The organism is Planctomycetia bacterium (assembly GCA_016795155.1).
In the GTDB taxonomy this organism is placed as follows: Bacteria; Planctomycetota; Planctomycetia; order Gemmatales; family HRBIN36; genus JAEUIE01.
The window spans coordinates 1-57,671 of the sequence record JAEUIE010000019.1; the positions used below are offsets into that span (position 1 = coordinate 1).

General features: G+C 49.3%; 48 protein-coding genes and 1 other RNA gene (1 of these 49 running past the window's edge). 21 read left to right on the plus strand and 28 right to left on the minus strand.

The features are described 5' to 3' along the window. Positions 1–122, plus strand: a 122-nt coding sequence (locus tag JNJ77_07660; protein ID MBL8822446.1) for a transposase, incomplete at its 5' end; no start/stop codon positions are given. Positions 123–150: 28 nt separating this feature from the next. On the opposite strand, the gene JNJ77_07665 is transcribed toward JNJ77_07660, so the two are convergent. Next, positions 151–1,773, minus strand: a complete 1,623-nt coding sequence (locus JNJ77_07665; protein MBL8822447.1) for a SpoIIE family protein phosphatase — start codon at positions 1,771–1,773, stop codon at positions 151–153. 151 nt (positions 1,774–1,924) lie between these two features. On the opposite strand from JNJ77_07665, the gene JNJ77_07670 reads away from it, so the two are divergent. Continuing rightward, a complete protein-coding gene (locus JNJ77_07670) occupies positions 1,925–3,931 on the plus strand; it encodes a hypothetical protein (protein MBL8822448.1) in 2,007 nt (668 codons plus the stop codon). On the opposite strand, the gene rnpB is transcribed toward JNJ77_07670, so the two are convergent. Next, positions 3,930–4,292: RNase P RNA component class A (gene rnpB / locus JNJ77_07675), an RNA gene on the minus strand. The two genes, JNJ77_07670 and rnpB, sit on opposite strands and share 2 nt — an antisense overlap. A gap of 195 nt (positions 4,293–4,487) precedes the next feature. Here rnpB and JNJ77_07680 point away from each other — a divergent pair. The 6 genes from JNJ77_07680 to JNJ77_07705 all read left to right on the plus strand — a co-directional run bounded on the left by JNJ77_07680 (position 4,488) and on the right by JNJ77_07705 (position 16,085). Then, complete coding sequence (locus tag JNJ77_07680) at positions 4,488–5,681, plus strand: ATP-grasp domain-containing protein (protein MBL8822449.1); 1,194 nt, start codon at positions 4,488–4,490, stop codon at positions 5,679–5,681. Beyond that, complete coding sequence (locus tag JNJ77_07685) at positions 5,678–6,388, plus strand: CPBP family intramembrane metalloprotease (protein MBL8822450.1); 711 nt, start codon at positions 5,678–5,680, stop codon at positions 6,386–6,388. The genes JNJ77_07680 and JNJ77_07685 overlap by 4 nt, the downstream gene beginning before the upstream one ends. Further along, complete coding sequence (locus JNJ77_07690; protein MBL8822451.1) at positions 6,372–10,820, plus strand: DEAD/DEAH box helicase; 4,449 nt, start codon at positions 6,372–6,374, stop codon at positions 10,818–10,820. The genes JNJ77_07685 and JNJ77_07690 overlap by 17 nt, the downstream gene beginning before the upstream one ends. Before the next feature lie 70 nt (positions 10,821–10,890). After that, positions 10,891–11,796 carry an alpha/beta hydrolase gene (locus tag JNJ77_07695; GenBank protein MBL8822452.1) on the plus strand — a complete coding sequence of 302 codons (906 nt, stop codon included), beginning with the start codon at positions 10,891–10,893 and terminating at the stop codon, positions 11,794–11,796. Positions 11,797–12,059: 263 nt separating this feature from the next. Further along, positions 12,060–13,373, plus strand: a complete 1,314-nt coding sequence (locus JNJ77_07700) for a PQQ-binding-like beta-propeller repeat protein (GenBank protein ID MBL8822453.1) — start codon at positions 12,060–12,062, stop codon at positions 13,371–13,373. Positions 13,374–13,424: 51 nt separating this feature from the next. Beyond that, positions 13,425–16,085: a c-type cytochrome gene (locus JNJ77_07705; GenBank protein MBL8822454.1), complete on the plus strand. Its 2,661-nt coding sequence runs from the start codon at positions 13,425–13,427 to the stop codon at positions 16,083–16,085. 75 nt (positions 16,086–16,160) lie between these two features. Here JNJ77_07705 and JNJ77_07710 read toward each other — a convergent pair whose 3' ends face one another. Continuing rightward, positions 16,161–17,462: a UDP-glucose/GDP-mannose dehydrogenase family protein gene (locus tag JNJ77_07710; GenBank protein ID MBL8822455.1), complete on the minus strand. Its 1,302-nt coding sequence runs from the start codon at positions 17,460–17,462 to the stop codon at positions 16,161–16,163. Between the two features lie 110 nt (positions 17,463–17,572). On the opposite strand from JNJ77_07710, the gene JNJ77_07715 reads away from it, so the two are divergent. From JNJ77_07715 to JNJ77_07735, 5 genes are all read left to right on the plus strand, one after another. After that, on the plus strand, positions 17,573–18,268 hold the full coding sequence (locus JNJ77_07715) for a hypothetical protein (protein ID MBL8822456.1): 696 nt from the start codon (positions 17,573–17,575) through the stop codon (positions 18,266–18,268). Between the two features lie 75 nt (positions 18,269–18,343). Continuing rightward, the gene (locus tag JNJ77_07720; GenBank protein MBL8822457.1) at positions 18,344–19,603 is read left to right on the plus strand and encodes an AMP-binding protein; all 1,260 of its coding nucleotides are present in this window, start codon (positions 18,344–18,346) and stop codon (positions 19,601–19,603) included. A 113-nt stretch (positions 19,604–19,716) separates the two neighbouring features. Next, entirely contained in the window at positions 19,717–20,826 is a 1,110-nt protein-coding gene (locus JNJ77_07725) for a hypothetical protein (protein MBL8822458.1), read from the plus strand. 35 nt (positions 20,827–20,861) lie between these two features. Further along, a complete protein-coding gene (locus JNJ77_07730) occupies positions 20,862–22,295 on the plus strand; it encodes an aldehyde dehydrogenase (protein ID MBL8822459.1) in 1,434 nt (477 codons plus the stop codon). Between the two features lie 40 nt (positions 22,296–22,335). Continuing rightward, a complete protein-coding gene (locus JNJ77_07735; GenBank protein MBL8822460.1) occupies positions 22,336–23,487 on the plus strand; it encodes an iron-containing alcohol dehydrogenase in 1,152 nt (383 codons plus the stop codon). Here JNJ77_07735 and dcuC read toward each other — a convergent pair whose 3' ends face one another. The 5 genes from dcuC to JNJ77_07760 all read right to left on the minus strand — a co-directional run bounded on the left by dcuC (position 23,488) and on the right by JNJ77_07760 (position 32,048). Continuing rightward, entirely contained in the window at positions 23,488–24,810 is a 1,323-nt protein-coding gene (gene dcuC, locus JNJ77_07740; GenBank protein MBL8822461.1) for a C4-dicarboxylate transporter DcuC, read from the minus strand. Beyond that, a complete protein-coding gene (locus JNJ77_07745) occupies positions 24,807–26,021 on the minus strand; it encodes an inositol-3-phosphate synthase (GenBank protein MBL8822462.1) in 1,215 nt (404 codons plus the stop codon). The genes dcuC and JNJ77_07745 overlap by 4 nt, the downstream gene beginning before the upstream one ends. A 101-nt stretch (positions 26,022–26,122) precedes the next feature. Beyond that, positions 26,123–27,313: a glycine C-acetyltransferase gene (gene kbl / locus JNJ77_07750; protein MBL8822463.1), complete on the minus strand. Its 1,191-nt coding sequence runs from the start codon at positions 27,311–27,313 to the stop codon at positions 26,123–26,125. A 9-nt stretch (positions 27,314–27,322) separates the two neighbouring features. Continuing rightward, positions 27,323–28,333, minus strand: coding sequence for an NAD-dependent epimerase/dehydratase family protein (locus JNJ77_07755; protein ID MBL8822464.1), 1,011 nt, complete (start codon positions 28,331–28,333; stop codon positions 27,323–27,325). Positions 28,334–28,412: 79 nt separating this feature from the next. Beyond that, positions 28,413–32,048 (minus strand): c-type cytochrome, encoded by a 3,636-nt coding sequence (locus JNJ77_07760; GenBank protein MBL8822465.1) that lies wholly within the window; start codon positions 32,046–32,048, stop codon positions 28,413–28,415. A gap of 171 nt (positions 32,049–32,219) precedes the next feature. Between JNJ77_07760 and JNJ77_07765 the strand changes: the two genes are divergently transcribed. Further along, the gene (locus JNJ77_07765; GenBank protein ID MBL8822466.1) at positions 32,220–32,969 is read left to right on the plus strand and encodes a UvrB/UvrC motif-containing protein; all 750 of its coding nucleotides are present in this window, start codon (positions 32,220–32,222) and stop codon (positions 32,967–32,969) included. Positions 32,970–32,976: 7 nt separating this feature from the next. Here JNJ77_07765 and JNJ77_07770 read toward each other — a convergent pair whose 3' ends face one another. The 11 genes from JNJ77_07770 to JNJ77_07820 form a co-directional block, all read right to left on the minus strand. Then, the gene (locus JNJ77_07770; protein ID MBL8822467.1) at positions 32,977–33,141 is read right to left on the minus strand and encodes a hypothetical protein; all 165 of its coding nucleotides are present in this window, start codon (positions 33,139–33,141) and stop codon (positions 32,977–32,979) included. A gap of 80 nt (positions 33,142–33,221) precedes the next feature. Then, positions 33,222–34,361 (minus strand): hypothetical protein, encoded by a 1,140-nt coding sequence (locus tag JNJ77_07775; GenBank protein ID MBL8822468.1) that lies wholly within the window; start codon positions 34,359–34,361, stop codon positions 33,222–33,224. Between the two features lie 18 nt (positions 34,362–34,379). Further along, entirely contained in the window at positions 34,380–35,579 is a 1,200-nt protein-coding gene (locus tag JNJ77_07780; GenBank protein MBL8822469.1) for a hypothetical protein, read from the minus strand. Positions 35,580–35,624: 45 nt separating this feature from the next. Next, positions 35,625–36,656 (minus strand): hypothetical protein, encoded by a 1,032-nt coding sequence (locus tag JNJ77_07785; GenBank protein MBL8822470.1) that lies wholly within the window; start codon positions 36,654–36,656, stop codon positions 35,625–35,627. 15 nt (positions 36,657–36,671) lie between these two features. Then, a complete protein-coding gene (locus JNJ77_07790) occupies positions 36,672–37,637 on the minus strand; it encodes a permease (protein MBL8822471.1) in 966 nt (321 codons plus the stop codon). 84 nt (positions 37,638–37,721) lie between these two features. Further along, entirely contained in the window at positions 37,722–38,981 is a 1,260-nt protein-coding gene (locus JNJ77_07795) for a metal ABC transporter permease (GenBank protein ID MBL8822472.1), read from the minus strand. A 67-nt stretch (positions 38,982–39,048) separates the two neighbouring features. Further along, positions 39,049–39,462 (minus strand): hypothetical protein, encoded by a 414-nt coding sequence (locus JNJ77_07800; GenBank protein ID MBL8822473.1) that lies wholly within the window; start codon positions 39,460–39,462, stop codon positions 39,049–39,051. 102 nt (positions 39,463–39,564) lie between these two features. Further along, a complete protein-coding gene (locus JNJ77_07805) occupies positions 39,565–40,539 on the minus strand; it encodes an acetyl-CoA carboxylase carboxyltransferase subunit alpha (GenBank protein ID MBL8822474.1) in 975 nt (324 codons plus the stop codon). Between the two features lie 3 nt (positions 40,540–40,542). Beyond that, entirely contained in the window at positions 40,543–41,412 is an 870-nt protein-coding gene (locus tag JNJ77_07810; GenBank protein ID MBL8822475.1) for a serine/threonine protein kinase, read from the minus strand. Between the two features lie 142 nt (positions 41,413–41,554). Continuing rightward, entirely contained in the window at positions 41,555–42,118 is a 564-nt protein-coding gene (locus JNJ77_07815) for a sigma-70 family RNA polymerase sigma factor (protein ID MBL8822476.1), read from the minus strand. Between the two features lie 224 nt (positions 42,119–42,342). Further along, complete coding sequence (locus JNJ77_07820; GenBank protein MBL8822477.1) at positions 42,343–42,696, minus strand: hypothetical protein; 354 nt, start codon at positions 42,694–42,696, stop codon at positions 42,343–42,345. A 329-nt stretch (positions 42,697–43,025) separates the two neighbouring features. Here JNJ77_07820 and JNJ77_07825 point away from each other — a divergent pair, with 329 nt between their 5' ends. Then, the gene (locus JNJ77_07825; GenBank protein ID MBL8822478.1) at positions 43,026–43,862 is read left to right on the plus strand and encodes a sugar phosphate isomerase/epimerase; all 837 of its coding nucleotides are present in this window, start codon (positions 43,026–43,028) and stop codon (positions 43,860–43,862) included. Positions 43,863–44,022: 160 nt separating this feature from the next. Here the strand turns inward: JNJ77_07825 and JNJ77_07830 are convergent, their stop codons facing one another. The 3 genes from JNJ77_07830 to JNJ77_07840 form a co-directional block, all read right to left on the minus strand. Beyond that, on the minus strand, positions 44,023–45,057 hold the full coding sequence (locus JNJ77_07830; protein MBL8822479.1) for a hypothetical protein: 1,035 nt from the start codon (positions 45,055–45,057) through the stop codon (positions 44,023–44,025). A gap of 64 nt (positions 45,058–45,121) precedes the next feature. Then, a complete protein-coding gene (gene ribD, locus JNJ77_07835) occupies positions 45,122–46,243 on the minus strand; it encodes a bifunctional diaminohydroxyphosphoribosylaminopyrimidine deaminase/5-amino-6-(5-phosphoribosylamino)uracil reductase RibD (GenBank protein MBL8822480.1) in 1,122 nt (373 codons plus the stop codon). Then, positions 46,243–47,244 (minus strand): zinc-dependent alcohol dehydrogenase family protein, encoded by a 1,002-nt coding sequence (locus tag JNJ77_07840; protein MBL8822481.1) that lies wholly within the window; start codon positions 47,242–47,244, stop codon positions 46,243–46,245. The genes ribD and JNJ77_07840 overlap by 1 nt, the downstream gene beginning before the upstream one ends. A 100-nt stretch (positions 47,245–47,344) precedes the next feature. Here JNJ77_07840 and JNJ77_07845 point away from each other — a divergent pair, with 100 nt between their 5' ends. The 4 genes from JNJ77_07845 to JNJ77_07860 are packed head-to-tail and all read left to right on the plus strand — an operon-like array spanning position 47,345 to position 50,328. Then, the gene (locus JNJ77_07845) at positions 47,345–47,857 is read left to right on the plus strand and encodes a hypothetical protein (protein ID MBL8822482.1); all 513 of its coding nucleotides are present in this window, start codon (positions 47,345–47,347) and stop codon (positions 47,855–47,857) included. Then, positions 47,854–48,903 (plus strand): tRNA preQ1(34) S-adenosylmethionine ribosyltransferase-isomerase QueA, encoded by a 1,050-nt coding sequence (gene queA, locus JNJ77_07850; protein MBL8822483.1) that lies wholly within the window; start codon positions 47,854–47,856, stop codon positions 48,901–48,903. Before JNJ77_07845 ends, queA begins: the two co-directional genes overlap by 4 nt. Positions 48,904–48,949: 46 nt before the next feature. Beyond that, positions 48,950–49,399 carry a TIGR03067 domain-containing protein gene (locus JNJ77_07855; GenBank protein MBL8822484.1) on the plus strand — a complete coding sequence of 150 codons (450 nt, stop codon included), beginning with the start codon at positions 48,950–48,952 and terminating at the stop codon, positions 49,397–49,399. After that, positions 49,399–50,328 carry a sugar phosphate isomerase/epimerase gene (locus tag JNJ77_07860; GenBank protein MBL8822485.1) on the plus strand — a complete coding sequence of 310 codons (930 nt, stop codon included), beginning with the start codon at positions 49,399–49,401 and terminating at the stop codon, positions 50,326–50,328. The genes JNJ77_07855 and JNJ77_07860 overlap by 1 nt, the downstream gene beginning before the upstream one ends. A gap of 131 nt (positions 50,329–50,459) precedes the next feature. On the opposite strand, the gene JNJ77_07865 is transcribed toward JNJ77_07860, so the two are convergent. The 3 genes from JNJ77_07865 to JNJ77_07875 form a co-directional block, all read right to left on the minus strand. Then, on the minus strand, positions 50,460–50,999 hold the full coding sequence (locus JNJ77_07865; GenBank protein MBL8822486.1) for a hypothetical protein: 540 nt from the start codon (positions 50,997–50,999) through the stop codon (positions 50,460–50,462). 298 nt (positions 51,000–51,297) lie between these two features. Next, positions 51,298–51,516, minus strand: coding sequence for a translation initiation factor IF-1 (infA, locus tag JNJ77_07870; protein MBL8822487.1), 219 nt, complete (start codon positions 51,514–51,516; stop codon positions 51,298–51,300). A gap of 105 nt (positions 51,517–51,621) precedes the next feature. Then, positions 51,622–52,284, minus strand: coding sequence for a tetratricopeptide repeat protein (locus JNJ77_07875; protein MBL8822488.1), 663 nt, complete (start codon positions 52,282–52,284; stop codon positions 51,622–51,624). 152 nt (positions 52,285–52,436) lie between these two features. Here JNJ77_07875 and JNJ77_07880 point away from each other — a divergent pair, with 152 nt between their 5' ends. Further along, positions 52,437–53,324, plus strand: a complete 888-nt coding sequence (locus JNJ77_07880) for an alpha/beta hydrolase (GenBank protein ID MBL8822489.1) — start codon at positions 52,437–52,439, stop codon at positions 53,322–53,324. Continuing rightward, the gene (gene gluQ, locus JNJ77_07885; protein ID MBL8822490.1) at positions 53,321–54,253 is read left to right on the plus strand and encodes a tRNA glutamyl-Q(34) synthetase GluQRS; all 933 of its coding nucleotides are present in this window, start codon (positions 53,321–53,323) and stop codon (positions 54,251–54,253) included. Before JNJ77_07880 ends, gluQ begins: the two co-directional genes overlap by 4 nt. Before the next feature lie 7 nt (positions 54,254–54,260). On the opposite strand, the gene mgtE is transcribed toward gluQ, so the two are convergent. From mgtE to JNJ77_07900, 3 genes are all read right to left on the minus strand, one after another. Then, positions 54,261–55,883 carry a magnesium transporter gene (mgtE, locus tag JNJ77_07890; protein MBL8822491.1) on the minus strand — a complete coding sequence of 541 codons (1,623 nt, stop codon included), beginning with the start codon at positions 55,881–55,883 and terminating at the stop codon, positions 54,261–54,263. A 70-nt stretch (positions 55,884–55,953) separates the two neighbouring features. Beyond that, the gene (locus JNJ77_07895) at positions 55,954–56,853 is read right to left on the minus strand and encodes a homocysteine S-methyltransferase family protein (protein MBL8822492.1); all 900 of its coding nucleotides are present in this window, start codon (positions 56,851–56,853) and stop codon (positions 55,954–55,956) included. Between the two features lie 3 nt (positions 56,854–56,856). Then, a protein-coding gene (locus tag JNJ77_07900) for a S46 family peptidase (GenBank protein ID MBL8822493.1) crosses the window boundary here: on the minus strand, positions 56,857–57,671 show its final stretch. 1,264 nt of this gene lie beyond the right edge of the window; 815 of the gene's 2,079 nt are visible here — the last part of the coding sequence; the start codon falls outside the window, past its right edge; the stop codon is at positions 56,857–56,859.

Genomic DNA, 57,671 nt, shown 5'->3' on the forward strand with positions numbered 1-57,671 from the left:
TCGTGGAGCGGACGTTCAACTGGCTCAAACGATACCGCCGTATCGCCACCAGGTACGAAAAAACTGGACAGAACTTCTTGGGGTTCTTCCAGTTAGGCTCTGTAATGATGCTGCTCAGGTAATTTGTCAACACGCTCTAATATCGCAATACTATTTCCTGCGAAGCAGGAAGATCGTTAAATCATCGTCATTCTCAGCTTTGCCTGAGAATGTTTCCAGACTTGCCTTGATGGTACGTTCCCAGCTTTCGCAACTGGTATTCTGAGGCAACGTATGTAGAGCCGTCATCAGTCGATCTAGGCCGAACATGTTCTGTCGAGTTGCATCATAGGTTTCAGTCAATCCATCGGTATAGAGCAAGAGGGTATCTTTTGATCCCATGTTCAGGCTGGTGTTCAGGAACTGCTGTGGGCCGACAACAATGCCCAGCAACCTGCCTGCAGGCTGATGAACCCGTTCCACCTTGCCGTCAGCACGACGCAGCAGCATGGGCGGATGGCCGCCGCCTGATATCATCAGATCGCCTGTTTCGGTATTCAGTACTCCCAGCACCATCGTAACAAAGAGAGAGTGCGGATTATCCTGGGCCAGCATGTCATTCACCTGCTGCAGCGTATCTGCTGGAGTTGCCCCCTGCTGAAGAAGATGCCTGCAGAGAGTACGTATGCCGCTCATCAGCATTGCAGCGGAAACACCTTTTCCGGAGATATCAGCTACCGCAAATCCTAATCGATTTGGGCCAACCTTAATGAAGTCATAGTAATCACCTGCAACTTCGCGAGCTGGATAGACCTCAGCATACAACTCCAGTTCATTAGCAAACTGTTCAGGCAAACTTCGGGGAAGAAAGCCGTCCTGAACTTGTCGAGCCAGAGACAAATCCCTGTCCATTCTTGCCTTTTCGACCAATTCTTCATGAAGTGAAGCATTTTCAATGACAACAGAAAAAAGCAGGGCGGTTGCTGCCAGCAGATGCAGATCGTCTTCCTTGAATGGATTGTCGTTGCCAAACCGATCGAGAATCACAACGCCCATAGGGCGACCATCATGAGCTTTGAACGGCGCACACACAAAGGACCGCACACCCATGCTGGTCAAAGTCGCTGTCGAATTAAATCGCTGATCATGGGATGCATCTTCAGCAACAATGCCAACTCCTTCATCCAGCACACGCTTGATGACTGCTCTGCTGAAATGGCGTGGAATATCCTGATCGGCATAACGGGTTCGAATGGCACGCACTTCGGGACGCTGTCTGCTATCCAGCAGCACTACCATGCCCCGATCTGCCTGCAAGAACAATGTCAGCAATCGTTCTAATAACTGTGGTAAGAGTGTTTTAAGATCGAGTGTATGCGATAACTGCTGAGCAATTTCAAGAATAACCTGCAGTTTTCGTGCTGCATCCAGCCTGAACAGCTTGGAGTTACTCACCATCGTGGGAATGCTGGCAGTGATTCGGATTTCTTTCTCAACTGGCTCATCCTGCTGCTGAAAGCAGATGGTGAAAGGCCCGATCTGGATTTTATCCTGTTCCTGGAGAGGCTGTCGGCCTGAAACGCGCGTATTGTTCAGAAAGGTGCCATTGCTGCTGCCAAGATCTTCAACAAAGAACAACTCGCCTTCGGTCAGAATTCGGGCATGTCGCCTGCTGACATCGCGTGCATCCAGTCTCAAGTCGGTATCTGCCTGCCTGCCCAGTACGCATTCTCTTCCCCGCAACTGGAATTGCTCTGTATATCCCCGATCATTAATTACAGTCAATACGGCCATGACTAAAATCCATCCTTCCTTGCGTTCCGATCATACGCTGTTACACGAAGGCTTTCAATCATTTTTGGAGTATTCTGCGAAATCTTGGGCACAGCCAACCTTGTGACTCGATAGACTGTAATGGACTGAACAACTTTGTGGAGAAGAGGCCATGTTGCACATCTGCGTTATCGCCCTGGCGATGCTGACCATTATTTCATCACATGCGCTTCCACCCGTTTCCAATGATGTCGGAGCCCTGATCAAAACACTGGAAGAGCATCCGGTTAAAGGGAAAGCTGGCTCGCCATTGATTCTCAATCGGAGCTTTGACACTAATGACCGGGAGCAATCTGACCGATTAGCCAAGGTGCTTGGATTTGTCGATAACGATGGAAACACTTCACCTCTGACTCTTGAAGTTCCTTTTCAAGAAGAGAGTTGGCTGCAGAAAATAAAAGAGTTGCAGGATACAGGCAAGCTCAAGACGATTTCAACCATTGATGCCGGTTCGCCTGATCAGATCGTAAAGCAATTCATGAAGAAAGCACAGAACAAATGGAAAGACAATCACACTGCCTTTCAGGACTATCTGAAAACTCGCCGGGCTGATGCCAAGGCACTGGGTGTTGCATCGCTGAATCATGCTAAACTCGTTTTCGACAAATCCGATTCACCACTCGGTTATTTCTCGAAGCGATTCATCATCGAAAAGTGCATGGAAGAGCTGCGGCAATGCAATCTTGACCTGGTGAAGCTGAACGCTTCCCTGAAATGGGGCGGCCCCTATGCTGGTAACTTTGAGATGAACAGCGATGCCCTGGTGCTGGAAGCCTGGCGAACCAAAGCAATTGTCCCCTGGGTGGCTGATCGATCCTGGTTCAATGGGGAATTCAGCCCACAGGTACTGGGATATTACCTCTCGCTTGCCAGAGCTGCAGATTCAAATACGCCGGTATTCTGCGATCTCCACACCGGAAATGGTCAGTATGCCACCGGTCTTCGTCGATCATTTTATCTTGGCCTAGCACAGGGAGCCCGTCGTATTCGATTTGTTGGCGCAGTTCCAACGGGATATGGAAAAAACCAGGAACATCTGGATCTCGATCAGATCGATATCTGGAAAACCATTCGCGAACTCACTCATGAAGCTGGACCATTGTCCCCATTACTGGCAAATACCAGTACGCGTCATCCCGATGTTGCAATTGTAGTTTCTCTCACCCAGGAACTGTGGGATCCAAGCCCCTGGGTTCATGAAGAGCGAAAAGCCATTTTCCATGCAGCACGCATGAGTGGGCATAATGTCTCCATCCTTACCGAAGAAGATATCCAGGAAGGTAAATTGCAGAAAATTGCATCCATCTATCTTGTGGGAGCCAACATCCAGCGTGAAACTGCGAAAGTTCTGAAGAACTGGGTTGCGAATGGTGGCAGCATTGCATGCGTAGCTGGACCGCATCGTGATGAGTATAACCTTCCCTGTGAAGACATGCTGGAACTGCAGGGTATTACTGCAGCGACCTGGGAAAGTTTCGCTAAGGCCGGACCTGCTAAAATTACGCTGGCCCACCACAAAGCACCGGAGATTATTCACTGGAATTACGAGGGTCTCAAACGTGAAATTCCCGTTGTCTATGGCAAACAGAAAATAACTCCTGATCCCAAGGTCTCTGAAAAATTTCATGTATTCGGCAAGTTCAAGGATGAGTCCCCGGCAATTGTCAAATATGAATATGTTCCTGAGAAATTGGGCCATTGCTGGGTGGTCTGCGCCCCCACAGGATCAGGCTGGTTGAAAACCAGTTTGCTTAGCAAGAAATGGGAAGTAGGCAATAAGCCTACCAGTTACAATCATCAACTTCACTTCAAGTTCCTGGATGGCGATATAGGTGACATTGTGATGTGCGCATCAGGCGATGCTCGTTTTGATGTGATCACCGATAATCTGGCCATTGAGAATATTGTTCTGGAAGGGCCTAAAACCTTTCTGGTCTTCAGCATCAACTGGTCAACCAAACCGGAAAAAGCCTGGCTGACGGCGCAGTATATTCCCAAAGGGATGGACGGTGTTCGTAGTCTGAGTGACGGGCCATTAAATGTTCAACGAATTGGCATTACCCTGACGTTCCCCAAGAACCTGGAATTCAAGGTCACTGAAGTCTTTGTGATTGAATAGCAGCAGGTGAACGATAAGCCGGGTTTTGTCCATCTCCAAGAGATGTGATGGGCATCTATCTACATTGCCAGTTGCCTGGCAACTTAAGCAGCCGACCCGAGAGTCAAACGGACCGGACCAGTCCTTCTCTCTGCTTGGCCTTGCTTCCAGTGGGGTTTGCCGAGCCGACGAGTCACCCCGCCGCTGGTGCGCTCTTACCGCACCTTTTCACCCTTACCCGAACTTGCATTCAGGCGGTGTACTTTCTGTTGCACTTTCCCTGGCTTTGCAGCCGGTGGGAGTTACCCACCACTGTGTCCTGTGAAGCCCGGACTTTCCTCTCGTCATCGTACGATGACCAGCGACCATCTTGTTCACCTGCTGCTTAACTCATTATACCGCCCATTGCCTGCACAGGGAGAAATTAACCAACTGCAAGCGAATGTAACAGTGATAACGAATCCGCAGGGTAAGAATACCAGGAACAACCCCGACTGATCTCTTCCGAAAATCTGCTTGCAACTATCATGAATAACAGCGAAAACAAATGCTGGTTTGACTGAAAACGAGATAAATCATGCCGCGTCCCACCATTTTATGTCTGTCGAGCTATTTCAAAGGCAATGCATTTATTGAACGTGCCAAGGCAGAAGGCTGCCATACCATCTTGCTGACGGTAGAAGACCGATTGAAAGAAAACTGGGCTCGGCACGCTCTGGACGAAGTCTTCGCACTCAAGAGTTTTGAAGAAAGAAAAGGCGTTATACATTCAGTCGCATACCTGATGAGAACACGTCCAATTGATCGCATCGTAGCATTGGATGATTTCGATATTGAACTGGGCGCAGCATTGCGCGAACACTTCAGGCTTCCCGGATTTTACGAATCAACCGCCAGACACTTTCGCGATAAACTGGCGATGCGAACCAGGGCACGCGACTTGGGTATCCCCATTCCCGAGTTCATTGGCGCCTTCAACTACGATGACATCCGGAGATTCCTGGCCAGAGTTCCTGGTCCCTGGCTGCTTAAACCCAGAGCCAGTGCCAATGCCATCGGAATAAGGAAAATGAACGATTCTGATGAGGTTTTCAAGGCGCTGGATACTCTGGGAGATGAGCAATCTCATCACTTGCTTGAAGCAATGATCCCAGGCGAACTTTACCACGTTGATTCCCTCGTTTCACAGAACAAAGTCGTGTTTGCCGAGGTCAATAAATATGCCAAGCCTCTTTTCGAAGTATATCATGGCGGTGGCATTTACATGACCAGGACATTCCCCCGTAGCAAACCTCAAAACGATTTGCTCCGCAAGGTCAACGAAAAAGTTCTGCTTGGATTCGGTTTGGATCAGGGTGTATCTCATACCGAGTTCATGCACTCGACTCGCGACAATCAATTCTACCTGATTGAAACCAGCGCCCGTGTCGGCGGAGCCAATATCGCCGACATGGTGGAAGCCGCAACCGGAGTAAATCTCTGGTCGGAATGGGCCAAGTTGGAGATTGACCGTGACGGCGATTACCGGCCACCAGTCAGCAGACAGTTATATGCCGGTACAGTTATTTCACTGGCTAAACAGGAATGGCCTGATTATTCAATGTTCACCGAATCCGAAATCACCTTTAAGCTCAAAAAGAAAAACCACATAGGTATGATTGTCGTATCGGAAAGTGATGAACGCATCGTTCAACTACTCAATCAATACAGTAGTAAAATCGCCCAGGACTTCCTTGCAGTACTGCCTGCTGCTACTAAAGCCATTGAATGACAAGACATTCTCCGACTACACCAATTGTCTTGCCCATACAGCGTTCTGTCTTGCTGATGAACACGCTGCTGGTAGAAGGCGGCCTGGCAGTGTTGGCCCTTTTTCTATCCTACTGGATTGGCCCAGACCTGTTCGGCGATTTCAACTGGAACCGATATGATATCATGATTGGTTGTCTCGGAGCAGTTCCACCACTGGTATTGATACTGGCTATGGACCGCTTCCCCATCGGCCCCTTCCGCCACATCTCCGATATCTCTGACAAGTTTCTCCGGCCCCTGCTGGCAAACTGCAAATGGCCTGATTATTTTCTGCTCGCATTTTTAGCTGGGTTTTGCGAAGAGTTGCTGTTCCGCGGTTGGATGCAACTCTTCCTCATAAACTGGGTGCCTGTTTGGTGCAGCGTTCTCATTACCGGAATCATTTTTGGATTATGCCACCTGATTACACCAGCCTACTTTATCATCGCCTGTCTGATCAGTATTTACCTGTCGTGTCTGTACATCTGGTCAGGCAACCTCGTAGTTCCGATGCTGACTCATGGTGTCTATGATCTGATTGCCATCTTTGCCGTCATGGCATTCTCACCAAAATCAATGCTGAATATTGAAAGCGAATCTCTGCACATGCCAATGAACAGTACAAGCCCACAACAGAACGACAGGGAATTGCCGGCCAAGGAAGAGGGCAATGAAAGCAATTCATGATAGCCTGGCACAGTTTCATCCAACTGTGGCACAATGGTTTCATGAACAAGTGGGAGTTCCGACACAACCACAAATCCTGGGCTGGCCTTCGATTGCATCGGGGCAGAATACTCTGATTCTGGCTCCAACCGGCTCGGGAAAAACACTCGCTGCTTTTCTCGCCTGCCTGGATCAACTCTGGAAACAGGAAAATCCTCAGCCGGGTGTTCAGCTCCTATACATCTCTCCGCTTAAAGCATTGAATAACGATGTCTTCCGAAACCTTCATGTGCCGCTACAGGGCGTAAAACAGTATGCACAGTTGCGGGGAGACAAACTGGCAGAGATCACGGTTGGGCTGCGCACAGGCGATACCTCCACCAGCGAACGGCAGAAACAACTCCGGAAACCTCCCCATGTGCTCATCACCACTCCTGAATCGCTGCATCTGCTGCTGACTTCACAAGGCCACGCCATTCTGAAATCAGTAAAGTGGTGCATTGTCGATGAAATACACGTACTCTGCCCCAATAAACGAGGTGTATTCCTGTCGATTCTGCTTGAACGGTTGCAGGAAGTGATTGGCAGTAAGGAAATGATTCGCATAGGTCTTTCCGCCACCCAGCGTCCATTGGAGAAAGTAGCAAGTTTTCTGGGTGGCTATCGGATATTAGAAACTGCTGGTTACGAACCCCGACCTGTGAACATTGTTGATGCGGGGCAGCGGAAAAGACTTGATTTGCAGGTCGTCAGTCCGGTAGACACCTTCGGTCCACTGCCCGAGAAAACGATCTGGCCCTCAATCTATCGCTATCTTTACGATCAGATCATTCAACATCGTTCCACCTTGATCTTTGCCAACAATCGCCGGGCAGTTGAGCGAATCACTGGTGCCATCAATGAACTTCATGAAGAACGTACCGTACCTGCCGCAGGCGAATCCATTCCACAACTCGCACGCGCACATCACGGTTCTGTTTCGCTGGAAATGCGAAGGCAGACCGAGCAGCAACTCAAGGAAGGAAAGCTGGCCTGCGTTGTCTCCACTGCTTCACTTGAACTCGGAATCGACATGGGCTCCATTGATCTGGTCTGCCAGGTCGAGTCATCGGGAAATATTGCCCGCTCACTGCAACGTGTCGGCAGGGCAGGGCACCTCGTAGGCAGCCATTCCAAAGGCCGTCTGATTCCCAAATCGCTGCCCGACTTGCTGGAGCAAACGGCGCTGGCCAATGCTATGATACATGGCGAAGTGGAACACCTGCAGGTTCCAGGCGGATGTCTGGACATCGTTGCTCAGCAGGTAATTGCGATGGTTGCCATGAAGTCGTGGTCTGTTCCAGAATTGTATGCCTTCTTCCGCAAGGCTTATCCACTGCATGAACTCACGCCGGAAGCATTTGAAAGCGTTCTGGAAATGATCTCAGGCCGATTTCCTGCTGACACTTTCCAGGAACTGAAAGCCAGAATCACCTGGGATCGCATTCACAATCGATTGCATGCACTGCCTGGCAGCAAACAGTTGGCGCTCGTCAACGGTGGCACGATTCCCGACACCGGGCAATATGCGGTTTACATTACAGGCACCACTAACAGAATCGGGGAACTGGATGAAGAGTTTGTTTTCGAACGCCGTATTAACGATGTCTTCACCTTGGGAACGAGCAATTGGCGAATTGATTCCATCGAAAGTGACCGGGTAACCGTCAGTCGTGCCGAGGGCACCGCCTCGGTGATGCCCTTCTGGCGAGGAGAAAAGATCAGTCGTAGCTACGAACTAGGAGTTGAGATCGGTAACCTGCTCCAACAGATGCAGGTGCGCATGGCCAATGATCTGAAGGAAGCACAGGCATGGTTGCAGGACACGTACCATCTGGAATTGAACGCTGCCAATAATCTCACACGATTTCTGAAGAGGCAGATTGAAGTTGCAGGTGTAATTCCAGGGCACGGAACCATTCTCTGCGAAGCGTTCCGAGACCAGATTGGTGATTGGCATCTTGTCATACTCTCGTCGCTGGGCAGTCGTTTCCATCTCACGCTGCGATTTGCATTGGAAGCCATCTGGCAGAAAGAATTTGGCTATCAGCCTCACTGCCTGCATCATGATGATGGCCTCTTAATTCGACTAAGTGATCATGAAAACCCGCCACTCGATATCCTTCAGAAACTTGATGCGGCCAAAGTGAAAGATCAGGTACTGCAGTCGCTGTCCAACAGTGCTTTGTTTGCCATCCGCTTTCGGCACAATGCTGCCCGCGCATTGATGCTGCCTGTTTCATCACCACAAAAGCGTGCACCACTCTGGCTGCAACGCCTCAAATCCAAAAACCTATTGCAAATAGCACGTGCTTATCCACGATTTCCCATCGTACTGGAAACCTATCGAGAATGCCTGCATGATCATCTGGTGATCGATCAATTCGTTTCAGTGCTTGAGTCCATCCAATCTGGAAAACTGAATGTCGTAACCCGAAGAGCAGAAACGCCTTCCCCCTTTGCATCTCAATTGCTGTTCAGTTTTACTGCTGCGTACCTGTATGAATGGGACCATGTCGAACGCCAGGGTACAAATACTGCATCGCCACTCGATACATCAGTCCTGGATCAGTTGCTGACGCCGGAAAACTACCAACACCTACTCGATCCGCAGGCGATAACACAAGTCAACAAACGATTACAGGGAACGGGGTTGCTCCCACGCACCCAGGAAGAATTCGCGGAATGGCTTCGCAAACTTGGCGATCTGCAGGATGAAGAGATTCCACCGGAGTGCACCCCTTTTCTCTCAGAATTGGAAGCCCAGAGCAGGATAGTACGATTGAAGATCGCAGACCACAAAGATTCGTGCTGGGTACTTGCAGAGTATCTTGAATCCTATCACGCCGTCAATCAATTGATTGCCAGAGACAATGTGGACGAGGCCGTCATTCAACAGGCATTAACTGTCGTACATCGATTTATCAGAAGTCATGCACTGGTAGGAATAGACGATATTCTCTCCCGTTATCCGTTGCCTCGCCAGTTGCTGGAAGATCGGATGCAGTTGTGGTCCAGCGAGGGAAAGCTGATAGCCATCGAAGAACCCGAAGGCTTGCCAGGTCTTCTGTTCTCTGCGCCCCAGAATCTTGAACAGGTTGAACGCTCAAGCATTTCTATCCGGCGAAGGGAAATCCCAACCGTCAGTGGTGAGATTTTTGCACAGTTTCTGCTCAACTGGCAGGGAAGGGCCATCGATCATCAGCAGGCTGGCCCGGACGGACTGAAGGCATGTCTGCACAGGTTGATGGGGCTTACGTTGCCACGAGAACTGTGGGAACGGGTCATTTTTCCCAGCCGGGTTACAGGCTATCAGACTCGCTGGCTTGATGACTTGATCATGTCGGGCGAATGGTGCTGGATTGCCCAGCCACTCCATGATGAAGATGACTCTTCCCGATGCCAGATGATCAGGTTTATCAAGCGTGATGACTTGCAATATTACCGCTCGCCTACCGATGAGTCAGCATTGGTAACTGATGAATCTGCAGTGCATCATGCATTACAATCACGCGGCGCCATGTTCCTGACAGACTTGTCGCAGCACCTTCAGCAACAACCAAGTCAAATCAGGCAGGCACTCTGGGCACTGGCTGAACGTGGCCTGGTTACCAATGATCGCTTCAATGTCCTGCGAAATATTGAACAGGTTCTGAATCCTGATTTGAATCAACATAGACGGGCATCGCTGCGTGCTCTTCGTTCACAACGTGCACCTCTTCAGGAAGGCCGCTGGTCGCTGGTGCCCTGGGGAACTGCAGAAACAGAATCGTGTGCCATTTTTCAGGTTCAACAGTTGCTGGAAAGGTACGGCATCATCAGCAGGGATCTGGCTCTCCTTGATGAAACACTGCTGCCCTGGCGGGTCCTTTACGAAATACTCTCACGGCTGGAACTGACAGGCGAAGTTCGTCGAGGCTACTTTGTTCATGAACTTGCTGGCGCTCAATTTGGATTGCCCTCGGCCATCGAACAATTGATGAAACTGAACCAGATGCAAGGCAAATCAGAAATGACCTTGCTGCATGCATTTGATCCAGCCAATCTATATGGCCCATCTCTCCCCTTGGGATGGCCATTTTCGAAATCAGAGAACGAGTCAGTCAACATTCCATGGAGCAGAAGAAAGAATAATTGGCTCATTCAGCAAGCTGGCAAGATCATTCTGGCCATCGAAAGTCAGGGGCGAAAACTGTGGCCTGCGCCTTCCGCAACGGCAAAAGAGTTGATGGAAGCTATTCAACTGCTGCCCGAAATAGTACGTTCCGTACATGGCGTTGATCTGCGTGCCAAACTGATGGTCGATGAATGGAACGGCACACCGGTTCAGCAATCCCCTGCGCGAGAATTACTCGAATCAGCAGGTTTTGTAAACGATTATCCCGCTATGTCCTGGTATGCAGCCTGGGCTTAGCAGGAGCATACTGGCAGCATGGCCAGTATGAAGTAACATAGAGTTGCAGAGTTGGAAATCTGGAGTTTCGATGAAAACGATCTTAATCAGTACCGTTATGACATTCTTGTCCTGCTGTACTATTTCCGGACAGGAAGCGTCGCCAAAATCCTCCGACCCCAAAATTGAAAAGTCAATTATCTTCGGCAAAGGTGGAGACACCAACCTTGAATTGAATCTTGCCATTCCACAAGGCAAAGGACCGTTTCCCGCTGTCATCCTCGTTCATGGAGGTGGCTGGAAAGGTGGCAGCTACAAAGACGTGCTGATGAACATGATCATGATTCGTCTGGCCAGGGCTGGTTATGTCGGAGCTTGTATCCAATATCGGCTGACACCCAGCGGCGCGCGTTTCCCATCGCAGATTGAAGACTGTAAATGCGCTGTTCGCTGGCTGCGAGGCAACGCGGAAAAATACAAGGTGGACTCCAGCCGCATCGGTGCACTCGGTGGCTCGGCAGGTGGCCATTTGGTACTCTTGTTGGGTGTCACCACCAGTGAAGATGGACTAGAAGGCAAAGGCGATTTACAGCCGGAGTTTGCAAAACAATCGAGTGCCGTCCAGGCAGTGGTCAATATTTTCGGACCAACTGATCTGGTGAATGGCGACTGGGAACCTGAAGTGGAACCTCTTATCAATGAATTGCTCGGCGGAACTGTGAAAGATAACAAGGCATTGGCTACGCGGGCATCGCCACTGACTTACTTGAAGAAGGATCGAGCCATTCCTCCCATTCTCACTTTTCATGGAACAAAAGATAACATTGTTCCTTACATTCATGCCACCAAGCTCCAAAAAGCACTCGATGCATTGAATGTGCCATCCAAGCTTGTGACGATGGAAGGCGATGGGCATGGCTGGGTGGGTGAAAAACTGGAACTAACACTTAAACAATCCATCCAGTTTCTTGATGAGCATCTGAAAGCCAGAAAGTGATTATCTTTTCAGGCCGCCATCGCTATTGTGGTCAAACAGCAAGCCGTTGGTTTGTTTTGTTGTGCTGGAGCATTGTTCCGATTTATTTTCACGGTTGTCACATTGGCGGCCACGATGAAGATTTACTCCGCGTCGCTGTAAATGAGATCAAAATAGCGGCTCCATGCAATCTATACATGGTTTTTCCATAATCCATTCGTAGTCATTGAAAGGTTCATGTAAGATAAGACTGTCAACGTTCCATTTTACTTGAGAACCATTTCATGCTGTCATTCATCTTGGCTTGTCTGACTATTTGCGCTACTCCAGGAGACGACTGGGTTGGATTCCATGGCGTCACCCACGCGGGATCGCGCGATGATGTCAAACTACCCGACCAATGGTCTACCACGCAGAATGTCGCCTGGAAAATTGATATCCCCGGACTGGCCTGGTCATCTCCGGTAACCTGGAAAGGTAAAATCTTCCTTACGACTGTAGTACGCGATGGCGAGCAGGAAAAGCCTGCAGATGCCAAGAAGGGACTTTACTTCGGCGGGGAAAAGTCGAAAGCGCCTGATGCCAATTACACCTGGAAGGTCTATTGCATCGACGAAGAGACGGGAAAGATCATCTGGGAAAAGATCAGCCATCAGGGCAAGGCAGATCGTGGCAAACACATCAAGAATACTTACGCTTCAGAAACACCCGTAGTCGATAAAGATCGACTTTATGTCTGCTTTGGCAATATCGGCATCTTTACCTACGATCATGCGGGCAACCTGCTCTGGAAGCACGCCATTCCCAGTATGCCCACTGCCATGAGTTGGGGACCTGCAGCTTCACCTGCTGTACACGATGAACGTCTTTACTTCGTTTACGACAACGACAAGGAATCTTACATTCTCTGTCTTGATGCACGTACCGGCAGCCAGCATTGGAAACATACCCGCGAAGAGAAAAGCAACTGGGCAACTCCTTATGTCTGGGTCAATGACCAACGAACCGAAATCATTACTGCGGGTTCCAAGAAAATTCGATCTTACGACACAGAAGGCAATATCCTCTGGGAACTTGGTGGCATGTCGTCTATTACCGTTCCCACACCTAGCGCTCATGATGGATTGCTCTACGTCAGTTCCGGCTACGTTATGGATCAGAAGAAGCCGGTGTTCGCCATCAAACCTGGAGCCAAGGGCGATCTGACCACCAAGCCGGAAGATGCACTGAATCCATCTATCGTCTGGGTACAACGCAAAGCCGGCCCCTACATGCCTACTCCACTAATCTACCGTGGTTTGATGTACATACTTTACGATATGGGTGCGTTCGCCTGTTACGATGCCAGAACTGGTGCGTTAGTCTACGATAAGCAACGTTTTAAGGGAAAAACCAGTGGCTTCACGTCCAGTCCCTGGGCCTACAACGGCAGAGTATTCTGCCTGAGTGAAGATGGCGATTGCTTCGTGATTGAAGCTGGCAAAGAGTTCAAGCAACTCCACAAGAACAGCTTGGATGAATTATGCATGGCTACCCCGGCCATTACCAACCGTAGCCTGATCATCCGCACCGCCAGTAAACTGTATTGCATCAGGTAACGAAGGCATCCTTTTATGCTGTGGCAAATCCTGGCAACATGTGCACTGTGCATGGCTTGCCGCATGGTGCATGCGCAAGCAACTGGCAGCCTGCAGGGATTTTCGTTGCCGAAAGGTTACGTGATCCAACAGGTTGCAGGTGCTGACCTCGCCAACGATATCTATTGTTTGACATTCAGCCCCACAGGCGAATTAGTAGTCAGTGGACGTGGATATATCAGGAAATTGTTTGATAAGAGCAACGACGGCATATTCGATCAATACGAAACCGTAACAGACTATCCCCGCGATGGCGCTATGGGCTTATTGATCAAGAATGATCACCTCTACTACGTTGGCGACAATGGAATCCATCGAATACGCTGGCCTGTAAAGTCGAAAGAACAGCCTACGGAACAACTTGCAAGACTCAAAACGGGTGGTGAACATGACGCTCATGCCATAACCTGCGGATCGGATGGATATTTTTATGTTTTATGTGGAAATACCACTACCTTGCAGCGAATTCCAAAACTATCCCCAGAATCACCGATCAAGAAACCTGTGGGCGGCTTTGTCTTAAGAATTTCGACCGATTTCACATCTTGTGAAATCATCTGCGATGGACTGCGCAATGCTTACAGCTTCGATTGGAACCAGCAGGGCGAGTTGTTCACTTTCGATTCTGATAATGAACGATGCATGGGCTTGCCCTGGTATGAAGGTTGCCGTTTCTATCGCATTCAGCGAGGTGGGCATTACGGCTGGAGAAATCCACAACCATGGCAGTTCTACCGTTTGCCTCCCTATCATCCCCGTGTTATTGCACCGCTGCTCGACCTGGGACGCGGTTCGCCAACAGGGGTTGTCTGCTATCGGCACACCCATTTCCCAGAGGAAATCCAAAACAGTTTCTTTCTGCTCGATTGGAGCTTTGGCCAGATTCACCTAGTTCGATTGCAACAGCAACACATTCAGTCAACCGTTTTCCTGAAAGTCACATCCGACCTTGGATTTGCACCAACCAGCGCTGCGGTTCACCCCATTACTGGCGAGTTATATGTCAGCTGTGGTGGTCGTGGCACTCAAGGAGCCATCTACCGTATACGCTATACACCTGTTTCTTCGCATGAAAGTGCAGTTGTATTCAAGAACAGTAATTCGAGTCCTTTGCCAGACTCGATAAAGGTTGTTGATTCATCAAAAGAATGGCTCAGCCATTTTAAAAATGGGCAAGCCGACGAAAAAACAAAATATCTGTGCCTATTGCTGGATGTTACCAGAACCAGTCATCAGTTAAAGTCGAATGCAACATTCAAAGAAGCTTACCAAATTGATCCTTCGAATCACTTTTTGAACGAACCAGAGCGAAGCAAGCTGCTGACTCTCGTTCGCCAGTTTTATCCTTCACAGGATCGCTTTCTCAATCGCGAACTAAGCCGAGCTTTGGCTATTCTAGGCGATCATGATTCTGCATCTGTTACAAAATTAACTTCACAAATCACTGCTACCAGTTCTCCTGTCGATGATGTTCATCATCTTTTCGTACTGGCTTGTTGTAGTACCAAAGCAGATCATGCAGTGAGAACTGCAATCGCCCAAGCCATCGTTCAACTTGAGCAGAAATACCTTAATGCCAAACTGCCACGTGAACGTAACTGGTCGATACGTTTGAAGGAAGCTGTGCAGTGCCTGCTCGATTCAGATCCGCAGCTTGGTCATCAACTGGCTGAATATCCTGAATTCAATCGTGTGGATCAATTGATTTACCTCAATGACCCAAGAATATGGTGCGAATCAGTTGCCACGCGGTTCACGAAACTTGCCGCGTCGCAACCTGATTTGCTGTGGAACTCAGAACTGGTACAACTGCTGATATCCTATCCATCCATGCAGACTGTTACGTTGCTTCGAAAGCAATGGAATGCCAGTTCCAACCTGGATATCTTCATTCCAGCATTAGTTAAATATGCAGAGTCTGAAGACCATGTAACCTTGATGAAGGCTATGCAATCAACCTCCGCAGAGAACGTCCAGCAAATCGTGATCAGGTTTAATTCACTGAAAAGTTTGACGCAACCACAAATTGATTCAGAACTTCCATTGTTGCTGGATCGTTTCAAATACTGGCAAAGCTTATCCCCGGCGTTGGCATTGCAAATTCAACTTCGCCTGAAAACGATTGCAAAACTGACATTGCCAGAACCAGACAAACTCCAGACACATGGTGTACTGGAAACACAACTCAAGAAGAATTTCCCGACAGTTTCATTCGACTCTGGATTGGTGCAAGACATTTCTTCCTGGATAAAATCAAGGGGCGAAATACCCTGGTTGGATGGATCGCTTCAGCGAGGCGAAAAACTCTTCCATCAACATTGCCACTCATGTCATGCTGGCACAACTGCCGTTGGGCCAGATTTGCAAGGAGTTGGCAAACGCTTTTCCCGCGACGATCTTCTGCATGCCATCATCAATCCCAATAAGGATGTTTCCCCCAGATACGAGGCCACTTTATTCACCACGCACGACGGCAAGGTTTACACCGGTATCATAATCTACGAAGCCATCGATGGGATAATTCTGCAAACATCAGACAATCGAACCGTACGCATACGAGGCGATGAACTGGCTGATCGACGTACTACCAGCCAGTCACTGATGCCAGCCGGGCTGCTTGATCGGTTGAACAACCAGGAAGTTGCTGACCTCTTTCGCTGGTTGCAGAAATAGCTGCTAAAACGTCTTGCTTTAGTGCCCCCTCACCCCCAACCCCTCTCACGCCAGGGGGAGAGGGGAGAAAATGGGTTAGCGGCGGCCGATGCCGTAATAGGTAAATCCTTGCTGTTTGAGTGCAGCAGGATCGTAGATATTCCTGCCATCAAAAATGACAGGTGTTTTCAGAAGTTCTTTGATCAGCAGAAAATCTGGCGTTCTAAACTCTTGCCATTCAGTCACCAGGACCAGTGCATCTGCACCTTCCAGAGCATCATATCGTCGTTCACAATAGGTGAGTTTGTCACCATACTCTTCACGAACATTGCTGATAGCTTCCGGATCATGTACCCGAAGTTTCACGCCTGCTGCCAGCATTTCGTCGATCAGTGTCAATGAGGGTGATTCCCGTATGTCATCGGTACGCGGCTTGAATGCCAGCCCCCAGACCGCCAGGGTTTTTCCTGCCAGTTTATCCTTAAAGTGATTCTTAATCTTGGTAGGCAGCACTCGTTTCTGCTGATCATTAACCAGATCAACTGCTTCGATCAGTTTCGAAGGAACGTTCTTTTCCCTCGCCATGGCAATCAGAGCATTGACATCTTTCGGGAAACAGCTTCCACCATAACCGGGCCCTGGATGTAAGAACTGAAAGCCGATTCTGACATCATGCCCGATGCCACGTCGCACATCGTTGATGTCTGCCCCCATTTTGTCACACAAGCCGGCCATTTCATTGATGAAGCTGATCTTGGTAGCCAGCATGGCATTGGCGACATACTTGGTCATTTCCGCACTCTCTGGTGGCATGACCAGAAATGGCCTTTCTGTTCGCAAAAATGGTGCATAGAGTTCATGCAATAGTTTTTGCGCCTTTTCACTGCGAACACCCACTACCACTCTGTCAGGCTTCATGAAGTCATCAATAGCCGCGCCTTCTTTAAGAAACTCCGGATTGCTGGCCACTTCGAATGGCGCCTTCGTGCGAGCTGCAATTCGTTCGGTCAGTTTTCGATTGGTACCCACTGGAACTGTACTCTTGATGACCAGCAGCTTGAATGATTGCAACTTATCCGCAATGGCATCGCCCACAGCCCACATGGCACTTAAATCAGCTGAGCCATCATCACCTTGCGGTGTGCCTACGCACAGATAAACGACTTCGACATCCTGAATAGCTTGCTGCAGATCGGTAGTGAAAGTGAGTCGTCCTTCCTTGCGGTTACGCTGAACCATTTCCAGCAAACCTGGTTCATAAATGGGCAACTTGCCGGATTCCAGGATTTCAATCTTCTTGGGATTATTATCTATTCCAATTACCTGGTTACCGCTTTCTGCAAAGCAGGTTCCTGACACCAAGCCTACATAACCAGTTCCAACAACAGCCAAACGCATTGTTTCATCACCTGAATCGTAAAAAATGTCTATGGAGAGAATATACTACTGTTCTCCCGTTTGGCATTTATAAGCTAAAGTTAAATGAAGTTGTATTGCTGAGAATTCCTATGCTCTTCGCCGCCGTCAATTGGTCACAAGCCTTTGTTTATGGTCTGATTTTCGGTGGAATCGGGCTCGTGCTTTCCTGTGTTGTCTATTTTATCAGGGCGATGAATGCCCCTCGTGAGGAAAGCAAGCAGTATGAGAACAGCCAATCACTCTATGTAGGAATTATGGCTCTCGGAATATGCTTTGTCGTTGGGGGACTTTACTTCCGAAGTACCCTCACTTCTACTTCTTCTAACTCTTCAGACTTGTCTTCGTACACCGAATTTGTTTCCACTGAGGGCAGATTCAAAGCCAGCTTCCCAGGAAAGCCTAGAGAAAAATCACAGAGTGTTCTGGGGATGAAAATCAAGATGTTCACTGTTGAGGAATCTGATGGCACCATGGGCGTAGCGTATCTGGATGTACCGGAGAAAAACCTCAAAACTTCCAAACAGATCGAGGAATCACTCACCAATGCACGTAATGGCATGTTGAAAAATGTAAATGCCAAGCTTATCAAGGAAGATCGAATCACGCTTTCCGGTAAATATCCCGGAAGAGAAATTCGAGCCGAGGTTTCATCCAAGAACATCGAAATGTACTCCAGCATTTATCTGGTAAATGGCCGGGCCTACCAGGTATTGATCATGGGCAAAACAAATTGGCTGGAGTCAGACAAGGCAAGAAAGTTTCTGAATTCTTTCGCGTTGCGATAATACCTCCGTTGAGGTTTCCACTGCGCTACCAATTCCTAGACTGTTGCCAGAGAACTGTCTATTGGCAACAAAGGCATGCAGTCCATCCAACAGCTTCGTGACCATCAGTCGAATCGATTTACACAATTGCTTCAACATGGCTTGTCGCCATTCCTTTCGAACTGGTGGAAAGCTCATGGAGTCACTGTCGATTGTTCTATTGCTTTCGAAAAACTTATTGATTTACCCTGCATATCTAAAAGTGAATTGATGACAGATCAACTTGCCCATCCGCCTTATGGCACTAATCTCACCCAGCCTTTTACCAACTACGTACGTCTGCACCAGACTTCAGGTACCACCTCCGGGCAACCATTGCGCTGGCTTGATACAGCCCAATCGTGGGAATGGATCCTTCATTGCTGGCAAACTATCTACGATGTGATTGGCATCACTCGTGCTGACAGATTCTTCTTTCCCTTTTCTTTTGGTCCATTTCTGGGATTCTGGGCAGCGTTTGAAGGAGCTGCACGCCGAGGCTGCCTGGTGTTGCCGGGAGGTGGCGCCAGTACGCTGGCCCGCCTGCGTTTCTTACAATACAATCAGGCAACCATTATCTGCAGCACTCCTACATATGCCCTTCGCATGCTGGAAATTGCACAAGAAGAAAAAATCTCACTGGCTGATTCATCCGTCCGCATGCTGATCCTGGCTGGCGAGCCTGGTGCAAACATCCCAGCGACTCGTCAGCTCATCGAAACAGGCTGGGGTGCCAGAGTGATTGATCACTGGGGAATGACTGAGGTAGGCCCGCTTGGAATCGAATGCCTGGAGAACCCCGGTGGCTTTCATCTTCTCGAAACTGAATGCATTGCTGAAGTGCTCGATGCTGAAACCAATCAGGAAGTACCACCGGGTGAAGAAGGCGAATTAGTCATCACTACACTAGGCAGGCTCGACAGCCCATTGGTACGTTACCGAACAGGTGATCGTGTAAAAGTTGATCCCAAGCCATGCCCATGTGGAAAGCCATGGAAAAGGCTGCAGGGAGGGATATTAGGCAGAACCGACGACATGGTGCTCGTAAAAGGCAACAACTTTTATCCTTCCATGATTGAGGCAGTAATTCGTCAGTTTATCTGCATTGAAGAATTTCAGGTAGTACTGAACAACAGGCATCCCGGTGAATTGAAACTTCGATTGGAACTAAAGCCTGATGCCCAAGCAGATGAAATAATTGAATCAGTTGCACAGCGGTTCCGTGATCTATACCAGTTCCGACCAGCAATCGAAGTAGTCAGCCCTGGCACCCTTCCACGTTCAGAAATGAAATCCAAAAGAGTGATTCGCATATAAGCACGATTTCTTCTGCATCTCATCAGTAACAGCGAGCGAAATTGTATAATGAACTGACCGCTGATGTATTCGAGCAAGACGACAACCTTCCGCTCCGGAGCGCCACGACAACTATGACTCCCCGCCTACCTGAGATAGTAACCACACCGCATGCCGCACGTGAACAGTTGGATGCCCAGGTTCGAAATGTTGTCAAACATCATTTTTCAGAGGAAACTGGAACACCTTTCTGGCTGGAAAAGGCTAAGTCCTATTCTTTTAATCCTCTCAAGGATGTGCAGGGTTGGGACGATATGCATCTGTTCGGCAATTTTGAAGATGAATGGCTGCGAGGCGGCCCACTGCAACGTTGGATTCCTCGTGCCTTGCAGGGCAAACCGATCTACGTTTTTGAAACAGGTGGTACAACGGGAATTCCCAAAAGCCGAATCGGCAGTGATGACTTCCGCATTGATTATGAAATGATGTCGCGGACATTGCCCGATCAGTATTTTCCACGCAACAGCAACTGGCTGATGCTGGGCCCTAGCGGTCCGCGACGGCTCAGGCTTGCCATTGAACATTTGTGCCAGCATCGTGGAGGCATTTGTTTTTGCGTTGATCTCGATCCTCGCTGGGTCATCAAGCTGATCAAGAAAGGAAAAATGGACGAGATGCATGCTTACAAGGAGCATGTGATTGATCAGGCATTAACGATTCTCTCAGCAGGCCATGATATCAAGTGCATGTTTACCACACCGAAACTGCTCGAAGCACTGGCAGCAGCGTTGGAGAATAAAGAAAAAACCATCGCTGAGACCGGCATCACCGGCATCTTCTCCGGCGGCACGGAATTCACTCCCGAGTTCACACGCTTCGCCGTCGAGGAACTGCTCGACTTTGGCAAAGTCTATATGACTCCTACCTATGGCAACACCCTGATGGGTCTTGCCTGCTCCAAGCCTGTCGGGCCTGAAGATGGATACAAAATCAGTTATTATGCACCGCAACCCCGTGCAGTGATCGAAGTGGTTGATTTTGAATCGGAATCGAAAATCGTGAACTACGGCCAGGAAGGGCGAGTCCGTTTGAGCACGCTGACCTACGAGTTCTTCGTGCCACATTTCCTGGAACGTGATGAAGGTGTTCGCGAAGAACCACATGCCAAATATCCCTGGGATGGTGTCAGTGGCGTTAAGCCATTCAGAGGATTTGCATCAACAACGACGGTGGGTGTTTACTAAACCTTTACGACTATTCGCAGACAGTGGGAATGCCCATGCTACATGTACCTGCGCTCCGCTGGGGCGAACCATATAAAAGCCTGGATACTGATAAGCTGGTACGCTATGACACCGGCGAACCAGTCGCTGAGATCAGCAAAGTAACTGGCGGAATGGTTGAACGTGACATGAGGCACTCGCAACGTGCCAGGCAGGTACTGCGCGAAATCCCCAGCCCCCAGTTGTTTGAAATCACCAAGAAAGCTGCCGATCTGTTTTTATCGGGAACGGTTGACATCAACGGACAGCCGCAATCACCTGAAGATTTTGTCCGACTGCAGTCAGCCACCACCGGTTTGCCTTACAGCATGTGTCGGGCCAACATGAAAAAGAATCACTTTGTCATGCAGAACATGGCAACGATTCTGGATGCACTGACTCGCGGACTAGATACCGAAATCTACAGGAAAGGATACGGAATAGAGGGCAGGGGAGTGCCACTTTCCTACCAGGCCATGTCGCCTGTCTTGGGAATGATTCTTCCCAATAACTCACCGGGCGTACATGCATTGTGGCTTCCCGTTATCCCACTGCAAGTAGGCTTGATTATCAAGCCAGGATCAGCTGAACCATGGACGCCGTATCGCATCGCAAACGCTTACTTCATGGCAGGATTGCCCAAGCAGGCCATCAGTATTTACCCAGGCGGGCATGATGTAGGCGGCTCGGTGATGAATGTCTGCCGAAGGAGCTTGATCTTTGGCGGGCAGGCAACGGTAGACCAGTACAAGACTAACCCCGGCGTGCAGGTCCACGGCCCCGGCTGGAGCAAGATTCTCCTTGGTGCAGATATCGCAGAGCATTGGAATGATTACCTGCAAGTAATGATTGACAGTATCTCCTTGAACAGTGGACGTAGCTGCATCAACACTTCTGCAATCTACACACCCAAACATGGCAAAAAGATTGCAGAAGCCATTGCGGAACAGATTGGCCCCTGGAAGCCTCTTGCACCAGAGGATGAGAATGCAAAACTCGCAGCTTTCACTATGCCCAAGCTGGCTGAAGCTGTGAATGCCGAAATTGAGAATGATCTGAAAGTACCCGGCGCCATCGACTTAACTGCGAAATTTGGCCCGCGACTGGTCATGAATGAACGTCATGCCTATCTGAGGCCGACTATTATTTACTGTGAAAGCCACGATCATCCGCTTGCGAAGAAAGAATACTTGTTCCCGTTTGCAGCTATCGTGGAATGTCCACAGGAGAAAATGATCGAGAGCATCGGGCCAACTCTCGTTTGTACTGCTTTGACACGCGACGCAGAATTTCAACGCAAGTTACTGGATGCAGTTCATATTGATCGATTGAATTTCGGCCCAATACCCACGACGCAATTGAACTGGTTACAGCCTCATGAGGGTAATATTGTCGAATTCCTGTTTCGAAGCCGGGCACTGCAATATACGGATTCAGCGTTAACTGTATAATTGGCAGTTCAGGACACTGGTGGAGCATCGGCCGTACGTTATGACACCGAGTTTTCAATTCGATTTTCAGCCTTTAACGCGTGTATTGTGTGGTCCCGGTGTCCTGGCCCGCGTGGGAGATTGCGTCCGTGATCTGGGCGGAAAGCGCATTATGCTGGTCACCGATCCGGGCCTGGAAGAAGCTGGGCATGCTCAGCGAGCCGAGCAGTATCTGCGTCAGGCTGGTCTGCCTGTCATTGTTTTTGATGCCGTAGAAGAAAACCCCACTACCAAGCATGTCAATCAGGGCTTGGCAGTAGCCCAGCGTGAGAAAATAGATTTCATTGTCGCATTGGGTGGCGGCTCAGCCATGGATTGTGCCAAGGGAATTAATTTCCTTTACACCAATGGTGGAGAAATGAAAGATTACTGGGGCGTAGGCAAAGCCACCAAGCCTATGGTTCCTTCCATTGGTATACCTACCACGGCAGGCACCGGCAGCGAAGCACAGTCCTTCGCACTGGTATCCGATCCAGTCACGCATTTCAAAATGGCGTGTGGCGACAAGAAGGCTGCATTCAAGGTAGCTTTGCTTGATCCTGAGCTTACATTGTCACAGCCAACGCGTGTCGCAGCACTCACGGCAATGGACGCTGTTACCCATTCCATTGAATCACATGTCTCCACCAAAAGCACACCTTTATCAAAACTTTTTTCGCGTGAAGCATGGAGATTGCTCCATGGCAATGTCATTACAGCTTTGCAGAATCCAAACGACTTACCTGCACGAGCTGCAGTGCAATGGGGTGCCCATCTGGCCGGGCTTGCCATTGAAAATGCCATGTTGGGAGCTGCCCATGCACTGGCGAATCCACTAACTGCACATTATGGCATGGTACATGGCCAGGCAGTAGGACAATTGTTGCCTCACGTCATTCGGTTTAACAGCTCTGCTGTCCAAGCTGAATATGCAGAACTGCTCAAAGTAGCTTCCGTTGACTCGAGCGATTCAGACTCTGCCACTGCTCTGGCAAACGAAGTCAAGAAGATTGCCCAAGTTGCCGATTTACCTGGCAATCTGCGTTCGCAGGGTGTCAGCGAAGGTATGCTGTCTGTACTGGCTGATGAAGCATCCCAGCAGTGGACCTCAAAGTTTAACCCGCGTAAGGTGGGATACAACGAATTGTTGGAACTGTATCGCAAAGCACTGTAGTTAGCCTTTGAGGGCATGTGCGAGCATTTCCCAACTGATAATAATTATCAGTCCAATAAGGAGTGGAGGGGCAACCCTCTTACAGAGGTCGGCCGGTTTAGACTCTGTCAAGTTGGAACACATGATATTGACTGCTGCAACGAGCGACATGGTGCGGCCAGCCGCAGATCCCAGGCAGCAGAGAACTCCTGCCTGCGTAGGATCAACCTGCTGTTCTATGGCTACATCAGCAAGCATCGGATACAGACCCTGGGTTGCTCCAATCCCTGAACCACTCAAAAACGCCAATCCACAGGGTAGCAATGCTGCCAGGGGTAATAAGAGCACTGGCACCGCATCTGCTGCATGTCCAATCAGATCAGTAATGCCCGACAGTTTAATACCTTCACTGAAGCACTTCGCAATAACAATCAGCGAAATGATGTTGGTATACCCATATCCTGCTCCTTCAAAATAATGCCTGGCGACTCCTGTTGCCTTGCCCGGAACTGCCAGACAGGCCGCCAGGCAACCTATCAGCATGGAAAGCCCAATTAAACGTGGACCATAATGACTAGGCGCTTCTGTTGCATGGACCAGCCATGATGTCGGGAAGGTAAACAGATTAAAGGGCGGACCGAACAGAAACAGCAAGACGATTGGCACAATAGGAACGATAGCGCAAATCCAGGATATCGGTTGTTGATGGTCTAACGTAGGAACCGTATTCAGTTGTGTTTCCTTCCTGTTCATCCACCAGAACACACCAATGGCAATTGCCAGATGAAAGAAAATGACTTGTGCAATTTTCGGCACCATATCAGACGAGTCTATTCCTAATCTTGTGGCGATGGTACCAAGTTCCGGCGCTCCCGGATTCAATAATTCCCCACCCAGGGATGCTCCGAGCAATAATGCAGAGCCGATCACCACACCACGCATGCCCAAAGATCGCAGCAATGGAATTAACACCGTGCCCACTGCCAGTGAAGTGCTCGTCTGGCTAATGATCGTGATATTCACTACGAAGCCAATCAGGATGGTTCCTGGAATCATCAACCATTTCACCTGCATCAGTGGAATCGTGAGTGCACGCACGAGATGCTGATCACATCTAAATGCTTTCAACACATAAGCAAAACCCATGGCAGAACAAATAGGGATGATCGAGGAGGCATCGGCCAATCCCTGAAATAAAGTAATGACAATGATCTCGGATTTGCTGGCCAATGCAGCCAGCGCGAATGCCGCAACCAAGAGCACGAGTCGAACTTCATTACCTCGAAATAATGCAACTAATACCATCGCAAGAATCAGTAATCCAATTCCTGCTGACCAGGTCATGATGCCGCCTTTGACAGGTAATGGTGATACAGCATCTGCAATTGATGAAAGAAATCGTGATCTTCCACACACATCGGCCCTTTGAAAAAGGGAGCTAGGCTAGTCAGTACTCCCGTTTCTCCCCGTTGCTGGGAATACAGCGTCAGTCGTGCTAAATCGAGAACCAGCGGCGCAGCCAGTATGGAATCGCATCCCTGCCAGATGAACTGCATTATCATTTTCACTCCAAGGAATCCCTGAAAGTGAATATGATTCCACGCTGTTTTCCAGTCATCCAGGCTTTCGATGTACTCGATGGACACATGCGTTTGTGGCTTGTATCCGACAACTGAGCTGATGATTTTATCCTTCGTTTTTACCTTGGATTCCTTGTTGCGGGGATCGTTAAGAACCTGTCCATCTCGATTTCCAAAGATGTTGTGCCCAACCCAGGATAATATTTTCAGATTCCTGGCCAGGAACATCGGTGCCATCGCTGATTTCAGCAGCGTTTCACCTGTCTTGCCATCCTGACCAGCCACCAGGCCACGATGATTAACCATCAGTTCCTGGATTGCAGGAAATCCTGCTCCCAGTGATGGCGTGAAATTGATGTAGGGCATGCCTTGCTCGATGGCAGCCCATGCATACAGGCTGCTGGCTGGCAGCAATGATGTGTCCCCCTCTTGCAACGCACTCTGCAACTGTTCCAGACTGTCATGCTTGACGGTCAGTGCAAAAGGAGGCTCGGTGGATGAAACATTAACAACCACTACCTGGCTGAGGCTGTGTTTCGACTTGAACGTTGCAATGTCCTGTCCGATTCGCCTGATGGCATCCAGAATCTTTTCATTTCCGGGGACCTGATCCCAATCTGCCAACTTCTGAATAGTGTCGCCGGAGTTGATCAACGTACCAGGGCGAATATGCTCTGCCATCTCCAATAGTTTGGGGGTACATGCTTCAACCAGCTCGTGACTGAATATTCCAGATCGATTCTGAAACTCATTTACTGTATCAAGGAAACGTCCCTGTCTGATTTCGTGTCCGCCAAGAACCACATTGTCGAGTTTCGCCAAGGGCAATTGATTGAGTGGCGATTGTTCCGTCGTAAGGCCGGTGGTCTCAATCAATTTCAACTGCAAAGATGCGAGTCCTAAGGCAACACACGTGCCCACTCCTCCACATGCGCCAATAAGCCAAATGCCGACACGGGGTGATTTTTCAGACATGCTTGTATGTAGACCATCAAAAAGGTGCGGAACAGACTCTGGTGGGACGAGGTGTATTCTATAACCCAAGCCTCAAGGAAAAAGTCGGCACATGTAGCAATCTACTTGATGACGTTCAATTCCCGGCCAACAGAACAGAATGCTGCCAGCGCCTGTTCCAGATGTTCCTGCTGATGTGCTGCTGAAAGCTGCATGCGGATGCGAGCCTGGCCAACTGGCACAACCGGATAGCTGAAGCCGATGACATAAATGCCTTTTTGTAGCAGTTTATCAGCCATCACGCTGGCCAGTTTGGCATCACCCAGCATCACCGGGATGATAGGATGATTTCCTGGCTTCAATGTAAATCCTGCCCGGGTAAGACCGTCACGCATAAATCGGGCATTGCCTTGCAGTTTGGCTCGTAGTGATGCACCTGAATCAATCATTTCCAGTGCTTTCATCGATGCAATGGCAACACTGGGTGGCATGGCATTGCTGAACAGATACGGTCGCGACCTCTGCCGTAACGTCTCAACCCAGGGTTTGAATGAAGTAGTAAATCCGCCCACTCCACCACTGAGCGTTTTCCCCAGCGTACTGGTAATGACATCAATGCGATCCATCACTCCAAACACTTCAGGAGTGCCTCGCCCCGTTTCACCCAGAAACCCCGTAGCGTGACACTCATCGACCATGACGACTGCGTGATATTTATCCGCCAGTTCGCAAATCTGATCCAGTTTGGCCAGATCGCCATCCATCGAGAATACGCCATCGGTAGCAATCATTCTGAACCGCTGCTTTTGAGTGGCTTTCAGCAACTCTTCCAGTTCAGCCATGTTGCTATGCTTGTAGCGGTGCCTCTGCGCTTTGCACAATCGGATTCCATCAATGATGCTGGCATGGTTCAGTTCATCACTGATGATGGCATCCTGATCGGTAAGAATCGTTTCAAACAGGCCGCCATTGGCATCGAAGCAGGAATTGTAAGTAATGGAGTCTTCTTTATTGAAGAACTTCGCTATCTGCTGCTCCAATTGCTTGTGGGGCACTGCCGTACCGCAAATAAATCGCACCGATGCCATGCCGAAGCCGTATTGATCCAGCCCCTGGTGTGCCGCCTGGAGAATATCAGGATGACTCGCCAGCCCCATATAGTTATTGGCGCACAGGTTGATGACTTTTTTTCCACCAACAACGATCTCGGCCCCCTGCGCACCTTCGATCACACGTTCTGATTTGAATGTGCCAGCAGCTTTGATTTCCTCTAACTGTTTATTGAGATGCTCACTGAAGCGATGATCGCTCATGATAAACCTTTACTGATGATGCTTGACAATGTTAGGCAGCAGATATTCACTAAAGGCACGCTCGAAATCATACTGAGGCTGAAAGCCCCAGTCATTTCGGGCGGCACTGTCATTGACATCAGCAGGCCAGGAATCCACGATGAGCTGCCTGCGCTGATCGGGCTGATACTGAATGTCTGCTTCCGGAAACGCTTTCAATACCCGCACGCGGAATTCCTCTGCAGAGGGATTGAACCCAGCGAGGTTATAGACTGGTTTCGACAGTTTCCTGTTATCTGCCTCGGCTAGTTTCAAGATGGCAGAAACCCCATCAGGCATGGCCATGAATGGTATGCGGGTATCGGGCCGGACAAAACACTTATAGGTCTGCTTCTTGGCTGCCGCATGAATCATTTCCGGTGCAAAATCACTCGTTCCACCTGTTGGCAAAGTAAAAGCACTGATTAATCCCGGAAATCGTATTCCCCGAAAATCAACGAGCCCTTTCGATTCCTGTATATCCAGTTGGCGGTAATGTTTCTGATAATAATTGCCCAGCTTCTCGCAATACAGTTTGTTGATGCCGTACATCGTTCGCGGCTCACACCAGTCTGACTCGAGTACTTTACCTGACTTCGCTTTAGTACTAACATCGGGCATACCGTAGACTGCTATGCTGCTTGGATAAATAAAACGTATTGGCTTTCCTTGCTGGCGAGCTTCGCTCACCGCCAGTTCCAGCAGGTTCAAAGTGCCATCGACATTGACCATGTGGGCCAGCTTCGGCATACGTTCTGATTTGGTGGAAAGCAATGCGGCCAGGTGAATGATGATATCGAAATCGTAATTCGCGCCGAGGTTCTCCACGACCGAGGCATCGGTGATATCGCCAACCACGGTTCGATAGCATTTCTTCCTGATCGATTCATCAGGTGAGTTCAAATCGAGGGCGACAATCTGAGTACCACTGTTCGCAGCCAATGCTTCAATCAAGCCATGGCCAATTTCGCCATTTGCTCCAGTAATCAACACAGTTTTCATGGATTTTTCCAGGCGATGGCCAAGCCTTTCGTGTCTGCTTCCAATACCATATGCATCCATTGGAAGCAGACCACAAGAATTATTTTGGATTCGATTCCAGGTAAGCCAGCAGGTCTGCAATCTCCTGCAGGGTGAGTTCATCGATGAGTTTTTCGGGCATAGGTGAAACGGTTGACGCAATCTGAGATTCAATATCTGCCTTGTTGATGGTTACTTTGGAACCATCGGTTTGCAACACGGTCACCGTGTTGCCCTGCGGCGCTGCCAGGCCGGTGATAGTCTGTCCCTGTACCGTAACGATCACCGTTCCTCGATACTGATCACTGATGGTTTTCGAAGGGTCAAGTATCGCTTCCAGTGTATCACGTCGTTGAAACCGGCTTTTGAGCGTTGTCAAATCTGGTCCTAATCCTTCGCCTTCATTTCCAAACTTATGACATTTGATGCAGTTCGTTTTCGTAAACACCACCTTACCTTTAATGGCATCTCCTTTGGATGAAGCAACCACTGATTCAAAATCGCTCATCTTCCATTTGGAGGATGCGGTCAGAGCATTGACATTAGGAACAGGTGTTTCCTTGGGGAACTGTTGATTGAACCAGCGAGACCACCCGTTGATCTCCTGCTTGATATCCGTACCATCCGGAGAAAAACGTAATGCCTTCCATTTGTGTAGCAAACGAATGGCAGCCACTCGATCCTTCTCCTCCAATCGATTAATCGCAAGTATGACGGTTCGATAGGCTGCTGAATCTTCCGGCGCAGGCTGGTAGTCACACTTGGCCAGTGACTGCATGCAATCACGAACCACCAGTGGTGAAGTTAATCGAAGACCTTCCAGCAGATACTTCACATTTTCCCTGGCAGGCACTTTAGCCAGCAGACGAACAACAGACTCCAGCATAGTTGGATTACCTTCCACCATCTTTCGGAGAGCCTGCTGCACCTCAGCACGCTGAATCTGTCGCCCCAATTGATCCAGCACAACCGATTGAAGTTTCACTACATAGGTATCTTTGCTGTTGCTTATATTCTGTAAGAGATTGATTAGATCAGAGGCATCCTGCTCGCTGCCATAACCATCCAGCAAGACTGCAGCGACATGCGGCTTGGAATCAACCTGCTGCATGAGGAGCTTTCTTTCATCGGGTGATAATGCGTGTGACCAGTCTTTGAAGATGTTCTGCATGAAAGGCGCATAGCTATGTCCGCCCGACCAGGTTTTGGTCGCTTCATACCAGTTGACAACGGCATCCCTGGTTTGCTGCGTATACCCATGATGATGTAACAGACGAAGCAGATAGAAGAAGTAGATACTCTGTGGACGATCCGATTGTGTTCTGACCATTTCTGCCGTGAGTTTCTGAGCAACAGGCAGAGCGGTCCATTGGTTGCGGGCAGCGTGAGAAAGCAGAATGCCTAACTCTCGGTTTACTCGTGAATCACTGGTGGGGAACTGTTCAAACCAGGAATTGACTGCCTTTTGAACGATTGTATTTTGAGAGTCCAAATTGCAGTGAATGCATACCAGTTGCCAGGTTCGTAGTTGTTGCAACTGGACTGTTGGATCAGTTGACTTGGTCAGGGCATTCAATCTATCGACAATCTGCGTTTGGTACTTGGCAGCCTGTCCGGTCTTACACAGCGCAACAATAGCCTCCATCGCCTGCAAATCACTCGATTGACTAAGTTTGTTTATCCATGTTTCTGGCTCAAGTCGCTGCAGGACCAGCCTGGCTGCGGTCCGGAGAAAAGGATCAGACTGCCCCAATAATGACCAGATCTCGTCGACAGGAACAGTGAGCTGATGTCTGATGATAGCATCACACGCCAGTCGCTGCTGGTAGGCATCGCCGGATTTCAATTGCTTTTGAATTGCAGACAGTTCAGGCGGGGCAGGGGGTTTCCATTCTAAGCGGTTTTTGCTCCATGCAGCAAGAGGCTGTATCCTGCCTCTGGAATCATTGTCGGTTGATGGATTGGCATAACGGATTCTGTAAACTCCACCAGTGGTGCTACGACCTCCCAGCGTGAAGTAGATTGAGCCATCAGGCCCCACTTCCAGATCGGTAACGTTCAGTGGAGATCCGGTACAGAACTTCTCAGCGTTGCCGCGAAAGCCAGCCCCGTGAGGGGTCGTATGCACAGCCCAAATGACACCGATGGACCAGTCTGCCAGGAATATTGCGCCTTGATATTTCGATGGGTACTTAACATGTTCATACACTGCAACACCGCAAGGTGAACCACGGCCAGTTTCTACCATCGGCTCGAGGCTATCCAGGTAATAGTTAGGCGTATTGGCTGCTCCAGTTCGCCAAAGGTAATCTGCCCCTGGTGGAACGTGGCACACACGCACTGGGCGATACCAAGGCATGCCTTCATCCCATTCCATGTCGCTGTCGAAGGTAAACATTTCCCCGTCTGATCGGAATGCAGCATCATACTGATTGCGGAAGCCAGCAGCATACAGGCTCATGTTGTTACCTTCATGATCTAATCGCCAAATAGTTCCGCCTGGTGCAAGAATGTTGGCAGCATGGCCACGTCCATCGTTTAAACGTGGAATAAGAACATCTTCAGTAGTTCCCGGCTTGCCCTGATCGGGGCCAAAATAGCCGTTTGGCCAACGGGTTAATGGCGAATTTTTCGCCAGTTCCTTCGGCTGAGCCCAGGCATGGTTTCCGATGACCAGATACAGCCAGTCATCTGGGCCATGGATTATCGCATGTGGTCCATGTTCTCCCATTCCACCCTTGAACTTGTGCAATAGCTGCACTTCATCAACAACATCATCATTGTTCTTGTCAATCGCACGATACAGCCCGGTTCCTTTCGGTCCATCTCCCACCACCAGCAAGGCATCGCGCACCCAGCACATTCCCTGTGCGTTTTTAACCTGCTCGCAGTAAGGTTCAATCTTCTTCAGTTCGCCATTTTGATCCTGCTCGGTACATAGCAAAATCGGACCGCGCTCCTGCGAAACCAGCAATCTGCCTTTGGCATCAAAAGTCATATTGATAATTGAAAATGGTATCCGTGGATTGAGCTTCGGAGCAACAGGATTGGGAGGAATGACGGTCTCCACAACAAACCCTTCAGGCACCTTGAATCGTTGTGAAGAAGGTCCATCGCTCCAACTTAACGTTCCCCAAGGTTCGGTGTTTCCATATTCGCCCAGCACATGAACCGGCTGCCAGTTCTTATCCTCAAATTCAGGCTTGATCCATTGCTCATCAGGCCTGGTGCTGACCGACTTCCATGAGCGATCGCTATTGATTGCCATGGAGGATTTGCCATTGGGAATGACTGTCAAGCGAACAAGAAGTGCTGCAGCACCCGGCGATTCGTTGCCAGCTTCAATGGCTATAACATTAGTGCCATGCTTCGCCAATTTCTTGACATCGTAACGATAAACCTGTTGCCAGTTATCGCCACTGCCGATGCGTTGTCCATTAAACCAAACGGTGAATGTATTATCGGCAGTCAGTTCAAGAACTGCTTCATCAACCGGGTTTGCGATGGGGCGGTCGATGGTAAATGTTTTTCGAAACCAACGGTTACCAGCAGGCAGTTGCTGTGAAGTAGCCGCTTCGCTTGTCCAGATCCATGCTAAATCTGGCTTATCTTTTTGAACAGACTGACTGTTTCCCTGCAAGCTGCATATCAGACAACTCAGAATAACCAGATTGACAAAAACCATATGAACTGGCATGAATTTCATCCTGTCTGAAACGTGTTACAAGGTAGCATTCTACTTGTAACTTGATCTGCTTCAACGGAACGCATAATCACTCTTTCAGCATCTTGCACTATTTTCATCACTGGTTCGGCATGGCAAACATCAGTCTTGACGTATAATAGTTTTGACAGTTGAGGAACAAGAATGGGACAGGATATTGATCGTGCACTGGCTGGGTGGGAATTCAAACCTGGAATGATCCAGGCGCGGATGGTGACGTCTGGCGATGGGCGCCAGGTCATTCAACTGCGCATTGATCTTGGTGTGCTGCAGATGGAAGTGAAGGGCAGACCCGATGGCGCCCGCCCGAATGGCTTCCTGACCTATCTTGATTACCTTCGCGATTTGATTCGCCGCAAGGGACTCGAATCCGACGACTCATTCACCATGACTGAAGAACATTGTGTCGAAGCGGATCGGGAGTTCGTCCAGTTTTATCATCGGCGTGTAGCATTCCTCACCATGAATCAGTTTGAACGAGCCATCCGCGATGCTGACCATACGCTCGCCTTCATGGATCTGGTTAAAGAACATGCACCACATAACGACTATGTGACAGCACATGAACAGTACCGTCCCTTCGTTCTGTTTCATCGAACTGCAGCCATGGTAGAAGCCTCATTGGCCAAGGATACACCAGAAACTGCCATCGATGCCATTCGGGACGGATTACAGCGCATCAAGGAAGTGTTCATCGAATATGAGCAGGATGAACGTTACGACAAGGATCCGCTGGTAAAGGAGCTGAAGAAGAAGCTGAAACAACTGCGCAAGGAGCATGGTGTGAAACTGACTTTGAAAGAGCAGCTCGCCAAGGCAGTAGAAAAAGAAGACTATGAGACTGCAGCCAGGCTTCGCGATGAAATGAAGAAGCGAAGCCAAGCCAACTCGTAAGTGATGACTATTCCGCGGGAACCCAGAAGGGGCTAACCTTCTTAATCTTGGATATTATTGCCTGCTGATCTGCAGGATTTTTGGTGGTGGCCAGCTTGGTCTTCAGCTTAGCCACGGTTGCACGGCGCTTGCGTTTACGTTTCAGTTCTGACTTACGTTCAATGTAGGACATCGCGATTTCTTTGCCTGAGACTGAGATTTACACTTATTATTAGATAGTGATTAGCGCCATATTCTGCAAGAGGATTCATTTCAAGGGCCCTGCATCCACTTCAACTGCTCTTCCATTTCGCTCACCAGTTGAGGATCTCTGGCCCTGATGGATTCCGTGAATTTCCTGGCATTTTCACTTGGATTACTCAATGCATAACGAATGATCGCACGTTTCGAGATTACCGACTCGAAGTTTTGCTGATAAAGTTTGAAAACTGCCTGTTCCGTATCCCAGCATTTCATCACCCTCATCTGTTCAATGGCCAAATCCATCATTTCCAACTGCGACAAAAACTGCACCAGGGTATTAGAAACCTTTTCACGAACGCTTTCTTTTCGAACTGCATGCATGAACTTGATGAATCTCAATAATGCATGTTTTTCAGTGAAGTTACGTTTTTCGTCCTTGGCAATGTTTTGTACTAATAGCCAGGCGGCAGCAGCATCCTGTCTTTCAATTCCGCAGAGTATGCCATCCAGTGCCGTGGCGTACCGTGCATCGGGCGGATGGTCTATCAACCTTTTCAATAAGGCAAAGTCATCCCGGTTGCCACACGCACCCAGGAGATAAGCATAAAGTGCCAGACAATGTTGAGGCGTTTTCGAGTCAACCACCCATCGTCGTAATTTGGCGGCATCAAGCTGCCCCGCAATATTGGCAACATCTTCATTCTGAGCGATGGACCATTCCTTGTAAGCATCGTTGGCAATTTCAGGCTCGTTGTCCTGAAAAAAATCAAATGTGTACTTCAACCTGGCTTGTCTTTCCGATGGAGTCCCCAAGCCGGTGAGTTTGGGCATATTCTGCAGGTACGAAACCAATCGATCCGTGGTACATTCGATGCTGCGGTACGGGTCAACTTGTCCCTGGTTGATATCCAGAAAAATGATGTACCGGATGCCTGGCACTGGCGGGACATAACGTGGCAGGGTCAATTTGCCGGCAGCAATCTCCTTGCGATCACCTTGCAGGATTTTCTCAATCTGAAAGTCACTGGTTCCCTTGATGCCATCCGGGGCCAAGCGGGAATCGGTGATTCGACCGAATATAACGAGTTTGGCGCCTGCCACTTCCTTGGAAAGAGGCATACCCTGATTGCTGCAAAGCACGCACGCATGCAGCAGGGCAGGGCAGAGAAGCAGCAGAATGAACACGCGCTGAAACTGGACCAGATACATTCCATGTACCCTTGAGCACTACTTGTTCCTGGCTGCGTCGGCCTGCGAGATCTTTTCGAGATCAAGAATCTCCTGGGCATCCCTGATTTTTTCCGGATGCGTTTTTCTCACATCTTCAACATATGCTTTGGCTGCGGCATCATCAGGTACGGAAAGCATGTATCGAAGAACGGCACGTTGAACAATCGGTGCAAGATGTGTTTCTCGTTTGCTTTGCTGAATAATGGTGGAGGTAAATTTCCATTGTTTCCATTTTCGCAGGTCTTCAATAGCCAGGTCTGCAATGTCCCCCTGGCCGACAAAGGTTTCCATAGTCTTCAATAAATCTTCCTGAGGAACATAACCAATGTGACTTTCCCACAGAAAACGAATGGTTCGCAGAGCCGCATAACGTTTGTTGAAATCCAGATTGGAACTGCTCACCAGTGATTGGGTATATTTCCAGCCATTGACCTTATCGACCAGGATGTATCCAGCCAGGATACCATCGATTCCCGATATCAGGCTTTTATCCGGATCGTTCAGCAGCGATAGGAACAACTCGCCATCTTCCTGTTTGCCGCAGAGTCCCAGCATGAGTCCCAGCAAGCCATAGCGGTAAATGGCAGTGTTGGGGTCTTTAAGCCAAACCTGCAGACGCTTACGCATGGCATCATCGCCATGTGCTTTTACCATTTTGACGACATCGGCATAATCTGCTTTGCCAAATTCCTTGAATGCATCAGTTGCGATTTCATTATCAACATGATCGAGATAATTGAAATAGAAATAGAGACGCTTGGTGATATTCTTCTCATCCAACTGCAGCGCTTCTTTCAGATACCTGACCAAAATGCCATCTTTGGCTGTCAGATAAAGATAGGTGTCAGGCTGATCGTTGTTCAAATCACAAAAGACCAGGAGTTTCTCAGGCCCGGTGGTACTGGGTGGAATATAACGGGGCAGGGTGATGGTTTTCTTGTTCTTGAGAAATGGATCATTCTTAACCACTTCCTCAATGGTGAAATCGGTGGTACTGAACTCGCGGCCATCAGCGTCACGCTTGATTTGCGGATTACTCGGAACCCCAAACAGGACAAACCTCGCCTGCTGAACTTCCTTAACCAGAGTCTGGCCCTGCATCGTGCCACAGAATGGGCAGTGGGCCTGGACCGATGCCGACAGTGTGAACACTACAACTACCGCCATCACCCGACTGAACCAAGATGATGCAAACATAGAGTCTTTCCTGAAAAACAAAACTACCTTAGCTATTGTCGCACATTAATTGAGATAAGGGAAGGGGGGCATAGGCGCCAACTCAACTGAGACTGCCTTCATAAACGCCTGGTACTTGCCATCCTGACCGGGCATGAATTTCAAACGCCCCTGAACCTTCACCCATTTCGTTCCCGTTTTCTTGCTACCATCGTTGAGATTCTCGGGCAAAGGCTTGCGGGTTGCACAAAGAATCATGGCCGGTCGGGAATCCGTCAGGCAACATGCCATTCTTAAACGCACCACCCGGAATACGCTGACAGCACCTGTCTCTTCGAGATCGAACATGCCTTCGAGTTCCACTTTACGATATGCTGCATATTGCTTCATCAGACCTGGATCCTGAACGACTTTTTCAAGCTCCGCAAGATCTGTAACAAATGGCTTGACGCCTTTTGCCTCATCATCCAATTCATCGATAATGCTCTGGACGCCGGAGGCAAAGGTGGTTGAGAAACCCACTTGAGGAAACACTTCATTGGGCATGCTGAACGCACCCATCATCATCCAGCACATCTGTTCATTGACCATTCCCGACCTCTTGTTCTTGAGGGCTGCATCAATGCGGTAGCGTTCAAAGTTTTCGATCATGCGCGTGTCAGGTAAGCCCATCATGATCAGAATCAGAGGAATCAAGAGGGGGATATATCGAATAGGGTTCCAGTTATGGTCGTGTCCGTGATCGCAGCATTCATGTCCCGCATGCTCGTGTTCATGATCATGATGGTGTTCATGACCATGTTCACCATGATCGTGATCGCAGCAGTCATGGTCTTTTTCATCAGGATCATGATCGTGGTGATGCCCATCGCCACCGCGTCGCAGATTGATCAACAGAATCACGAAGAGGACAAGCAGAAAAATACCACCGATAAAGATGGTGTACTGTATCCAGGTTGTAACCAGGGACAGGATGCTCCTTTCCCCCGGGCTGAACCGGTAGTAATGGGAAAGAAACATCCAGACCATGACCAGTCCGTAGGCGCCTGTCATGATGAGAGTAAAGAGTCTTTCCATGAACTGACTGTTGCGATGCATGGTTTACCTCTCGAATTAAGCACCTACCGATTTGAAACCCTGTACCAGATAGAATGCAGCCATACTGAAGACGAAAACAATCACCCATAAGAGTACTACGATGGTGATGATCAACTTGGGCTTAAACACTCTGGTGTACATTAACAATAACTTGAGATCGAACATCGGCCCGAGCACTAGAAAACTCAGTTTACCTGATAGTGGCACTTTGATCATATTGGCAGCAACAAAGGCATCTGCTTCACTGCACAAACAGAGAAGCACTGCAATCACCATCATAATTAGTGCTGCACTCCAGGGATTGCCGAAAAGGTACGATACTTTGCTGACAATTTCATAGGTCTGCAGCGTGGCAGCCAGAATGGCTCCCAAAATCAGGAAACAAGTGATATCGATGAAATCGTGCAGAGCCACCTGTGCGATATTGGCCAGCCTCATGCTCCATGGCCTCTTGACCTGAGGCTCATCAGCCAGTTGCAAAGGTGTTATCTTGATCGGCACTTTGATAAGGTCGGACACACCTTTTACTGCCAGACGATTGATCACGCATCCTACAATAAAGGCTGTTAAAAAAGCTAAACCACATCGCATGACAACCATTTGTACGCTGGTCAAGCCGTCAATGGTGCTGCGATCACCCGAGAAGGCAGCCCAGGTTGAAGCAATCACCACAGGGTTCACCACCGGTGCTGCTAGCATATAGGCAACGGCACATCCCAGTGGAAGCCCTTTGCCCAGTAGGCGCCGCATCACGGGCACAATACCGCATTCGCACATGGGGAAAATAAGCCCCAGCAATGCACTTCCCGCTATTGCCAACGACCGGTTCTTGGGAATCATGCGGGCAAAAAGTTGTTGTGGTAACAATTCTTCCAGGATGCCGGAGATCAGCGCGCCAATTATCACAAAGGGAAGGGCTTCGTACACAATACTTTGAAACGAAACTACAAACTGGTCAATCCCGCTCAAAGCTGCAAACATCGGCTGTATTATCATGGCATCCTGAATCCGGCGTGGTTCTCTTCTTTACATGAATGATAGCGATACCCAACGGGTAAACTACTCTCAGTTATTGCTTACGGAAATCGCTCGCTTTCCTCGAAGCAAGGGGCCAGCAAAGACGGAGGCAAAAAAGCAGATTGTTCCCAATACAACAATAACGCCTCCCGTTCCGAGCGGAAGGTTCTTTCCACCAATGACAGGCTGCCAGCTCGCACTAATGAAAAAGCCTCCCAGACCAGCCACGAGCGAGACAAATAAAGTAATCCAGAAAAACTGTCGTAAATTGCGCGAGATGTTGCCTGCTGTTGCCGCAGGTAAAATCAGTAACGCATTGATTAAAAGTGCTCCCACGACTTTCAGGCATGCGTTAACCGTCATCGCCAGAAAGATGATAAACAGATAGTTGCTGAGTTCAACCGAAATGCGCCGGGAACGTGCCAGGCTGGGATTAAAGCTCGCCAGCACCAGCTTGTTGTAACGCAGCAATAAAAAGATAACAGTGATGACGAGTAGAATCAAAAGATAAACAATCTGCTGACTTGTGGTTGCCATCGGGTCGCCGAAAAGAAAGGTTTCCGGATTCTGTGCTCCACGGCTTCCGCCGCCGATTTTGGCAACTGCTGTCAGCAGAATGGCGCCAAGGCCCATAGCCCCGGCAAAGAAAACACCAATGATGGTGTCATTAGCCAACACCGTCTTTTGCTTCACGTAGGCAATACCGCAGCCGCTGATGATTCCAAACGCCACCATGACCGGAACAATCAGTTCATCGCTGGCCAACAGTCCGGCAATATTCATGAGAATACCAAGGGCCACACCTGCGAAAGCAAAGTGAGCCAGGGCATCGGAAAAGAATGCCATGCGATTGCTTAACACCAGCGAACTGATCGCACCGCATATCAGACATACCAGGAGAATACTGACCAGCCCCAGCACCATCTGCTTATTACTGAACAAGGTCCCTTCGGAAAACATTCCCTTCAATTCGGTAAACTGTTCATCGAGCCATTGTGCAGGCATTGAATACCAGGCGTAAAGAACCTGAATGTATTGAACTGTCTTGTTATCTTCTGCCAGTTTCACTTGAAGCAGCGTGCCTGGCGATTGCAGGGAAATATCTTCAGACCCCTGCCCGTGCAAACCCGTTTTACAACTGACCGCAGAGGGTACGGTCACCCAGATGCTCTCACCTGATTGCACCAGTCTGATTCTGATTTCGCCAGTACTGCCATGCTCCTGCAGAACCGCTGGCTGATCCTGGCCTAATACGACCTGGGGGATCAGCATGCCGATAAATAATGTCAGGATTCGGACGGAGTGCAATGATTGCTCCAGAAGGGGTATGTTTAATTTACGAGGAACAGGGAGCAGCAGTTCGAATATAGTGCAATCAACCGCCGGGTAGGGCAGGTGCCTGAGGCCAGATCATATTTTCCATACGAATCGCCAAAGTGAGATAAGTACACAGACCGGCAAAGAAAAGCGACCAGACCAGTATCCAGATAGATCGAGACTTAAGCTTTCTCGAATTTGCACTTTCGTCTACTGGCTGGTTACCGGCATCCAGGTTCTGCGTACCTGACAAGGCATGTACCACGCAAGTTTTGTAAAGCGCCTGAAAGATGCCAAGATAGCCAAGAAAGTATGGAGCAAAGACTGTTGCTCGTAGCCAATCATTTACATCCTGCCAGATAAAAATGAGCGAGAGTGCCAGCCCCAGATAAAAGAATAACAGGCCCATCAGACGGCGTTTGTGCGTCTCGCGTGGCCCAAGATTGATGCAAGCAGCCTGGGTCTGGACCATGGAATTTTCCCGGAAAATACGCAAATCGAATGAAACATAATGATGATTATCGGACGTTGCTCCTATCTTGCCATAACGGCTGTTTGTGTCCGATAATACATCTTATGTTGCGTTTTCAAGTTGCCTGATAAATACTCCCATTTGCCGGAATTTCTGATAGCGTGCCTCCAGCAGTTCGTCAACCGACTTTCCCTTCAACTCACGCAAGGCATTGAGCAGGTACATCTTCAGGGTATTGGCCATTTCACGCTGATCACGATGAGCACCACCGAGTGGCTCTGGAATCACTTCATCAATCACTTTGAGTTCCATCAGATTCCGGGCTGTGAGCTTGAGAGCATCAGCGGCTTTGGATTTCGTCTCCTCGGTAGCATGCTTCCACAATATGCCTGCACAGCCTTCAGGACTGATGACCGAATAATAAGAATGCTCCAACAGACTAACCCTATCACCGATTCCAATGCCCAAGGCCCCGCCTGAACCCCCTTCGCCAATGACTACACATACGATTGGCGTTGGAATTCGGGACATTTCCAGAAGATTAACCGCAATAAGTTGCGCCTGCCCACGTTCTTCCGCGCCAATGCCCGGATAAGCTCCAGGTGTATCTATCAGACAAATGACCGGCAATCCGAACTTGGCGGCAAACTTCATGCGCATGAGAGCCTTGCGGTACCCTTCAGGATGAGCGCAGCCATAAAAGCACTCCGTCCGTTCATGCAGGTTCCGACCCTTATGGTGACCAATCAGCATGACCTTGAGATCATCGAGACGCGCTATGCCCGTTCTCAGGGATCGGTCATCGCCTATTGCCTTGTCTCCATGCAATTCGGTAAAGTCGTCAAAGATGAGATTGACGTAATCCAGAAATTGAGGGCGTTCTGGATGCCTTGACACTAGAACGGTTTGCCAGGCAGAAAGCTGATTGAATTTCTTCTTCTTGAGGCTGACAACTTCCTTTTGGATGCGTCTTAGTTCCTCAGCTTTGTCGGCACTGTTCTCCGCTTCAAGATTCCGAAGCAATGCTTCCAACTCAGCGATGTCTTTCTCAAATGGCAAATAACTGGGCATGGTCATTTCTCAAGCGGGACGCTCGAGTTTATCTCCCTTGTAAACACGCGTGACCCTTAACTGCGACAAAAGCTCATGCATATTTCTGAAACGTTCCTTTTTATCTTTGGCAAGGCATCGCTGGACGATCTGTGCAAATTCTTCCGTAATGTCATCTACCACGTACTGCAGACTCATCGGCTTTTCTTTGAGATGTTTGGCTAGTAGATCGGATGGGCTGCTCCCTCTGAATGGCGGCCTGCCTGATGCAATCTCGTACATGGTCGCGCCAAAACTGTAAATGTCGGATCGTTCATCGAGTGGCTTATTCAGAATCTGTTCCGGCGACATATAGCTCCGGGTTCCCGCTGTGGTTCCCCGTTTTCGCCCGCCTCGAAACCAGCCAAAGAGCCCTGCACTGCGTTCAATGCGTTTTGCCAGGCCAAAGTCGATGAGTTTTAGTTCACCTGAGCTGTTCAACAGGATATTGTCAGGCTTGATATCGCGATGAATCCAGCCACGATCGTGCATGTGGGCAATACCGGCTGCCGCCATGCACATGATAGAGTGAGCACGTTCGCGAATGATGGGATGCTTACGCATCATGCGCAGCTTCAGATTTCCACCGGGAAAGAATTCCATGATCAGATATTGAGTATCTTTATCCTTCGCGAGTTTCAGCATCTTGATGACGTTGGGATGGCTCATCGGCATGCCAACTTTGGCCTCATGCTCCAGCAATCTTCGGTGAACCGGATTTTTGGCATACTCGGGGAGTAACAACTTCATGGCAAAGTGACGACCAGACCCTGGCTCATTGACTTCCCATACCTGGCTCGTTTGGCCCGTCGTCATGTGATTCATGAGACGGTATCCGCCTATTGTTTGCTCAGTCGCCATAGCCGCCAATCAATTAAAGTTCTTTGATGGTAACAGTTTAGGTATATTTGAAGGACTTGCCAAGATTTCTGTACCGCAGTAATAGCAACTACTTTCCCAAAATACAGGAAGCGAGAGTGTTTACTCTCGCTTCCATTATTGATCAACAGGCATCAACGGAGAGCACTTCTGAACCCTCCAGCCGAGCCTTGAGCCTGTTACGGGCCACGTGCAGACGACGCTTGATCGTTCCTTCAGGCGTGGCCAGCGCTTGGCTCATTTCTCGAATGGATTCTCCCCGGATGTAGAAGGCGGTCAGCGTCTCACGGTCGAGCCTGCTCAATCGAGCCAGGCCCTTGCGAATCGTGGTACGAGCTTCCTTCCTCATCATGGTCTCCAGAGGGTTGTGCTCATCACCCACCTGGTTTTCGAGAATGCCTTCTTCCACCTGGTTGACCTTACGCCGTGTCAGACGGTTTAGAGCCAGTCGGATGCAGATCTGTCGAATCCACCCGATGAAAGCGGCAGGTTCCCGCAGCTGGTCGAGCTTCGTCCAGGCACGAACAAATGTTTCGTGAGCCAGTTCCTGAGCAGCGCCACCATCGCGCAGCTTTTCCAGTGCCGTGGCGTAAACCACAGGCTGGCATTCACGTACCAGTTCGCTGAACGCAGCGCGATCTCCCGTTTGAGCCAGAATTACATGCTTGACAATTAAATCAGTGTTCACGACTGCCCTTCCCTGTCCAGTGTGGCAGCTGAATCACGTTTGCATCGAACACAGGCAGTTATTCCACGAAGGTATAGCTGCTTTCATGGCGATAAAACGTGCAGCCTTGGCTGCCACGAGCATCAATGTGTTGGGTTGATGTTTGTTTGCTGCTGCAGTGATGTGGGACATCACGCAACGTGAGACGGCGATTCGAAAGCTCCGTAGACCAAACTGGCCTAACCTTACACCACGGTAAAGATTGCCGGGTTCAGGGTTTTCTGAATACGCATGCCATTACCTTGCATGCCGTATCCAGATTCTTTCGCATCGCTGTCCTGTAGCCACCTGTTACGCAGTTCCATTCTCGATGGATGTTCATTCTCCTGCACATGGTTCGATAGACAGGCTGCACCTGGCAATCGACTCGTGGCCGGCAATATGATGCCATCCGAATGGCTGCGTAACTGTGACAGTTGCAGCATGGACAGATAGGGTTTGCGCGCGAGGGTATCAACCACATGCTTCCCTACCCGATCTGCCATGCGACCATTAATGGTGGCGCAACGTACAGCAGCGGTTTTCAAGGAAGTATTCATGTGATTTCCCCTCCTACATTTGGAGACATGGCTCCAGAAAGGCTCAGCCTTGAGGCCAAACCAGATTCACCAACAGTTCATACTATCAAAGTACGAAATCAGCGTAGTGAACATAATAGTATAGACGCTCTCAATAAATATCGGTTCGCTTGATTTCCGTATTCATCACATATTTTCAAATCAAGTCGCAAACACTTACATCGTAATCATTTACGACGATAACCGTAATATAACCATTGCCTCAAACTGTTAATTGTTCTGCATTTTTCAGGTGTGTTATACCTGTATTTCTACACTACTGAAGTCTGATTCTTCCCTTTGGTAACACCATGAAACTTGCTTTCAGCAGCAACGCATACCTTAATTACAGCTTCTCGGAAGCAGCCAGGCGTATAGCAAATGCAGGCTATAGTGGTATCGAAATTATGGCCGATGTACCCCATGCCTGGCCTGCTTATCTGTTACCAGAACAAAAGGCTGCTATCAGGGAACAACTTGAGCTAAACAGGTTGCAAATCAGTAATGTCAATGCCTTCATGATGAACGCCATCAATGATCATCGTCAGAAATACTGGCATCCATCGTGGATTGAACCGTATCAACCCTATCGCCAAGTTCGTATTGATCACACCATGCGGGCATTGGACCTGGCCAAGGAACTCGGAGCACCCTGCATTACAACGGAACCCGGTGGACCACTTGAACCTGGACAGACTTTTGAACAGGGCTTGGAATTATTCTGCGAAAACCTGCTGCCTGTTGCAGACCATGCAAAATCAATTGGCGTTCCACTCTTAATTGAACCAGAACCAGGCTTGTTGATTGAGACAGCAGCTCAATACGAACGATTTGCCAAAGTATTCAATCATGCTGGCATCGGTCTGAACTTCGACATAGGACACATGTATTGTGTCAACGATGATCCTGCGACTGCGATCCGACAGTTAGCCAAACATATTCGCCACGTGCATCTGGAAGATATAGCAGCAACTCGCGTTCATCACCATCTGGTGCCTGGTGTAGGAGCGATTGATTTTGTACCAGTGATTTCCGCATTGAAAGAAATTGGCTACCTGGGATGGATTACCATCGAGCTATATCCCTACATCGATAATCCTGACCAGGCTGCAACGACTGCATTCAAGGCGATATCTAAGCTACTGTAAGCTAACGCAAATGCACTCGGAATCTGTGCCACACTCCGACTGTACTCAGTCGGGGTGTGGTTGCAGTGAACTAAGTGGTAACTCAATTATTAACAGTGATACCACGATTGACAGGAAGCACACCTCGACGTGAGTACACGTCGAAGTGTGGCACAAAGTTTTAGCCTTTAGTAAAGCAGCGCCAGCCCTTGATGCCACGATGAATCAGGATCATACCGACTGCTGCCATGATTCCATCAATAACCGCGATGGTGAGCAGACTGCCGGGTTCATTCAAAACGGTGTAAACGGTACTGGCCAGCGCGATAAGTAAGAACGATAACCCAATTCCAGTGATCCACGCATAAGCTTTGATATTCAGTTCGCACCGTCGCCGTACCAGTTCAGTGGCTGAGTCTTTCGAGAGTCCCCATTCCATTGCCGTTAAGATGGTGGATCCCCTGCCCTTGCCTTCGGAAAGCATGACCATCGGGCTGCAACTGCGTGGGCATTCCCGCTCTGCCTGATGCTGTTCGGACCATGTTTTCCAGAATCGCCAGTTCTTCAGTGACCAACTGGTGACGACAACAGGAATGGACAGAAACAATACTAGTGCCAATCCAAGCCAACTAAACAAGTGGGAAGACATCATCACGCCGACTGCAATCGTTGTAAGCAAAGCTCCTGTACTCAGAATAAGGCTCAACTGCAGCCAGACTTTAGACCAATATGTCGCACTATCGGTGAAAACGTCGACCAGTGTGCCTGCAAGCATGCCATCCATGCCACGGCTGGAGAGTTGCTCAACTGCTTCTTCCCTGCCAACTTTACCTAGTCGAATGTTGCGTAGGACATCCCGAACTCGACTTACAGCGACATGTCGCTGCTGGTTGAGTTGCTGAACCATGTAGGATGCATCGAGAGTCGAAAAACCCGCTTCGCGCAAGCGTGCAGAAGCACGAGCCTGTCCGGATGGTGAATCATCCAGAACGCGGGCAGCATCTCGCAAAAGTTTTTTGGTAGTTTCAACCTGCTCTACCATTTCAGACACAGCAGCGTCGGCTTCTTCATGATTCCAGCCGAGGCGAACCAGCCGGATCACAGCGCCTATTTTATCCAGAGAGCCATTCATTAACTCCTGCCCGACATCCTGTAATTGCTCGGAGTAATCTTCAGGCAATCCGTCATACATCGTCTTGATCCTGCTGGCTGACACTCACTTCCTCTGTCTATGAGTATCATACGTGACAAATATCGCAAGTTGAAGCGAGTTTACAGAATTATTGTGTGCCCGATTTTGGAGAATATTCACACCTGCCACGAATCAGCACATCCTGATCGAGAATTTCTACCTTCACGTCCCTTAATCTCCCTGCTTGTGAGACTAATTCATAGCCCGTGCCAGAGACTGGTCCCAAAGCAAGGTTCGAACCCAACCATTTCGGAGCGATAAAGGCCCACACTTCATCAACCAGTTTCTGATCAAAAAACGAGCCAAGTAACGTGGCTCCCCCCTCGATCAGCACATTGGTGCATTTCCTTCGATACAGTTCATGGGACAGCAGTTGGACCTGTTCTATTCGATCTGCTGATTGGACTTCCCAGCACTCACAACCTGCCTGTTCTAACTGTTTGATCTTTTGTACATCCTGACTGGCATGCACAACCAGAACAGGGAATTCTTGAGCAGTCGAAACCAGCTTGGAGTTCAATGGCAACTGCAATTGCCTGTCGAATACCAACCGACATGCCTTGCGAGCGCCGGGCGGTCGTGCTGTCAGCAGCGGATCATCTTTTAAGACGGTGTTGATCCCAACTACGACAGCGTCCACTCGTCCTCGCAAGTGATGGACACATGATCGACTGGTTTTATTACTGATCCATTTTGAGTCACCGCTGGCACTAGCGATTTTACCATCAATTGTCATAGCCCATTTGGCAATGAAATAAGGCACTTTCTCAATTATGTATTTGAAATACGGAGCATTCAAAGCCTCCGCTCGCTCACGATAAAAACCGGTGGTTACCTCAATTCCTGCCTGCCTCAGTATGTCGAAACCCTTGCCAGCAACTATCGGATTGGGATCAGGCCCAGCGGCTACCACCTGCTTAATCCCAGCTTGGATAATTGCTTCCGTACATGGCGGAGTTTTGCCCTGATGGCAACAAGGCTCCAAGGTGACAAACAGCGTTGCTCCCCGGGCTTTCTCACCTGCTTGACTGATTGCATGGATTTCAGCATGGGGGCCGCCGAACTTCTGATGATATCCTTCACCAACAATTTCCGTACCCTGCACCAGAACCGCACCAACCATTGGGTTTGGCTCAACGCTCCCCTGCCCTTGAGCAGCCAGTTCCAGTGCCCGCTGCATCCAGAGGTCTGTGTTGTTCTCGACGGACATTATTTGCCAATCTGCAGAAGAATTTTGCCCTGCCTGCCTGATGAATCTGCTGCCTTGATGGCGTCCTTGTACTGCTCCATTGGATAAACCTGCGCAACTTCAGATGTTAACACACCGGCCTGCATCAGCTTACCAACCTGCTTCAACAATCCCAGCATCTGCAATTTACTTTGCCGGGCGCTCCATTGCTGTAATGCAAACCCTTCAACCTTCAGTCCATTTCCAATGAAATGCCGATTGGTAAACTCGCCTGCTGACCAGTCGAGTGAGCCATACAGCAGGCAGTGGCCAAACATCCCCAGGCATTGAATCACTTGCCCAGCCGTTGGCCCACCCACTGCATCAATGGCATACCTGATTCCTTCTCCCTTGGTAATTTCTGTCACCCTTGCCAGCAAATCTTCCTTCGAAGTATCGATAATCTCATCTGCATTCAGTTTTCTTAGCGTTTCTGCCGTTTCAGCACGACGCACTAGATTGATGGTCTTAAACCCCAGATGTTTTCCCAGCTTGATAACCATTTTCCCCAAGGCTGAACCTGCTGCAGATTGTAACAGCCAGGCACCGGGTTCTACTTTCAGTTCGTGCTTCACCATGATCAGCGCCGTTGCCGGATTGACAAAGTAGCTGGCAGCATCAGTATCTGAAACCCCTTCGGGTACAGGGAAAAGCCGCATGGCAGGTACCACAACCTCTTCCTGCCAGTTGCCTGAATGCTGATTAAGCACCACCACTTTGCGGCCTGGCTTGATACCCAGAACCATTTTCGCAATCGGGCTTTTCACTTCTTCAACAATGCCAACTCCTTCAAAACCCGGCGTTGCCGGGTAGGAAGACATGGTACCGTACAAACCACGAACGCGAAGTAGATCGGATGGATTGATGGGCGACATGATCATCCGTACTCGTGCTTGTCCGGATGCTACTGTTTTGCTGTCAACATCGCGAAGATGCAGAACTTCCAACGGATCACCATGTTTATCGAGTTGCAGAGCTTTCATTGAGAATTCTTCCCCGTAATAAGCCAAATTACTCTTTCAATCTAGAATAATATCGCTCGTCGTCTTGTCCCTGTACAGAAACCTGAATTGAGGAGATGTCATGTTCGCTTGTCTTGTGACTATTGGCCTTATGGTTCCAGCAGATGCTGTCGAACTTGGCAACCTGAAGTCCACTCCACCAGCAGACTGGAAAGAAGGCCGAGCAGGCCAAATGCAACTGAAAGTATTTACCCTTCCTAAAGCGGAAGGCGATACGGAACCTGCTACATTGACCATCTATCAATTTCCTGGTGGTGTGGGCGGCGTGGAAGCTAACCTGACACGCTGGAAAGGCATGATCGACCCCGGTGCAGGCAAGAAAATTGATGACGTTGCCAAAATCACTTCATTCGAGGTGAGCAAAACCAAAGTCACCGTTTTCGATGCGACCGGTACTTATCTCTTCAAACCCAATTTCAGTGATCCAAATGTAGTTCGCAAAGACAACTACCGATTGATCAATGTCTATTTCCCCGGTGAAGAGAAAGTGTTCACGATGCGGTTAGTGGGCCCCGCCAAAAGCGTCGCTGCTGTCGAGAAAGGATTCATTGATTGGCTGAAGAATTTCAAATAAACGATTTTGACTATGCTCTTCCCGAAGAGCTGATTGCCCAGGAGCCGTGCGTCAAACGTGATGACGCACGGCTGCTTATTGTCGATAGAAAATCTCAATCGCTGCAGCATCGACACATCTTCGAATTGCCTGAAATACTGCGTCCACAAGATTTACTCATCCTCAATAACACCAAGGTGCTACCCGCTCGGCTGCTGGGTATACGAGCTGCCACCGGTGGCAAATGGGAAGGACTCTTTCTTCAAGAGAACACAGAGCCTGAACTCAACTGGGAATTTCTGGCTCATACCAGAGGTTACATCAAGCCCGGCGAGTGGATAGAACTTCTTGACCGTGAGAATAACCCTTCGCCCTACCGAATACAGGTTCGTGGCCGGACCACCGATCATCATCTGCTGACGTCCCCGGTTGTAGGCCATAATTATCCAGAAGTGTTAGATGCCATCGGCCATGTGCCACTGCCCCACTATATCAGGCACGGCAAAGACAATGCTTCAGACCTGCAGCGGTATCAGACAGTCTTCGCTCAGTCCGCAGGTTCCATTGCTGCGCCCACCGCCGGCTTGCACTTTACTCCTGAATTGTTGAATGCATTGAAAGCTGCTGGAATCGATCAGACCTTTGTAACTCTCCATGTTGGCGCTGGCACTTTTTCACCTGTCAAAGTACCTGATATCTCGAAGCATGTCATGCACTCTGAATGGTGCGAGGTGCCTATATCGACAGCCAATATCATCAATCAATGCAAGGGGAGAAGGATAGCAGTTGGAACAACTTCCATGCGGACTCTGGAAACCGCCGCCTTGCATTCCAACTCCCCTCCCCTTCTGCAACCTTGGTCAGGCACAACCAAGCTGTTCATTCGACCAGGGTTCCGATTTCAGGTTGCAGATGGTCTGCTGACGAATTTCCATCTTCCTCGCAGCACTTTACTCATTCTAATCGCAGCATTTGCAGGGTACGAATTGACCATGAAAGCCTACGTAGATGCAGTTCAGTCACATTACCGGTTTTTCAGTTACGGCGACGCCATGTTGATACTTTGAGTCATCTACTCATATACCAACCATTCAGAGTTTTGAGGATTTGAAAATGAAGTACATCACAGCAATACTGTTTCTGTTCCTGACCCAGGCAACCTCATTTAGTCAGGACAAGGAAGAAGCTGTTCGCAAAGACTTAAGTAAACTGCAGGGCAGCTGGAAACTCATATCAGGCGAGTTAGCTGGTCAGGCACTGCCTGCTGGAACTCTGAGCAGTTTCAGTCTTCAAATTCGCGATAATCAATATGAGTTTCGAAACGGCCAGGAAACAGAAAAGGCAAGTATGGTTCTGGATCCATCCAAGAACCCAGCCCACATTGATTTCACCGTTACCGATGGCAGTTACAAGGGGCAAAAACAGATCGGCATCTACCAACTAAGTGACAACAAAGTGAAGTTCTGCCTTGCACAACCAGACGACAAGAAACGCCCAGATACGTTCAAGACAACCGCAGAAAATCAATACATGATATTCGAATTCGAGCGAGTCAAACCATGATGACGAACAGAAGAAACTGGCTGGCTACGGTTTCCACCATCGCAGCAGGTACCGTTTGCGCCGACGGAACTCATGCACAATCTGTCAAGCCAACAATCTTCAAATACTGTCTGAATACCGCAACCATTCGCGGACAGAAGCTGACTCTCGAAGAGGAAATTGAAGTTGCAGGCAAAGCTGGCTACCAGGCCATTGAACCATGGATTGAGAAGCTCGAAGTGTATGACAAGACGGGGAAGCCGTTTTCGGAATTGAACAAACGATTGAACGACTACGGACTCACAGTGGAGAGTGCCATCGGCTTTCCAGCCTGGATCGTTGACAACCCCACGCAGCGAAAAAAAGGGCTCGAAGACGCCAAGCGAGCCATGGATCTGGTGGCCAGGGTTGGCGGAAAACGGTTAGCTTCACCTCCCGTTGGTGCAACTAACGCGGATGTCAAACTCGACTTGAGGCAGGCAGCAGACCGATATCGTGAACTGCTAGAACTCGGTGACACCATGTCCGTTGTCCCGCAAGTCGAAATCTGGGGGTTTTCCAGCAACCTTTCCAAACTCGGCGAAGGCGCAATGGTTGCCATCGAAACGGGACATCCCAAAGCCTGCATCCTGGCAGATGTGTATCACCTGTACAAAGGCGGTTCCGGTTTCCAGTGCTTACCACTTTTAAGTGGTGTTGGAATGCAGGTCTTCCATATGAATGATTATCCTGATCTGAAACGGGATAAGATTAATGACAGGGATCGCGTCTATCCAGGCGATGGCGTTGCTCCCTTGGCCAAAATCATACAGCACCTGCATACTGCAGGTTTTCAAGGTGTTTTGTCATTAGAGTTATTCAATCCTGAATACTACAAGCAGGATGCACTGAAGGTGGCAAAGACTGGTCTGCAGAAAATGAAGGCGGTTGTGCAAAACGCGTTGAGTTAGACCAACTCTTCCCATGTCCCCTCTACCATGCCCCCCTCTCCGAACAAAAATAAAAACCCGTGGAACTGTTCCACGGGTTCTCCTTTTGTCGTTATGGATTAGAGACAAAAGGTTGCTCAAGAGTTCTCAGATTATCGACCGTACCAGTAGGAAGGTACGTTCTGAGCATAGCCGCCGCTGTATCCTGGTGCATAAGCTGCAGGTCGAGCAGCAGGAGCAGCAGGCATGCCAGCACCAGCAGGTCCGCGGAAGCCGCCATAAGCGCCAACCTGGTAGCCGGTATTTTGAGCTGGTGGGAAGTAAGTGTACCAGGGAGCTACCTGGCCGTGATAGCAGTGGTAACCATATCCGGGATTGGGATACATGGGGCGATTGCAATCAGGCACGCCGCAAAGATAGGGCGAACCATTACCGCAACCGTGGCCACCATATCCACAGCCACCACCACCATAACCACCGCAGCTGCTTTTGTTGAACAACAGCTTAGCGCCGCAGCTTTGTCGGCCTTCGGTATCGCAGCCAATGCAGAAATTGGGCAGGAAGATCGGCAGTCGAGGTAACGGCAGCCGAACACAGGGACGATACACATCAAAACAGATGGCTGAAGCAGTTGATTGCTTCACGCCCACGAACGCCAGGGCAATAATGCCCAGCACAAGAATCCTTTTCATCACCTTCCTCCATGGGGTGGAGTTGCATCATGCGGTCAGGGCGGAGCGCCTCGCCGCCACACTACATCATGCCCCATGACACCACGACTCCAAATGCAACAGTCACAAATTCTCTCAGGTCGATAAAATCGTCTAACGAATCATTGCATTCTTCTGCAGTAACCTCAGATAAGGTGATACACTCAAACATGCAAAAGGTGGAAGTTGATATGATATTTTTTGACATTCAACGACGAATTGATTCAAGAAATAATAAAACCCACTCAACAAGAGTGGGTTTTATGGTCTTCACACGAGATTATCTTGCTCGATACGTAATGCGGCCTTTGCCCAGATCATAGGGCGACAACTCTACGGTCACTGCGTCACCGGGAATGATGCGGATAAAATTCTTACGCATGCGGCCTGATACATGTGCCGTCACTAACTGACCGTTTTCCAGCTCTACTCGAAATTGAGTATTCGCCAAGGCTTCGCGCACCTTGCCGTTGACTTCAATCCCTTCTTCCTTCGCCATTATGGAACCTCGTAAATCCTGCAAAACATACACTTTGTATATTTAATGCAATTGGAACAAATTCTTCAAGCCCAAGTGAAACCGAATTGATTTCCTGCATGAGTATTATTGCGTGGGAGGTTGCATCGAGGTTGCTGAAGAATTTTCTTTGAGTCCGGCCAGCAATGCTTTGGCTTCTATATTATCTGGGTATTGCTGCAAAACCCTGCGGTAGAGCCCGCCAGCCCGATCATACATCTGAAAATCCTGATAGAGTTTTCCCATTTCCAGGAGAGCATCTTTTTGATCTGGTTTGATAGTCAACGCCTGTTGCAGATACTTTTGAGCAGCGGGCTGATCTCCCTGCAGTCTGGTGAGCCAACCTAATTGCGTGAGTGCATCAGCTGATTGGGGACTGGTTTTTACCCAGCTTTCGGCATCCGCAACCGCTTCATTCGTTCGCCCCTCCGAAACAAGCAGCAGATAATAATTATGCCTGCATTCAGCGTGATTGCTGTTCCGTTGTAAGGCCTGACGGTAATACTGTTCCGCTTCCTTTATCTGACCATGCTGGTGATAGGTCGTTGCCAGGTTGTAAAGTGTATCTGGGTTAGTAGGGTCCTGCTTCCACGCTTCAACAAATGACGAGTGAGCCTGTTTCAGGTTGTTCTGGGCAAGATACTCCACCCCCTGCTCATTCAGTTGTCCTGCCCCAGAGGTATTCCACCCCGAACATCCTGAACCGAGCAGGATCAGAGTCAAACTGAGGTGGTTGATACGTCTTGCCATTTCGATACTATTTGCCCGGATTATCGAGGCGGCACCATAAGCACATTTGATTATCTTGAAAAGGCGAATTTCGCTTGAAATACAGCCATCCTGTATGGTTACAATGGTTTACGCCCTAAAATACAGGCTAGTACCTATTTCATGAGGCTGAAATGACCAAGAATAAAATCTCGGTTATGGCAATGTTCTTACTCGTATCCTGTTTCTGGATCGCTTCCCCAACAACGTCTGCCTTTGAAAAACCATCTTCCAACACTTCACGTGACGTTGAGATCATTCGTGATCTGCCCTACATCGATACCCCCGAAGCTGATCCGATCAAGCATAAACTCGATCTGTATCTCCCCCCTGGCCGCAAGGACTTTCCTGTCCTTGTTTTCGTGCATGGTGGTGGCTGGACTCACGGCGACAAGAAATTCTGGTTCGATATTTATGGCAAGTTCGGATTGGCATTTGCCAAAAAGGGGATCGGCGTAGCAGTGATCAATTATCGCCTGATTCCCAAGACCACGCACGAGCAACAGGTTCGCGATGTGGCAAAAGCCATCTCGTGGGTCAGTCGTAACATTGGCAAATATGGGGGCAACTCAGGTCAGTTGTTTCTAGCAGGGCATTCTGCAGGCGGCCATCTGGTTTCCCTCATTGGCTGCAACTCCGAATGGCTTCGTGAAGCAGGATTGGAAACGAATCTGATCAAAGGCATCATTTCCATCAGTGGAGTATTTGATGTTCGACCCGATCTCCTGCTGTTTAATGTTGTCTTCGGGAAGAGCACTCAAGATCGCGAAAAAGCATCTCCCATCTCGCATGTCAAACCGGGGTTGCCTCCCTTTCTGATCCTGCATGGCGACTATGAATTACCGCAATGTGACGGCACATGTGCAAGGCAGTTCTTTCACAAACTGGAAGAGTGCCATGTCAATTGCAAGCTGCATTCCATATCTCAGCGCGATCATATGTCCATCATTGCACGCATTTCGGAAAACAATGATCCTGCACAGCAGACCGTGCTGGAGTTCATCCAATCACATAAGCCATGAAACCGGTTACAGGCAGACTGGCTCCATCACCCACCGGCAGTCAGCATATCGGTAATGCTCGCACCTATCTGGCAGCCTGGCTGTCATCGCGTCAACAATCAGGCAACATCAGGCTGCGTATCGAAGATATCGATTCTCCCCGCACCAAACCCTTTGCCGTGCAGCAGGCACTCGATGACCTGCAATGGCTCGGCCTGCAATGGGATGGACCACCTGTTGTCCAGACCACACGCATGGAACTCTATCAGAATGCCTTGGATCGGTTAAAGGCAAGAGAACTGGTATACCCATGCACCTGCACCCGCAAAGATATTGAACTGGCTGCCAGCGCACCGCACGCTGAGCATGAACTGCCACCCTACCCTGGCACCTGCTCCCATCGTAATGCTTCTGATGCCAAAAAAATCACCAATAAACCCTACGCCTGGCGGTTTCGTTCCTCCAACTCAGCACTCTCGTTTTATGATGACTTTGCAGGACAGCAGAATCTGAATGTTGCCTACGGCGGAGATTTTGTCGTCTGGAAGAATAACGATACTCCCGCCTATCAGCTTGCCGTGGTAGTTGATGATGCGGAAATGGGGATCACCGAAGTCGTTCGAGGCGATGACCTGATCCCCTCGACCCCCAGGCAAATTCAACTGTACGAGGCTCTGGGTTTGCCGATGCCTCGGTTTTATCACATTCCACTCGTCATCGGTACCGATGGCCATCGCCTGGCCAAGCGGCATGGCGATGCACGAATCTCCACTTTTCGCGAGCAAGGTCTGCCTACAACCACTTTACTCGGCCTTCTCGCCTATTCGCTCGGAATGCAGGATCGATGCGAACCAATCCAATTAGGTTCACTACTTCAAACTTTTCAAATTCAGGCGGTTCCGAAATCACCATTTGTCATGACTGATGAACTATTGCGGAACCTGAATTGACTGGTTCTTAATGTCCTCCCAATGCTGGCAGCCACAGTCGGGCAATCTCGAAGAATAAAACAATTCCTGCGACATCAACCGCCGTGGCAACAAACGGACTCGATGCCAGTGCCGGATCCCAACCAATGAACTTAAATAGCAACGGCAAGAGGGCACCAACCACAGTTCCTATCAGACAGATGCCTGCAACTGAGGTTCCCACGATGGCAGCCAGGCTCCAGCGGTCTACCTGCTTCACGCTATACAGGCATTGTGCAGGAAACTCGACTATTTGATTACCATTGACTGTAGTCGACTTTAAGGGAACAGAAGTATCTTTTCCAGCCGGCAAGACTACTTCAGCATCAACTTTGGTTCGCACGCCAACTTCCTGCAGGGTGCCAGCGGGTATGACATACTTGCCAGGCGACGATTGCTTCAGAGATGTATCAGCAGGTAACTGAACGCGAAATGCATTTGCTCTCTGATCTTCGCTGTTGATGGTAGACTCTTTGGTAAATGAAGCACGCACCCAGCCTATGGCGCCAAGCGCCACCCCCAGGGCCAAACCCATAATCAGCTCTTTTCGAAGTATCTTCCACCATTGCTGGGGTGTTACTTGCCTTAATGCCAACGCTCGCGTGATGAGTGTAGCCGCCTGAGAACCGGAATTGCCTCCTGTTGAAATGCACAGTGGGATAAACAGGCTTAATACCGTAATAGCTTTGATGGCATCTTCATAACGTTCCAGTGCAGAGAAGGTAAACAATTCCGCAATGAAAAGAAGCGAAAGCCAGAATACACGCTTCCGCCAGACATTGAGGAAATGCGACTCCATATAGTTTTCACCCAATGGAACCATACCGCCCATGCGCTCTGCATCTTCGGTGGCTGCTTCCACGAGCACATCAACCACGTCATCATGGGTAACGATGCCAATCAGCCGATTATCCGAATCCACCACCGGAATAGCCAGCAAATCATATCGTGCCAGTTTCTGGGCTACTTCTTCACGATCATCCTCTGCTTTGACTGTATAAACGTCCGTCTCCATGACATCACGTACCAGCGACTGTCGCTGCGCCATGATTAAATCACGCAAACTGGCGATTCCCAACAGGTGGCGATCGGCATCGAGAACATAGACATAATAAAGCGTTTCTGCACTGGGGGCCTGCAACCGCAATCGCTCCAGCGCGTCCGCCACCGTAATATTCTCGGGCAGCCAGGCATAATCGGTGGTCATCACGCCGCCTGCGGTGCCTTCCGGATATTTCACGAGCATGGCAATATCGCGGCGATCAGCTTCATCCACCAGGCGGATCATTGCTTCCGCGACGGGCGGTGCCAACCTTCGCAGCAAGTCAACACGATCATCATGCGACATCTTCTCGATGAGTTTGGCCATGTTTTCACGGCCAGTGCCCAGCGCCAGCTCTTCCTGCTTATCGTGTGGAAAATATTCAAACACTAGAGCTTGCTGATTCATGGGGCAGGCGCGAAGAAACGACCAGACTTCAGGCGGAGTAAGATTGTCCAGCGATTCCGCTACGGTAGCCGGGTGAATATTTTCAACAAAGGCTGCCATGCCTGCATGATCCTGCTCTTCCAGCATCATGCGTACTTCCGGACTGAATAATGGGTGCGGCATAGGCGTATCCTTTAAGAGGCACTTATAAGTACCAAACTACACGCAGTTGGGGCAAGGCATCATGCGAACTTTATTCCTGCCAGTTCAGTCCAAGCTTGTCGATCTCTCTTCGAACTGCAGCAATGTGCGAAGGCGTGGTACCACAGCAACCGCCAATCAATGTAACGCCCGCGTCGGCAAACGACTTGACCATGGAAGCCAACTCACCAGGCAGAAACTCACATTCGAGCGTATCGGTGATGCCAGGCTTGAATAGCAGGGGTAGTGATGTCTTCTCGCGGTAATCTTTAATGATCTGCAAGTGATCCTTCAGCCGCAAGTTGGAACCACAATTAGTTCCCAAGGCCAGCAATCTCATCCGGTGTTGTTCAGCCCAGGTAGCCACATCGCTGGCCATTTTTTGACTATCTTCGCCCGATTCGACCACCCAGCAACTATCGCTCCTGGGCAGTCGGCTGAATGAAAACGATACCATCACCGGAATCGCATACTCATGTAATCGGGTTTTCGCGATCAAGAACCTCATACGATCCAGTCTCATTTGCGTTTCGAACAAGAGGGCATCACATATTTTCAAATCCAATGCACATTTCATCAGCGCCGCAATCGACTGTTCATCATCGCCCATGGCAGAACCAATATCGCCGACAACATACAAATGATCCCATTCAGGAACACGTGTATGATCATAGGCTGCCGTTACCGCTTCACGCGAGTTTTCCTCACCACGCAGATAACTGAGATGTGCCTGAAACGTGTTGGTCAGTAATACTTCTGCACCTGCATTCACGTAGTCTTCGTAAACCACCTGCACCGCATCAGGGTGGGACAAGTTCCAGGCCAACGTGGAACTGACAGTCGGATCGAGTCCGGAACGCATCAGTTCCGTACCCATCGGCCCATCCATCAGAATGAGCTTGCCCCGCTGCTGGGCGTCTTTGACAACCTCTGCAAAAGGTGGCCTCGCCATCTGCTACTCCTGGTTCATGCCAAGTTCCTGCAGCAATGGCTTGACATCATACAACTTCCGCATCGCTTCGATGATGGCAGAAGAATGCACAGCAATGTGCCTGGCCTGCACATCAGTGTAGACAAAGTTTCTCACCAAGCCGTGACGATTGCGATCAAAATTAATTCCCACAAATTCCCCTTTCAGATTCACCACCGGGCTGCCACTGTTTCCGCCAATCGTATCTGCGGTGCTGACGAAATTGAAAGGCGTATCGAGTTTCAGCTTCGACTTACCCTCCAGCCAACGCGAAGAAAGTTGAAAAGGCGGTTTACCTGCATTTTCCTTTTCACGATCAAATACTCCTTGGAAGGTAGTACAGTATGGCAGCGTTCTTCCATTCACCTGGTATCCTTTGACCGTGCCGAAAGCCAATCGAAGGGTAAACGTGGCATCAGGAGCCAATTGCGTTTCATATACTTTAAACCTTGCCTGGGCTATGGCTGAGTAAGCCTGCCGCTCTGGCTCTTCAACCGTTTCTTCATGCTGCTTTCGGAACTTGCGAGCCTCTTCGTCGATAGATTTCACCAGCAGAATCATCGGATCCTGGGATTCCTGCAGAGCCGACTTGCTGCCAGCCAGTCGTTTTCGTTCATCGACATCAAACAATTTGGAAGAATGAACCAACTCCCCTGCCCTGTTGGCGGGTGATTGGCCCTGTAGCACCTGTTTTACAAGCGGATGTTCTCCGCCCAGTTGCTCTGCGAAGAATGTCAGCGAGGCTGCCAGCTTGGAATGCTCTAGTTCTGGATAAAGTGGAGCAGGAGAAAACAACTGCA

What these genes read in the sequence shown, in the direction of transcription:
- JNJ77_07705 (MBL8822454.1), top strand. Translation starts at nt 13,425, where the DNA reads ATGGCTTGCCGCATGGTGCATGCGCAAGCAACTGGCAGCCTGCAGGGA.
- mgtE (MBL8822491.1), bottom strand. Translation starts at nt 55,883, where the DNA reads ATGCCGCACCCATTATTCAGTCCGGAAGTACGCATGATGCTGGAAGAG.
- JNJ77_07820 (MBL8822477.1), bottom strand. Translation starts at nt 42,696, where the DNA reads ATGAATACTTCCTTGAAAACCGCTGCTGTACGTTGCGCCACCATTAAT.
- JNJ77_07895 (MBL8822492.1), bottom strand. Translation starts at nt 56,853, where the DNA reads ATGGCGAGGCCACCTTTTGCAGAGGTTGTCAAAGACGCCCAGCAGCGG.
- JNJ77_07800 (MBL8822473.1), bottom strand. Translation starts at nt 39,462, where the DNA reads ATGGTCCAGACCCAGGCTGCTTGCATCAATCTTGGGCCACGCGAGACG.
- JNJ77_07865 (MBL8822486.1), bottom strand. Translation starts at nt 50,999, where the DNA reads ATGAAAAGGATTCTTGTGCTGGGCATTATTGCCCTGGCGTTCGTGGGC.
- JNJ77_07765 (MBL8822466.1), top strand. Translation starts at nt 32,220, where the DNA reads ATGGGACAGGATATTGATCGTGCACTGGCTGGGTGGGAATTCAAACCT.
- JNJ77_07745 (MBL8822462.1), bottom strand. Translation starts at nt 26,021, where the DNA reads ATGTCTGAAAAATCACCCCGTGTCGGCATTTGGCTTATTGGCGCATGT.
- dcuC (MBL8822461.1), bottom strand. Translation starts at nt 24,810, where the DNA reads ATGACCTGGTCAGCAGGAATTGGATTACTGATTCTTGCGATGGTATTA.
- JNJ77_07845 (MBL8822482.1), top strand. Translation starts at nt 47,345, where the DNA reads ATGTTCGCTTGTCTTGTGACTATTGGCCTTATGGTTCCAGCAGATGCT.
- JNJ77_07685 (MBL8822450.1), top strand. Translation starts at nt 5,678, where the DNA reads ATGACAAGACATTCTCCGACTACACCAATTGTCTTGCCCATACAGCGT.
- JNJ77_07665 (MBL8822447.1), bottom strand. Translation starts at nt 1,773, where the DNA reads ATGGCCGTATTGACTGTAATTAATGATCGGGGATATACAGAGCAATTC.
- JNJ77_07780 (MBL8822469.1), bottom strand. Translation starts at nt 35,579, where the DNA reads ATGTTTGCATCATCTTGGTTCAGTCGGGTGATGGCGGTAGTTGTAGTG.
- JNJ77_07730 (MBL8822459.1), top strand. Translation starts at nt 20,862, where the DNA reads ATGCTACATGTACCTGCGCTCCGCTGGGGCGAACCATATAAAAGCCTG.
- JNJ77_07680 (MBL8822449.1), top strand. Translation starts at nt 4,488, where the DNA reads ATGCCGCGTCCCACCATTTTATGTCTGTCGAGCTATTTCAAAGGCAAT.
- JNJ77_07810 (MBL8822475.1), bottom strand. Translation starts at nt 41,412, where the DNA reads ATGGCGACTGAGCAAACAATAGGCGGATACCGTCTCATGAATCACATG.
- JNJ77_07735 (MBL8822460.1), top strand. Translation starts at nt 22,336, where the DNA reads ATGACACCGAGTTTTCAATTCGATTTTCAGCCTTTAACGCGTGTATTG.
- JNJ77_07670 (MBL8822448.1), top strand. Translation starts at nt 1,925, where the DNA reads ATGTTGCACATCTGCGTTATCGCCCTGGCGATGCTGACCATTATTTCA.
- JNJ77_07710 (MBL8822455.1), bottom strand. Translation starts at nt 17,462, where the DNA reads ATGCGTTTGGCTGTTGTTGGAACTGGTTATGTAGGCTTGGTGTCAGGA.
- infA (MBL8822487.1), bottom strand. Translation starts at nt 51,516, where the DNA reads ATGGCGAAGGAAGAAGGGATTGAAGTCAACGGCAAGGTGCGCGAAGCC.
- JNJ77_07875 (MBL8822488.1), bottom strand. Translation starts at nt 52,284, where the DNA reads ATGGCAAGACGTATCAACCACCTCAGTTTGACTCTGATCCTGCTCGGT.
- JNJ77_07855 (MBL8822484.1), top strand. Translation starts at nt 48,950, where the DNA reads ATGAAGTACATCACAGCAATACTGTTTCTGTTCCTGACCCAGGCAACC.
- JNJ77_07880 (MBL8822489.1), top strand. Translation starts at nt 52,437, where the DNA reads ATGACCAAGAATAAAATCTCGGTTATGGCAATGTTCTTACTCGTATCC.
- JNJ77_07755 (MBL8822464.1), bottom strand. Translation starts at nt 28,333, where the DNA reads ATGAAAACTGTGTTGATTACTGGAGCAAATGGCGAAATTGGCCATGGC.
- JNJ77_07690 (MBL8822451.1), top strand. Translation starts at nt 6,372, where the DNA reads ATGAAAGCAATTCATGATAGCCTGGCACAGTTTCATCCAACTGTGGCA.
- JNJ77_07790 (MBL8822471.1), bottom strand. Translation starts at nt 37,637, where the DNA reads ATGTTTGCAGCTTTGAGCGGGATTGACCAGTTTGTAGTTTCGTTTCAA.
- JNJ77_07720 (MBL8822457.1), top strand. Translation starts at nt 18,344, where the DNA reads ATGCAGTCCATCCAACAGCTTCGTGACCATCAGTCGAATCGATTTACA.
- JNJ77_07700 (MBL8822453.1), top strand. Translation starts at nt 12,060, where the DNA reads ATGCTGTCATTCATCTTGGCTTGTCTGACTATTTGCGCTACTCCAGGA.
- ribD (MBL8822480.1), bottom strand. Translation starts at nt 46,243, where the DNA reads ATGTCCGTCGAGAACAACACAGACCTCTGGATGCAGCGGGCACTGGAA.
- JNJ77_07770 (MBL8822467.1), bottom strand. Translation starts at nt 33,141, where the DNA reads ATGTCCTACATTGAACGTAAGTCAGAACTGAAACGTAAACGCAAGCGC.
- JNJ77_07715 (MBL8822456.1), top strand. Translation starts at nt 17,573, where the DNA reads ATGCTCTTCGCCGCCGTCAATTGGTCACAAGCCTTTGTTTATGGTCTG.
- JNJ77_07725 (MBL8822458.1), top strand. Translation starts at nt 19,717, where the DNA reads ATGACTCCCCGCCTACCTGAGATAGTAACCACACCGCATGCCGCACGT.
- kbl (MBL8822463.1), bottom strand. Translation starts at nt 27,313, where the DNA reads ATGAGCGATCATCGCTTCAGTGAGCATCTCAATAAACAGTTAGAGGAA.
- JNJ77_07840 (MBL8822481.1), bottom strand. Translation starts at nt 47,244, where the DNA reads ATGAAAGCTCTGCAACTCGATAAACATGGTGATCCGTTGGAAGTTCTG.
- JNJ77_07775 (MBL8822468.1), bottom strand. Translation starts at nt 34,361, where the DNA reads ATGTATCTGGTCCAGTTTCAGCGCGTGTTCATTCTGCTGCTTCTCTGC.
- gluQ (MBL8822490.1), top strand. Translation starts at nt 53,321, where the DNA reads ATGAAACCGGTTACAGGCAGACTGGCTCCATCACCCACCGGCAGTCAG.
- JNJ77_07760 (MBL8822465.1), bottom strand. Translation starts at nt 32,048, where the DNA reads ATGCCAGTTCATATGGTTTTTGTCAATCTGGTTATTCTGAGTTGTCTG.
- JNJ77_07785 (MBL8822470.1), bottom strand. Translation starts at nt 36,656, where the DNA reads ATGCATCGCAACAGTCAGTTCATGGAAAGACTCTTTACTCTCATCATG.
- JNJ77_07825 (MBL8822478.1), top strand. Translation starts at nt 43,026, where the DNA reads ATGAAACTTGCTTTCAGCAGCAACGCATACCTTAATTACAGCTTCTCG.
- JNJ77_07695 (MBL8822452.1), top strand. Translation starts at nt 10,891, where the DNA reads ATGAAAACGATCTTAATCAGTACCGTTATGACATTCTTGTCCTGCTGT.
- JNJ77_07805 (MBL8822474.1), bottom strand. Translation starts at nt 40,539, where the DNA reads ATGACCATGCCCAGTTATTTGCCATTTGAGAAAGACATCGCTGAGTTG.
- JNJ77_07860 (MBL8822485.1), top strand. Translation starts at nt 49,399, where the DNA reads ATGACGAACAGAAGAAACTGGCTGGCTACGGTTTCCACCATCGCAGCA.